This window comes from Ruegeria sp. H8, assembly GCF_056532905.1.
Genome location: NZ_JBQFNY010000004.1, coordinates 1 through 57,083, shown reverse-complemented (window position 1 = coordinate 57,083; position 57,083 = coordinate 1). Strand labels below are relative to the sequence as shown.

Sequence of the window (57,083 nt, the reverse complement as noted above, 5' to 3'; positions counted from 1 at the left end):
TTTCATGCCGGACGCTTTCATCTTGGCCAGGAAATGCCAGAAATTGATCGCCCCGGCATAGTCGCCGTTCAAAGCAGATTTGAAGATCAAAGGGGGCGCACCGAACACCTGTTCGGTGTCGGCTTTCAAGTCCATCCCGTATTCCTTTGCCGCATAGGCGCGCAGGATCAGCCAGGATTTATCCAGCGGTCCACCCGCGATGCCGATCTTGCCGCCCGCCAAATCCTTCAAACTGGTTGCCGGGCTGTCAGCGGGCACAACCACGCCGCCCACGGCTTTGGAATAAGGGATGAACACATAGTCCTTGCCAGCAGCCCTTTGACGAGCAACCCAAATCCAGTCGGCAACGGCCAAATCAGCCTCATCCCCCTCGACCGCGATACGCGTTGCGCCATTGTCGGCAAAAGGTTGAACATCAAGGACAAAGCCATGTTTCCGATCCAGACCGTTCCTGCGAATGGTCTCAAGTTCCCAATTCACCGTTCCGATCTTGAGTACGGCCGCGCGAATGGTCGGCAGGGTCTCGGCGGCCAAAGCCCCCGAACTGAGTGCAAATGCAAGGCACGCAGCAAATAGTTTGGACATGACCCGATCCCGTTTACTCGCTATTCCGCCTTTCGGCTGACTTCATTCAAGTCTTTGTCCAATTTGATATCGAACTGGTTGCCGCCCTTGCAGATGACATCGTCCAGATCATAACCATCATCTTCAACCTCGATATCATCCGGGTCCATCTGACACTCGACCGAGGCAAGATAGGCCTCGATCTTTGCCACCGTTTCCGCGTCAATGTCGTCGGCGAAAGCCGGGGCCGCCAGAAACCCGGCGGTTGTCAACATTGCAAATCTTTTCATGACGTTATCTCTCCCTTATTGAATACTCACCGTAATGCGTTGCGTGTCGCCGGTGGAACCGGGGATGCGAATTTCATGACTGCCGGGTTTGATCGCGATAAAGGACAATTCGGCGACGCCGGCCTTGTCAAATTCGATGCTGTCCACCGCCATCGGACGGATCTCGATCTTGTTGATCACGATTTCATTCATCCAGATCGCGCGAAAGAAAGACGGCCCTTCTATGGCCAGTTCCGCCGAACCGTCAGCGGTGATCTCAAGCTTGTAATACGCGCCGGATTGCAGAACCACGTCGTCACCCAGCGGTTGCCCCGAAGCAAGCGTCAGCTTGATGGTTTCCCCGCGGTTGCATTTCGCCAGAAGCCCGGCAAATCCCAGATCATCGCACAAAGGTGCCGCCGATATCGGCCCGCCCAGCGCCGCGACCATCGCTGCGATCAATAGTTTCTTCATTCCTGTCCCTCCCAGAACGTCAGTCAATGGTCACCACGCCCCAGGGCTGTTGCCCGACCTGCACCGATTTGATCGCCTTTTCAGAGGCGACATCGATGATGGTGATGTCGTTTGAATTGCCATTCGTGGTCAGCAGATATTTTTCGTCCGGCGTGAAATCCAACTGCCAAACCCGCTGCCCCACCAGGATATAGTCCAGCACTTCAAGACTTTGCGCGTCAACCACGGCAACCCGGTTTGCGGGCCCCAAAGCAACGAACAGGCGTTTGCCATCCGATGTCACCTTGGCACCGACAGGCTGCAACCATTCCGGCTGCACGCCCGCCACTTCGAAGCTGATCTTGCCGACAACAGTCGGCGTTCCGTCTTCTGCAATGTCCATGACAGTGACGGTTCCGCCGATTTCCGATGTTACGAACAGGCGCTTTCCATCCGCTGTATACTGGGCATAGCGCGGGCGCTGGTCGACCAGGACATTATGCTTGATGGAATAATCCTCGGTGGAAATGAAATGCGCCATGTTGGTGGTCTCGGACGTGTTGACCACGAACTTGGCGTCGGGGCTGATCCCCATGCCCTCGGGCTCGACGCCGACCGGAACCTCGGCCAGAATGGTGCGGGTTTCAGTGTCGGTGACCGTCACCAGATTGTCGTCCTCATTGGCGATATAGAGCCGCTTGCCCGAGGGTTCGAGAATGAAAAGTTCGGGGTCCGGACCAGAGGGCAAACTGGGAAGTTCCTCATAGGTCTCTGTATCAAATACCCGGATGATATTGTCATCCGAGGCACAGACATACAGCGTGCCGCCATCCGGGCTGACGGTGATCCCGCGCGGTCGGTTGCCGCCTGGAAATTCGGTGATCACCTCCCAGGTTTCGGTATCAACCACGGTAATCGTATTGCCCCGCTCGTTCGAGACAAAAGCCTTGCCCGCAAACACGGGACCCGCAGTCAGCGCAGCACAGGCAACGGTCAACAACAGTCGTTTCATCAATACCTCCTGTTTACTCAAATGCGCGACAGCTGGATTCCGCCCGATCCAATCCCATCGTATCGAGCGGTGAGACCTGGTGCAGAAACCCCTCTTGCGGGCTGACGCTGACAGTGATCGACCCGTCATACAGAAGGATCGGCTGACGCAACTGCCCGTTCCAATCGCGGAATGTCACTTTCTGCCCCTTGAATGCAGCCAGTTCGAACTCGTCCGACAGAGCATAATCCCGAACACCTTCGGGCTCTGCCGTACTGGCACGGGTCACGGCCTCGCCGATCACGCGCAGTGCAAGCCAGGTGTTGTAGTCTTCGGGGCGTACATAGCGGCCTGTCAGATCCTCGAAACGGGTCTGGAACTGAGTAGCGCCCCATGCCTCATGCGCGCCGTGAAACGTCGTTGGGCGCAAGCCGCCTGACCCCATCACGGGGCGCGGGGTCCAAAGGTGATAGGACAGATAGCGCGCGAAATAATCGGTTTCGTCAGCGGCAATCACAACGTCATGGTCTCGCGCATCCTGCGTGTCCAATGGCAATTGGCGCTGAACAAGAACATGACCGGAATCCGTTCTACGAGATCCCCCGGTATCCGCAAAGGTTCGATCTTCTGCAATCTTCGCGCCGAACTTGTTGGCTGCGCGGCGATACGCGTCCGCAAGCTGGACATCCTCGGGGTTGGATCCCGCCAACAGGAACCAGTCGCCCCATTTCTTCCAGACGGCAAACTGTGCGACCGCATCGGCCTTCATGGCGCGGGACGGCGCGATATGAAGCAGGTTGCCCCGGCAGTTTGCGTCGCGAAGATCGACATCAGGTGCAGACGCGTTGAAAACAAGCGCCCCGGACTCTGCCGCCTTGTCCGTCAGGCGCAAGATGTCAGGCGCCTTGGCCAAAAGGACGATCAGGCGCACGCCTCCGGCAAGGATCCGGTCCATTGCGGCGTCAGCTTCTTCCGGCGGAACGGCCATCGTGATCGTTTCATAGGTATGTCCCAGAAATCCGCCCGTGGTTCCGTTATCCTCATCCCCAAGCGCGGCACCGGCAAACCCCAGATCGTCCGGTTTCAGATCATAACGCGAGATCGGCAGAAGCGACGGATAGTCGATCCGCAGCACCGCAGCCTTTACATCCAGCGCCGCCGCGGTCATCGCGGATGCACACCAAAGAAGCGCCGCAAGCAGCGGCAGCAGGCGAATATTCAAGATGTCCTCCCGTTGCCTGAAAGTCAGAGTTCAGGTTGAATCATTCGGGGCATAGCGCCCCGAAGAACGAAACCGATACTTTTGGCCGTGTTGTAAAACAAAGCCTATCAGCTTCATCATTGAGCTCGATTCTTATTTTATAAGAATGCGCGTATATGGTTGATCTTGCTGCGGTTTCCCGCAACACCCGCCGATTTTTCACAGGGTGTTGCGGGTGACCGGCGAGGTGCGCCCGGCCGTCCGGTCTGACAGAAGAAACGCCACGTGGGCCGACGCTCTGCGCATTCAGGGAGGACATGGAATGAATCGACGATTTCTTCTTGCCGCAACCACCGCTTTGCTGGTTCCGGGTCTGGTTTGGGCCCACGGGCCGACCCGGCAGAAAGTCACGCTGACTGCCGAGGTCGCAGCCTCACCAGAGGAAGTCTGGGCCGTTGTCGGGAACTTTGATGACATGTCGTGGCATCCGGCTGTGTTTGCGACCGAAGGAAACGGCGGCAATAAGATTGATGCGACCCGATTGCTGACACTTGGCCAGGAAGGCGGTCCGACGATCAATGAAATACTGTACAAGTACAGCGCAGAGAAAATGAGCTACTCCTACCGGATCACCGAAGTCGCGGTAGAGGTGCTGCCTGTCACCAACTACTCGTCGCATCTGACGGTAAAACCGCGTGATGGAGGTGGTTCGGTCATCGAATGGCGCGGTGCCTTCTATCGCGGGTATCCAAACAACGATCCTCCGGCCGAGTTGAATGACGAAGCCGCCATTGCCGCCGTGACCGGCGTCTATCAGGCGGGTCTCGACGCGTTGACCGAGCGGTTCGGTGCGGCAAGTTAGCAACCCGCTGATGTTGTTTTTGGCGCTCTCTGGCTGCCCGACACTGGCACAGACAGCATTCATCACCTGTCAGAACGGTGAGGAACTAAGCCGGATGGATCTTGCACGGATGCAGGAAACGGCCCGCTGGCCCCTAACTGGCAAGCCTGCGGGTGTTGCGGTTGGTCTGGATGAAACGCTGTTCACCGTATCCCCGGACAGCAAGATGGTCAGGCGTCTGTCTGCCAAGACCGGTGAAACGATCGCACAAGTCACGCTTGAAGGGGGGCCGATTGGAATCGCACTGGATCAGGATCGCGGGCGGGTTTTCGTCTCGGACTGGTACAACTCCCGACTGTGGGTGCTGGACAGTGAAACTCTGAAAGTTCAATCCGAGTTGCCCACCGGAGCCGCCCCGGCGGGTATTGCGATATCAAAAGACGGGCGTTTTCTGGCGTCGGCCGACAAGGACGCGGACCAGGTGTCGGTTTTCGATTCCGACACTCTTCAGCCTCTGCACCGCAGCCCGGTTGGATCACGCCCCTTCGGGCTGCGTTTTGACCCGGATGGGCGTCTGTTCGTCGGCAATGTCGGCAGCAATGATGTCAGCGTGGTCGATGCGGAAACCGGCTCCGTCCTCGCAACGGTCCCGGTCGGAGAACGCCCTTACGGCATCGCCTTCGCCCACGGCCGGGCGTTCGTCACGAACCAATATGCCAATACGCTCAGCGTCATATCTCTGGCGACGCTCGAACATGAGGGCGTGATTGATGTTGGAGAATACCCCGAAGGCATTGATGCGACGGCGGGCGAAGATCTTCTGGTCATCGCAAACTGGTTCGACAACACCGTCAGCATCGTGGACCCGCAGGCACTGTCGGTGTTAGAAACAATGGAAACCTGTGATGGGCCCCGTGCCTTTGGCAGGTTCCTGCAAGGAGGACGACCATGAAAGTTTCTCATCTGATTGCAGTCCTGTTCTGTGTGCTGGCGGCTCCGGTTTGGGCATCCAACGAGGCATGGGAAAATGTCCGAGCGATGTTGTATGGCGACCGACCGATGCAAAACGGAGATGCGTTCATCGCGATTGATGCCCCCTATCGCACGCCCGACGATGCGCGGGCTCAACTGGCGGCTCAGATTGCGGCCCCTCGGGGGACGAAAGTGGCCAAGGTGACGTTGGTGCTGGACGAAAACCCGATGCCGGTTTCTGCCGTGTTCGAGTTGGAAGAACCATTGCCGAGTTTCTACTTCGACGTGACCATGCGCGTGAACGGCCCGACGCCGATGCATGTCATCGCCGAAACCACGGATGGCCGCCTTTGGGTATCGGAAACTTTTGTCAAAACCTCGGGTCTTGGCGCCTGCGCGGCACCTCCCGGAACTGATCCGGAACTGGCGTTGGCAAACCTTGGAACGATGGAGGCCGAACTGGTGGGCCGCGTCCCTGCGTTGAACACGCGGGCACGATTGTCCAGCCTGGGGGCGGACCGGGCCAACAAGATGGATCTGAACATTGATCACCCGTCGCATTCCGGAATGCAGATGGATCAGATTTCCCTGCTGTTCATCCCGATGCGATATGTAGAGACCGTGGATATCGATCTTGATGGCGCGGGGTATGTCCAGATGACGGGGTCGATTTCACTGTCCGAAAATCCAAGGGTCGGCATTTCCGTTCCAAGCAGGGCGCAAGCAGTTGACGTGACCATGACGGACACGGACGGCACGGTCAGTCATTTACACAAAAAACTGGCGGGTTTTTAAATCAACCGCCTCCGGCAACGGGTTGGCCCGGGGCTGGCTTTACCCGTTCCAGCGGATAGCCCCACAAAGCCCAGCCGTCGGTACCTTCCGGGAACCAATAGACTTTGGTGTATCCCCATTCGATTGCGCGTCGGGCGGCGTTCCAGCTCATCCAGCAATCTTCCAGACAAAAGAACACGAGACCGTGTTTGATATCGCCATTGGTGCTGGCTTCTAGGCCGGTTCGAAAATAGTCTGCCGTAACATCGGCAATTGCGCCGTAGCCGACATTGGGCAACCACAGTGATCCCGGAATGCTGTCGCGCGGCTTGTCGCGCCAGATCGTGCCTTCGGGCAGATTGGCCGGTTTGGGCGGCTGCGGCAAAACGTCGATGAACGCGACGCTTTGTTCCTGCCACAGGCCGTACGCCTCTTCCGGGCCGATGACCGTCCCGCCGGTTATCTGATCCGGCACCGGCGCGCGGTAGTGGTCCATGCGATAATCACTTGGTTCGGGTACTGTCTGCGCTAGTGCGGCAGTCGAGATCAACGCAATTGCTACCGTTGCCCGCATCATTGCGACAGGTCCAGAACCTCTGTCCCCAGATCATTCACCAGGGGAACACCGGCCTCGGCCAATAACGAATTGATCTCGTCCTGGTTGCGCCGGATCAGGGAATTCAGCTGTCTCTGCCATACCTTCTCACCCTGCCGTACGCCCATGGTGATGCGATAGAACAGGCGCGGCGGCAGCTCTTCCTTGACCAGCGGGATCACCTTGAAATCAGGATAGTCTGCCTTGACCAGTGGTCCGCCCAGCGGGCCCCAGAGAATGGCCGCATCGATTTCACCTGTTTGCAGGTCATCCAGCATGTCGATGGCCGGGCTTTCCACACGTCGGTCAACGAAGAGGTTATAAGGCTTGGCCTGCCCGATCAGCCCGTTCCGCGCCATATGAGCCGCGGGCGGTGTACCCGCCACGATCCCGATCCGTTTCCCCTTGAGCATGGGATCGTTCAGCCTGTCCACCTGGGCCAGATCACTGTCCATCGGCACGATCAGCGCATAGGCGGACGTGTAGTAGTGGTTGGTGTTCTGCACCAGCTCATGACCTTGCGCATAACCGATCACCACATCGCAACGTTTGGCGGCCAGCGTGTTCCGTATGAAGCCCGTCGCCTGCGGAAACCAGACATATTGCACGGGCAGTTCCAGCTTTTCGGCAATCAATTCGGCCAGTTTGTTTTCATATCCCGATCCATCCTTGGATGACACGGGATAGTTGGCTGGATCCGCACAAACGCGAAAAGCCGTTCTTGAAACCAGGTCAGACGTCTGCGCCGACACGGGCACTGCCTGACAAAGCCAGACGCAAAGTCCGAAAATCGGCAGGCAGGCCTTAGCCCATACACGCATCTTCATCCTCGCGGATCACGTCAGATTTCGCCTCTTTCTTGGGCGGGCGGCCACGCGGGATCGCGCCCGATCCATGGGCTTTGAGATATACATAGATATCATCAAGAAAGCACATCACATTCGGGTTGTCGCCAAATCCCGGCATCACCGAGTTTTCAGCGGCGTTCACCACCTGGCGACCATTTGTGACGATATCAACGAAGTCGTAATAATCCATTTCCAGCGCTGAGTTTTTCAGAGCCGGCGCATAGGTCGAGCCCTCGCCATCCGGACCATGACAGACATGACATTCTGCGTGATAGCGCCGGAAGCCTGAAAATGTCATCCAGTCCACGGTTCCATCCTCGGCCACGTTGAATGTCGGGATATCGTCTTCGGTGTAATACCGTCCATCTTCGGAATACGCGACTGCCAGATTGTCAGCAATGGCGGCAACAGGAAGGCACAATGCAAGAATTGATGCCAGAAGACGTACAGAATGGTTCATGGAGCGCTCGTTTCTTTTCAAGTGAAAACCGGCGCGGTTCGATTGAACCGCGCCGGCCAGATCTTTGGCTTAGTTCGGCAATGCGAACACGGTGAGCTGACCGCCCAGCGCGGTATAGTCGCTGAGTGCGGCATAGCCACCCACTGCGCCCAGACCGTCATTCGGGTTGGTCAAACCAGCCGCCAGACCAATACCGGCCCAGCCACCGACACCTGACAGGATGCCGATATACTGCTTGCCACCTTGCTCGTACGTCATCACGTTGCCGATGATACCAGAGGGTGTTTTGAACTTGTAAAGTTCTTCACCTGTCTCGGTATTCACCGCCTTGATGTAACCTTCTAGTGTACCATAGAAGGTAACGCCTCCTGCGGTGGTCAGCGAACCAGACCAGACCGAGAACTGCTCGGGTATAGACCACTTGATCTCACCTTTGATGTTGTCCCAGGCGATGAAGTTACCCATACCACCGTGGCTATCCGGTGCAGGATACATCGCCAGCGTCGCGCCCACATAGGGTTGACCGGCGGTGTAGCTGACACGGAACGGCTCGTAGTCCATGCAAACGTGGTTCGTTGGCACGAGGAACAGACCAAGGTTCGGGTCATACGACGCCGGCTGCTGGTCTTTGGTGCCCAAAGCCGCCGGGCAGATACCGGTCGAGTTCACGTCCTCGCCGTTCTGTTCCGTCGAATACTGCGCAACCACGGCCGGGCGGCCATAGGTTTCGCTGTTGGGATCCATGTCGACGCCAGTTGTCCAGTTCACAACCGGGTCGAATTTTTCGGCCACCAGCAGTTCACCCGTGACGCGGTCCATGGTGTAAGCCAGACCGTTGCGGTCGAAATGGGTCAGCAACTTGCGCTGCTCGCCATCAATTTCCTGCTCCGTAAGGATCATTTCATTGATGCCGTCATAGTCCCACTCGTCATGCGGCGTCATCTGGTAGAACCATCTTGCCATACCGGTGTCGATGTCACGCGCCATGATGGTCATGGACCAGCGGTTGTCGCCCGGGCGCTGCGCCGGGTTCCAGGTCGATGGGTTACCAGTGCCGTAGTACATCAGGTTCTCGTCCAGATCCGCAGAATACCAGCCCCATGTGGTGCCGCCGCCGATCTTCCACTGATCGCCTTCCCAGGTGTTTGTACCCGAGTCCGCGCCAACCGGCTTACCCAGATGGGTGGTCTTTTCCGGATCGACAAGAATGTCCGAATCCGGCCCCATGGAATAGGCCCGCCAGACCTGCTCGCCCGAGTTCATGTCATAGGCCGTAACTGACCCGCGCACACCGAATTCGCCACCCGAGATGCCGACAATGACCTTGTCCTTGATTGGCAACACCGTGGCTGTGTTGGTTTCACCAATCGCCGGGTCGCCATTCTGGACTTCCCAGACGACATCCCCGGACTTGGCATCAAGCGCCACAACCTTGGTGTCGGCCTGATGCAGGAAGATCTTGCCATCCGCATAGGCCACACCGCGGTTCACCGTGTCACAGCACATGACCGGAATCACGTCCGGGTCCTGCTTGGGCTCATACTTCCAGACGATTTTGCCCTCATTTGCCAGATCCAGAGCATAGACAATGTTCGGGAACGGCGTGTGGACATACATCATGTCACCAATCACCAGCGGTGAACCCTCGTGCCCGCGCAGAACACCGGTCGAGAAGGTCCAGGCCACTTGCAGATCACCTACATTGTCTGCGTTGATCTGATCCAGTTCGGAATAGCGCTGATTTTTGTAGTCACCCGTCTGGATCGCCCATTGTTTTGCGTTCTCCATCTGGGCAACCAGGTCGTCATTTGCATAGGCCGTGGTGGCCAGTGCAATGGCAATCCCGGAGGTCCAAAGCGATAGATTTTTCATTCAATCTCCTCCCTTTCGTGCAGCGATCTCTCTCTGCATTGCAACACCTCACCCAGGTCGGATTACGGTGTCTGTTGATGCTCGCCCCGACCGACGGTTTTCCGGTCGCATAGGTGGGAGAGCAATGCGATCTCTTACGACCCGTTGTCCTCAAAGGTCACAAGATATGCGATGATGTTGGCCCGATCGTCCTCTTTTCGCAGCCCGGCGAAGGTCATCTTGATCCCCTTCGCATAGTCGCGCGGTTTCGTCAGAAACGCGTCCAGTTCTTCGGGTGTCCAAACCAGCCCTTCTTCGGACAGCGAAATCAACACCGGTGAATAGCCAAACCCTTCGACGGTTGCGGCCTGACGTCCAACGATGCCGTTCAGCACCGGCCCCACCTTGTTTTCAGCCCCCTCGCCCACCGCATGGCAGGCCTTGCACTTGCGAAAGACCTTCTCACCCGCTTCGGGGTCGCCATCGGCACTTGCGAAGGCGGGGGAAAGCATGAGGCAGGTTGCTGCGAATACCGTTCTGATCACTATCAATCTTTCCTTGTTATTTTCATTGGCTGAGACGTTCCGCGTGCCATTCGACATGGTCGCGCGCAAAACTGTTCACGAAGAAATACGAATGGTCATACCCCTCCTGGATTCTGATCTGTCCGGGCTGGCGGCGCTTGGCCATCATGTTGGCCAGAGCTTCGGGTTTGAGCAGATCAAGGAACTGATCATCCGCGCCCTGATCGATCAGCAGGTCACCTTTCCAGCCGTGCTCTTCCAGCAGCAGCGTGGCGTCATGCGCGACCCAAGTGTTTTCGTCGTCACCCAGATAGCTGCTGAGCTGCTTACGGCCCCAATCCGACCGCGTCGGGTGCGCAATCGGCGCAAATGCCGAAAGAGACCCGAATTTGTCGGCGTTGCGTATCGCGATCGTAATCGCACCGTGTCCACCCATGGAATGGCCCGTGATCCCGTGGCGATCCTGAACGGGGAAATTCTTCAGTACTATGTCGCGCAGTTCGTCGACGATGTAGTCATACATCCTGAAATGGGCCCGCCACGGGTCCCGGGTGGCGTTCACGTAAAACCCGGCCCCCTGCCCCAGATCATAGGCGTCATCATCGGCAACATTGTCGCCACGCGGGGACGTATCGGGAAATACAACCGCGACACCGTAGTCCGCAGCCGCCTCCTGAAATCCGCCTTTGGTCATCGCGTTTTCATGGGTGCAGGTCAGGCCGGACAAGTACCACAACACCGGCACCGGGCCGGATTTGGCCTGAGGCGGCAGGTAGACGGCAAAGGTCATCTCGCAATCACAGGTCTCGGACGAGTGGGAGTACACGGTCTGCTCCCCTCCGAAACTGCGGTTTTGCGAGATAACTTTCAAACCCATGTCAGTACTCCACGACCGCGCGGATCGATTTACCCTGGTGCATCAGGTCAAAGCCGTGGTTGATTTCATCAAGCGTCAGCTTGTGCGTGATCATGGGGTCGATCTCGATCTTCCCGGTCATGTACCAATCCACGATCTTCGGAACATCCGTCCGGCCCTTGGCACCGCCGAACGCGGTTCCGCGCCATGACCGGCCGGTGACCAGCTGGAACGGACGCGTCGAAATCTCGGCGCCAGCGGGTGCCACACCGATGATGATGCTTTCACCCCAACCTTTGTGTGCGCATTCCAAAGCGGTCCGCATCACGCCGACATTGCCGGTCGCGTCAAAGGTATAATCCGCACCGCCGCCGGTCAGTTCGACCAGATGCGCCACGATATCACTACTGACGTTCGAGGGGTTCACGAAATCGGTCATACCGAAATGAGTCGCCATTTCGGCCTTTCCGTCGTTCAAGTCGACACCAACGATCTGATCACAGCCCGCCATGCGACAGCCCTGAATGACGTTCAGGCCGATTCCGCCCAGACCAAAGACCACGCAACGCGAACCAATTTCGACCTTGGCGGTGTTGATGACGGCCCCGATGCCGGTGGTCACGCCGCAGCCGATGTAACAAATCTTGTCAAACGGCGCATCCTTGCGCACCTTGGCCAACGCTATCTCGGGCACAACGGTGTGATTGGCAAAAGTCGAACAGCCCATGTAGTGGTGGATCGGTGTGCCATCCAACATGCTGAACCGCGTCGTTCCATCCGGCAACAGACCGGCACCCTGAGTCGCCCGCACTTTCTGACACAGGTTCGTCTTGGGGTTCAGGCAATATTCGCATTCGCGGCACTCTGGTGTGTACAGCGGGATCACGTGATCCCCGACGGCAAGGCTGGTAACGCCTTCCCCGACCTCCAGAACGACCCCGGCACCTTCATGGCCCAGAATTGCAGGGAAAATCCCTTCGGGGTCATCTCCGGAACGGGTAAACTCATCCGTATGACATAGACCGGTCGCCTTGACCTCGATCAGGACTTCACCTGCTTTCGGGCCATCCAGCTCAACCTCCATAATTTCCAGGGGTTGGCCTGCCGCCACAGCAACCGCCGCGCGTGTTCTCATCTCCGTCTGTCCTCCCATGGCACCGGAATCAACCGCAGTCCGGCAGCTTGGGTCAAGTATGGGGGCGAGCACCACGTGCAAACAATTAAGACAATGGTGTGTATTGGGTTGAATGGACTTCGCGCGCACATTTCATGCATGATGTCCGCGTGGAGGAAAGCTGTGATGTCAAACGGCAAGCTGATTGTTTTGGCGCTGGCCTGTCTGGGTGCGGCTGGCCCTGGCTTGGCTGCGGATTTCTCCGATCCAACATGGCCGTGCATTCAGCGCAAGGTCGAGGACCTGTCGCTGGGCCTCATGTGGCCGCATCAGGTTGTTGACGGCGAAACCGCTGAAAACAGTACCGACATCGACGAAATCGCCGGGCTGTTGGCCCTGAGGCGGATCGAACTGGAAGACCTTCGGCCCCAGGTTGCAGAGTTTGCCGCGCGGTACAACGGGGATCCGGATATTCTGGGTCAGGTGTTCCAGCGCGTCTTTGACACCTTGTCCAAAAGGCGCAAGCACATCATCGCGGGGATCGGAGAGTTTTCGCTGAAGCAGATCGATCTGGCCGAAAAGATTGATCTGGCCAGGGTGGAAATGGACCAAGCCCTGTCTTCCGACCCGCCCGACTATGACCGCGTTGACGCCTTGGAAGAGCAATTGGATTGGGATCAGCTGATCTATTCTGACCGTCAACGCTCGATCACCTATCTGTGTGAAACGCCGCAAATCATCGAGCGGCGCCTGTTCGCGATTTCGCAAATGCTGCAACAATTGACCTCAGACCAGGGTTGACGCAGCGCCGGCGGAGGAAGGACGGACACATGAAACACGTATTGATCATCTTTCTGACGCTGTCGCCCCTCTCGGCCCTGGGCCAGTCCCCGCTCAGCGGCGTTGACATGACCCTGCCCAAAATGACCCAAGCGCAAATGACCCGCGCCGATGTCGTGGCCCGACTTGCGGCTGCAACGGCCGACGCGCCCGCCGATTTCACCCGGGTCTGGCTGAACAATCTCGACTTGTCCGGGTTGGATTTCAGCAACGCGATCCTGCGAGCGACATCATTGAACGGCACCAATTTGTCGGGATCGACTCTGGACGGCGCGATTCTCAGCCAATCCTGGATGATCGGCGCCAACCTTTCAGGCGCATCTCTTGTCGGGGCCGAGCTGTTCCAGACTCAGCTCAGCCAGGCGAATCTGAGCGATACGGATTTCACAAACGCCAGAACAGCCGCCGATTTTACCAAGGCCAATCTGAACCGGGCAGTATTCAAAGGGGCGGATTTTTCGGCCGACATGCGCAACCAATCCATGGGGCTTATGCGCGGAGTTCTGTCCTCGGCTCGTGGATCGGACGTGGATTTCACTGATGCGCAAATGTCCCGCGCCGATCTGGAATTTGCCAAATTGCCCAACGCCAATTTCACCAATGCCGATTTGTCGATGGCCACATTGGGCGGGGCTGACCTGACAGGGGCCACTTTGTCCGGTGCCGATTTTACGAATGCCGATTTGACGGCAACGCGGCTGACTGATGTTCAGGGCGCAGATCAGGCCAATCTGAACGAAGCGAAAAACCTGGATCGGGCCATTCGCTGACCGGGCTATTCCCATTCAAGTTCGGTGAATGCGACCGTTGCATTGCGCGGGTTGTAGGTGTCAAACAAGTCCCAGTGCACCGCTTCTTCCTGAGCGATCGTTTCAACCGCATCCCCCAACCGCTGGCCACTGTCGATTGCGTCGCGCGTGTCGCTTTCCAGCACGTTCAAATAGCGCATCATATCCTCGGCACCTTCAGGCCACGCCAGGATCGGCCCACCATGGCCCGGCACGATTTGGGTGACCTCAAGCCCGGTCATCTGTTTCAAGACGCGTTGCCAGCCGATCAGTTGACCATCCAATGCCGGGGTGTGCCGGTGAAATACAAGATCGCCGGTGAACATGACGCCGGTGTTTGCATCCATTACGGTCAAGTCATTCCCGGTATGTGCCCGGGGCCAGGCCCGCAGGATCAGTTTACGCCCGCCCAGATCAATCTCGTGCGTGGTTTCGACGGCGATGTCGACGGAAATCGGCCCGACGCCCACATAGGCGCTTTCGCCGATCGCGGCGCTCAGGCTTTCGACATAGTTGCCCAACCGGTCCAGCAACGCTCGCTCCAGCCCCACATGGCCGACAACCTGCGCACCTGAAAGGGCCAAAGACTCTGTGCCCAATGTGTGATCGGGATGCATGTGAGTCAAAATTACGTGACTGACCGGCTTGTCCGTCTCGGCCCGAATGGCCCGCCAGACAGCCTCGCCTATCCACGGTGCCGTTCCCGTGTCAATCACGGCGACACTGTCCTGGCCAATGACAAACCCGATATTGGACACGTCGCCCAGATTGTCCGCGTCGGGTTCCGCTATCAAGCCGCGATGCACGAACAGACCGGGCGCAGCTTCTTCAAATTCCAGAGCCTGGCCAATGGGTTGGCAAAAAGGCGCGCCGCTACGCCAATCCGACAGCGGCGGAAGAGTTGTTATCAGCTTCTGCTCGCATTCAGCCTGGGATCGGGCTTCGTAACCCGGCAAAAGTCGTTCTCTGCAAGGCTCTGTCGCAACCTGCGCGCATAGCAAAATCACGGCTTCAAACATGGCAGCCCTCCGACCGGAACATTGGCATAGATCTCTGCCCGAACCACCGCGCCTTTCGTCGGCATGTATTTTCCCCGCATTTTGTGGCACATTCTCGGCCACCGGTTGCCGGAGGAGACACCATGGCCAAAGCACTAGCACCCGCAGCGATCCTTTCTCTTGCGCTGTCCCTGCCTACATGGGCACAGCAGCCGATCAAAAACCCGCTGGTCGAAGGCGAAACCTGGAAGGATCTGCAATACGATGTCGTGGGCGACGCCCAGATCGGGAACGCGGACACGCTGCTTGCGCTGGACGCCCCTTACCGGGCGCATGATGCCGCAACGGTGCCGATCGTTTTGAAACAGCTTGATCCCGATGTCCGGATTTCCGCTGCTACCGTCGTGATCGACGAAAACCCGGCCCCGATCGCAGGCGTCTTCAGCTTTTCACCGGCCATGGGTCAGTTGGATTTCGAGATGCGCGTTCGCGTAAACCAATATTCGAATGTCCGCGTGATCGCTGAAACGCCTGACGGGCTTCAAATGACAGGCCGGTTTGTCAAAGCATCGGGCGGCTGTTCGGCACCGGCCAGCAAAGACCCAGAGGTCGCATTGGCGTCCATGGGCAAGATGAAGCTGCGCAGCTTCGGGGAAGAGGCGCAGATTTCAACATCACGCCGAGAAGCTCAAATCATGATCCGCCACCCGAACTATTCCGGCCTGCAACGCGACCAGGTCACGCAACTGTTCATCCCCGCGCATTTCATCGACCATATCGAAGTCTGGCAGGGGGATGAGTTGCTGTTCACGATGGATGGCGGCATCTCGATCTCGGAAAACCCGGCTTTCCGTTTTGCCTACAATGACAACGGCTCGACCATGTTGACGGTCAAGGCAACGGATACCGAGGGCAACACGTTCGAAAAAGACCTTCCCAAAGCTGCGGCCAGCTGACGGACGAGCCTGCGTTTATCGGAAACAGACAACCTCGGCTTCTGCCTGCGCCCGGCGCAGGTCAGCCACCATGTTTTCGGCCAGTACCGCGCTTTTGAAAAACGCCATACGCTCTCCCCCGACCCGACGCATCGACAGAACCGTTTCCGCCTGTTCATATTGCTCATACGGCAGGATCGAAGCGATCAAATCGATCGAGCATGAGCACCTGTCCAGCATCTCGCGGGTTTGACCGTTGGTGACCATGCATGCAAACACGTAATCCGCGCGCGCCGCGGTCGGGTAGTCATTGAGCCGATCCGCAACGCTTTGTGCTGACGCTGCAAAGGGCGCGGCCAGAATGCCCGCGACCAGCGCTTTAAAGGTCATGCGGCTGCGTTCCCGAATTTGGCCTGACGTTTTCATTCGCGACCCTCCTGCATTCCTTCAAACCGCATTTCCGATCGATAAACGGCCGTGCCGTCACGTTCGGAAACAGCTTCCGCCACAAGGCTCAGATACCAGCCCGGGACCTCTTCGGACACCGTGACGCGAAGAACCAGGTCTCCGAACCCTTGCATCCGGTCGCGGTTCGGATCCTCGGCGAAAGGACGCATGAAAATGGTCCGAACGGGGATGGTTTTGCCACCAATCGCCGCCTCGCCCTCGACGATCTCGGCAGGTTGAACCAGCGCATCCTTGATACGATTTCGGATGTAAAACGGGCTGCCTCCGGCGGACTCGGCCATATCCCGTATGGCGCTTTCATAGAAAACCATGATCATCGGATTGCCGACGCTGGCCGGAAAAACACCCATGGCGCGGTGTTTGTCATCTTGGCGAAATTCCAGATGGGCCATCTCGTTCCCGTCATCCGAAAAACTGAGAGAGATAAGACCACTATCACGTTCCGCCGCATCGGGTCTTATCCGGTTTGTGACGGTACGTTGATAAATCAACTCCTTGTCACGTTCGATTGTGTCCAAAACGCCATTTTGGAACAGCAAATCATAGGCTTGCTCGGCATCAACCGATGCCGCGGAAACGGCATTCAAACTCAGAAACAAAACGGCGATGCCGCAAAGAAGCCTTCTCATGACCTAGCCCTCCCAAGGATGAGAGTATGGGCAAATCGCCCCATGTCATCGCCGACTTTTGTCGGTGTTGAGCGTTTGCGCGTGCAGGGCATTCTGTATTTTCCAAAAGATCAAAGACCGCAGCCGAGGCAGCTTGACCGGTTTCGCCATAACCGAAATTTCATGCCGCAATCCGTCTTTGCGCAACGCTTCGCTGCGATCAGCCGTGATCAGGATCGCCGGAACTTGAGTCTGCGTCATCTCTCGGATCCGGTGAATGGCCATCACGCCAGTTTCCCCATCATCCAATTGATAGTCGGCCAGAATGATATCCGGGGGCATTCCTATGTCTTTTATGAATTGCAGCGCTTCTTTCGGTGACCGGGCCGGCAGAACACTGGCGCCGTTCTGTTCCAGCCACTGCGTTGTTCCAAAAAGAACGTCACGGTCGTTTTCAATCACCAGAATGATGAAATCCAACGGCACGTCGCCCGTATTGGCCAGAAGATCCAAGGGTTCGATGGTGCTTGGCCCGGTTTCGACCCTGTCCATCTCTATGCTGAACACCGAACCTATGCCAGGTTTGGACCGCAGCGACAACTTGTGACCCAACAGCCGGCAGGCGCGGTCCACGACGGACAAACCCAGCCCCATGCCGGACCCCAATGGCACGTTTTCGGCCCGCGTGAATTCCTCGAACACGCGCTCCTGGTCTTTGCGTGCGATCCCGATGCCCGTATCCCAGACCTGCAAAATGACCTTGTCGCCGCGCCTGCGGCACCCCACCAGAACCCGACCACCCGGTTCGGTATACTGTATGGCATTCACGACCAAATTCTGGATCGAGCGCAACAGATAGACCGGGTCGGATTTCACGATTTCCGAACACGGAACCACATCAAGCGTCACATTCTTGCTCTCGGCCACCAGCGTTTGGTCGCCCTGTATCCCTGCAATCATCGTAGCAAGGCTAACTTCTGTCGGTGAGACCGTGTCCGGGTCAGCGGTTTCAAGCCGCGATATATCCAGCAATGAGTGCAACAGTTGTTCAGCAGATCCAAACGCACCGTCCAAACGCTCCATCATCTCATGAAGCTCGGTTTCACGCGTGATCTCCAGCAGGGTCGAGATCATGAGTTTCGCGGCATTGATCGGTTGAAGCAGGTCGTGGCTGGCGGCCGCAAGAAATCGCGTCTTGGAAGAAACCGCAGCTTCGGCGCGTTCCTTTGCGATCCGCAGCGCCTCTTCCACCCGCGCTTTTTCTTCGTATTCCTGAACCAGCTTGGCGTTGGCATGGGTCAACTCTGCCGTGCGTTCCATTACCCGGTTTTCCAGGGTTTCGGTCGCGCGTGCCTCAAACGTTACGTCTTTCAGTTCGACCAGAAAACCACCATCCGGCAGCTGGTTGACCTGAATGTCCAATACACGGTCTGATCCGTCGCGCACACGTTTGCGCAACCAGCCACGGCTTTTCAGCTCGTGTTGCCATTTGCCGATCCTGAGTTCATCATCGGCCTTGATCAACCCACGCGCCCGCATCAAATCCAAAAGCGTTTGCACTGGCATATTTGCCTGCAAGACGGAAAGCGGCAGGTTCAGTATTTCCCGGAACCGCGCATTGTGCATCATGATCTTCGTATCTGATGAAAACGTGCAAACGCCTGAGCTCATGTTTTGGAAAACCGCCTTAAGGTAGTCCTCCTGACGGTCAATAAGGGTTTCTTTCTCATCACGGTTTCTGCGAACAACGGATGTGATATCGGTCAACAGAATGACCACATTCTGAGGCGACGTGTATTGTGCGCTGAGTTGATACCAACGATCCCCACGCAGTTCGATCACGTCGCTGGACACCATCCCGGTATGGCAATTGCGCTCAAGCGTATCCAGCATTTTCGATATGCCATTGTCGGACGATACGAATTCGGGGCTGTTCTGCACCAACAGAAAAAACCGACCCAGGCTGAGGCCGGGCCCGACAATATCGGACATATCAGGGAAGATCGCCTGAAACAGCTCGTTGCACAGATTCAATTCACCATCCGTGAACAGCGCAAACCCTTCTTCCATGGAAGACAAGGCCTTGACGAGGCTCTTGCGGGTTTGTTCGCGTTCGTATCTGGCGCTTTCAAGTTCGGTGGTCGCGCGTTCCAGATCGCGACTCTGCTTCATCACCTGCTGCTGCAACTCTATCGCCGATTGAAACGCCAGAAAGGCGGACGGGCCTACATCTTTCTGACGGTTGGCGCGCCGCATCAGCGCATCAATGATCTTGGCCTGTTTGGATATCTGGATCTCTGGCGGGTCATCCGGATTAAGCATGGTCAGCTCAGTTCCCGCTTTTCGGGTTCAAAGAAAGCGACCCCTACAAAGGTCTGGTTCATGTGTACGCCGGATTGCTGCTCTCCGTAGGTGTTGAAGCCAACCACCCGGTGGGATTGCAAAACATCCGAAACCTGTTTGCTCAACTGCTTCTGTTCGATTTCGAGTTTCCGCAGAATACAGTCGAATCCAAGAATGAAATCCGGGGCCGCGCCGGTGTTGTCGCGCACATTCAGTCCAGCTTCGAGCGTTTCAATGATCTCCTTCCCGCGCCCCAGTGTCATGATAAGGCCGTCATCGATCGCCGCTAGAAAAGACAGGGATCCCCCCTCCATCGGTTCACGAATGGCACGCACATAGTAATTGAGGTTCTGCCTGAGAAGCAGCGGGTTTTCCGCGAATACCAGTGGCGAAAGATCTTCGGCCGCACACCCAACCAATCGTGCATATTCCTGCGCTGCCGGCGCCCCGTTGATCTCATACACCACGCGTTCTTCCGGGTTGGCGTCGGTGATGATGATCTCTGACCCGATGGGCAGGAAATGATCAAAACCGATACCCTGAAAACCAAGGTTGGTTTCAATCAGCAACAGGACGGCAGCATTGTTGTGCGCACTGCCACCGTGAAAAACGAACGTCTCTTCATATTGAAGGCCATCCCCGGCAGAGCCGCCGAATATCGGCAATCCATCCAGAACGGTTTCCAGCGTTGAAACCAGCAAGTCTTCCTGCTTGGACAATCCATCCGTAAACACCAGCGCCAGCCTGTTCCACCCCGCCGTGTGGCGGAATCTTTCGGCAAGTCGCTGCGCTGCGGCAGCGATCTCCATTGAATTGAGCGGCCTGAGCGACTCGAACAAAATGGACGAACACCGAAAGTTGGACTTTGGAAAGGCCAACAGCAAAAGCGCATGCGATTCATAACCCGATCGCGTGATTTGACCTGCGGTGGTGCAGCCAAAGACTGGAACACCCGCAAGTCTTCTGTTCAGGCAACGTGACACCTCTGCCGGATCAAGAGTGCTGGGGACAAAGGCCAGGACAAAGCAGGACGACAGACTATCGATTTCCGCGCAGGCTTCTTCAACGGCGGTCGTCGGGTCCAAATCATCGGAACGGCCAATCGCAATGAAATTTGGTTCATGCTCCAGATCCCGCATGTGTCCCCCTAGTGTTGAAGAAAGGATTTGACCTCCGGTTCGTGTCGCGACTGTCTTGCGATAACCGAGTCGACCAGAACAGCGGCCTGGGTCCGGTTGCGCACCCCAAGGCGGCGCAGCAAAGCGGTGATATGCGCCTTGACCGTCGCCTCGGCCAACGACAGCTCATATGCAATCTGTTTGTTGGATTGGCCCATGCAGATAAGCTTGAGAATTTTGACCTGCTGTGGCGTCAGTGATGAAAGCTCGGGGCTGGATTGGTAGACGGTGCTTTCGGAGGGCTTCAGCTCTTCGACGCGGTTGTATTCGGTGGGTACGTATCTCCGCCCAGAGGTGATCTCCTGAATGGCGTGTTTCAGGGCTTGCGCCGGCGTATCTTTCGGCAGAAATCCCATCGCACCGTGGTCCAGCAAAGATCTTACCAGCTCTCCGGATGCCAGGGATGATATCACCAGAACCGGCGCATTCGGACAGCGCTGCCGTAGCTGCTGAAAACCCGAGATACCCGTTACGTCCGGCAATTTCAGATCGAACATGATCAGATCTGGCTTGAAGCCTGCGCCAAGTATTTCAAGTGTCTGCTTCAGCGTGTTGGCTTTTTCAATTCGGCAGTTCTCGAAGCTCAGCTGCAATGCCGCGGACAACGCATCGCTGAACAGCGGATGATCATCCACGATAAGCACGCTGGACACCTGGTCCACCGGTTTAGGGCATCCCGCAATGTGCATTGCTTCTCCTCCGACAGGAAAGTTACAGCATTTCCCGATCAGTTCAACTGTTTCATTTTGAGACATGCGAAAGATACCATAGATAACAAATGCTTGATGACTCAGCCGGTCTGGTTCCTGAGGAAGACCCTGGCAAACGCGTTCAAATCGGGCGCCGCAGCATTGGGATCAAAATACTGCCTGTCAAAGTCTTGCATGTGTTTGAGTCGACTGGATGAAGGGCCGTCGCGGCGCAGGATGGCAGAAGCCGCTTGCCGCAGCCTGTCTGCGCGACCAGACCTGGCACTGCGTCGCAATTCCCGGGCCAACGGATCAAAAACCCCAAAGCGGCGCAATGCCCTTGAAACGGCCAGTTTGTGGCCGGACAGTCCCAACCCCAAACCGGCCAGAAAAACGACAATGGCGATTGCGGCCATTGGCCAACCCAACAGCGTTGCTGGTGGCGCATCTGCCTCTGCGACGCCAAGGCCTGCGTCTTCGATGGCCGTACCATAGGCAATGCGTTGTGGTGAGATGATGACTTCTCGGGTTTCACGGGCCACAGTATCAAAGTAACTGAATTGCAAGGGTTCAACGATGCCGGACGTGTCGTTCGAGGGGCGTATGGTCCAGCGCCAGAACGCATGGGTGACCGGCCCTTCCGGGGTCAGTTCGACAAGCCGTTTCTCAGGATGCGCGAAGATCAGGGCCGAAGGCGAGGTCAACTCGGGCATGGGCGGGATCATCTCGGGCGTCGCGCCCAGGGCTTCCAGTCGAATGACGCGCAAGACCCCCTCACCCGGCGCAAGTTGATCCGGCGCATTCGACCACTGATCCGAAATCTGCAATTTGCGAACCGGAAACCACCACTCCTTGGTGGCCGGGGCTTGCGCCACCTGAATGGTCAGCGGCTCTGATTGAATCTCGTGTTCGAACCAGTCGTCATTTTCGTCTGTCAGGGTCAACCTGTGCACAAACGGACCAATTGTAAGCTTGCCTGCCTCGACAGGATAGATCGCCATCCGTCGGGTGAACACTTTGTATTTCCGGCCATTGATCCTTTGCTCCGACCAGCTGTCCGGGCCCAGTTGCGCCCAGCTGAACCCATCCAAGCGGGGTTGGATCAGCTCTTCGCGCGTGATGTGCCGACGATAGACACCACGGATCGTCAACAGCACCATCTCTTGGGTGAACGGAACCGGGGCATTGTCTTCGATGGCAACTTCGATCAACGCCTCGGACGGCAGCACTGTTTTCGACTGCGCCAAAACCTGCATCGGAAATGCAATAAGAAGCAGAAACAGCCACTTCATTCCGGGTTCTCCGCTTCTGGAGGCGAAAGACCAAGCTTTGCCCGGCGTTTGTGTTCGTGTGCGATCCGGGCCGCCATGAACTCACCCGGAACATCGGAAAGCTGATTGAGCCAGCGCAGATCGGCAACCATGAACTTGTCATCAAAGATGCGGCGCACGCCCAGTTGCCCGCGACTGTCCAATTCCGCCAGTCCCAGCATCGTGTTCGCGTTCGTGACCTCACTGCCGGTTCCCGCCGCCCGCGCATTCCCGCGCGCGACAAAACTGTCGGCCTTGGGGCCGGATTTGCGTTCGGGGAAAAGACTCAACGCCTCTGGGGTGATCTGCTGCCCTGCGTAATAGGCGGCCAGCACATCGAAATTCGCCTGAGCATCCAGGTTTCCCCTGGCCATGGCCTGATCATAGGCTTCCAGCGCGGCGGCCAATTGGCCGGTCCGGGCGTAAGCATTGCCGAGGTTGTAATGGTTCCCGGCGCGCTCGAAAGCACTGGCCGCTTTGTCAAAAACGCCCGCACGGTAGAAGGCGACACCTTGCCAGTCAGGGTCGGAAAACAGCTTTGCAGCCATTGGATACAGACCGATTGCCAATGCGACGCGACCAAAGGGGGCAGCGCCGCCCAGCGCAAAGGCAACGGCAATACAAGTGGCACCTGCAATCGCGAACCACCTCATGCCCCTTCCCTCCAGAACAAAAACAGCAGGGGGAGCAGTGCGAAATACAGCATGTACCGCCCCAGATCATGCCAGAACAGCACCGGATAGTCCGCCCGTATCAAGCGGGTTGCGGCATCATCTGCCAGCCAATTGGCCAGATCATCTGACTGGCCCAAAGTGAAGACAGCGCCACCGCCGAGCGCGGCGTGGGTTTGGATTTGCGCAGTCGTGGGGTGACCCGACACCAAAGACACGCGCACCCCTCGAGCGGCAAGCGATGCGACCTGCTGCAATGAGGGTGATCCAAGCCCGTCCCCGTCAGTGAACAGGACGACGTCCCCGGCCAGGATGCCCGCCTCTTCCATCCGCTTCAACGCCAAAGCCAGTGCGCGTTCGGGTCGCGATCCCTTGTCCGGAACGGTCTGACCATCGATGAGCGACAGCGTTTGTCCCAATTGGCGGTGATCGGTGGTCATATCCGTGGCGACATAGGCATCACCCGCGTAAACGATGATGCCGCCGGGGCGGGACCCAAGCGCACTGACACCCAAACGCCCCATGCTCAGCAGTTGCGGCCAGCGGTCGTCTTCCACCACGCTGTCTGATGCATCCACAAGGAACAATACGCCATCCAGATTGCGATAGGTCTGCGCGTCGCGCCGTTCGATTGCAGGGCCGGTCAAGGCAGTTGCGATGATGCCGGTGGTCAGCAGCAAGGCGGCTGGTTTAACCGGGAAGGAGCCGCCTTCGATCCGGCCGATCGCGGCCATCGCCTGGACAAGCTGCGGGTCGGTGATCTTGTCCCAGGCTCCGAACCCTCCGGCACGGGAAAGCAACCACCACCCTGCCCCGCAGATGACAGGCAACAAAAGCCCCCAGGCCGGTCTGAGCAGAGTGACATCCAGCTCAATCATCACGCTTGCCTCCACGCCGCCAACAGGGCAAGCGCGGCCGCCATTGCTGCGGGCCAGGTCCAAAATGATCGGTAGACCTCGGCCGTAAGGCCCGCGCTGTCCGTCGCTTCCAGCCGATCCAAGGCTTGAGTCACGTCGACAAGATCATCGGTGGTTTTGACGCGAAACGCTTCGCCGCCGGAAATTTCGGCAATGGCGCGCAGGGTTGTCGCATCGACGACGCCGCGCTCACCAGGTTCGGCGCTTTGCAGGTCTTTCGGGCCCAGAGCAATCGTATGGACCCGCACCCCGATCTCGGCCGCCAGTTCGGCCACGCCACCGGGATTCGTAGCGCCCGCGTTGTTCACCCCATCCGACAACAGAATGACGACCCGCGACGCCGCCTGGCTGTTGGCCAGGCGCTTCAAAGCAAGGCCCAGACCATCGGATATGTTTGTCGCACGGCCCGAGATACCGATCGTGGCCTCTTGGATCCGTCGCGCGACAGCCTCTGTATCGAAAGTGAAAGGCGTGGCGAAATAGGCTTCGGATCCGAAAACAATCAAGGCCACCCGGTCGCCGGCGCGGCGTCGGGCGAACTCGGATCCAACGCGGGTCACCGCCTGCAAACGGGTGATCTGGCGCCCATCGAGATAAAAATCCTCCCGCACCATAGATCCCGAAAGATCCAGAACAATCGCAAGGTCCCGTCCAGACACTTTCAAGGCGCTGACGGGTTGCAGTTGGCGCGGACCGGACAGTGCAAAAATCATGAGCCCCCAAATGATCCACAAAATCAGTATGTCCGCCAAAGTCCGGGTCCTGGCCTGAGCCTGTGGGCTGGCCGCCATAAGCATTCCGCCTATGCGGTCCGGAACTGGGAAACCCCGCTCGAAAACCGGCCGCGGCTTGACCAGACGTGTGATGACAAGAGGCAATGGCAGCGCCAGCAAGATCCAGGGATCAGCAAGCTCAAACACGACCCGCGACCTCCTCTTGCAGGGTCTCCAGATCCGGTTCACCGCCGGGTTGGTAAAGATCACCCGTCAACTCTGCATAACGCGTCGGATTCTGAGCGCGCAATTTGTGCAAAAGAGCCACCCTGCGGCGATCCACGGACCACCCCGGTTGTTCAACAGATCGATCAGGTGGATCCGGCCGCCTGTTTGCTGCGGTCCTGACACTCAGCAACCGCAAGATGGCGACACAGCCGACCGAGGCCAGCGCCGCGAGACCAAGAACAGCCGCGTATTCCGCAACCGCCCCGCCTGCGGCCTCGGCGGGCAAATGGATATCCCGCAGGCTGGCCAGCATCGTGGCTTCAGAGAGTGCTTTCTCACTCATGCCACATATCTTGCCGCGAAAACCGACGAAATGCGACGAGAGGTTTGTTCGACCGGGTCACTGGCATTCAGGACAAGCGCAGGATGTGTTGCCACCTTCTGAAACGCAAGTTCACCGGAAGGCTCTGCCCGGGCCAGATAGACCCGCTTTTGCCGCCCATCTGAAAGGCGGATCGGATACCAGCCTCTTGGCATCTCATGCGCTTTGCTTTCGGTCACAAGAAGCAGTCTGGGGGTGCGGCGATGATCGAGCCGGCCCAGCACGTCCGAAAAACCGTCTCCCTGCTGATCGAAGCCAGACGCGATGATAATCTCGGCCCCCGTCGGCGTCAGGCGCTCAACGCCGGCAAGTGCCTGTTCCAGCGTCCAGCTTTCATCCTCACCTTTTTGCAGCGCGGTCAGACTGCGCGCATGAGCCTGAACCAGGCCACCGATCACGTCCAGCATTCCGCGCGTTTTCCCTCGCAACGGTACGATGACGGGTGCGCCGGCGGTAAGCGCCAAAAGACCAACACGCCCGCCGCTTTCAACCATGAACCACCCGATCAGGGTCAAGGCTTCGGCGGCAGCGACTGACAGAAACGCCCGCTGGATGCCCCAGAACATCGGTGCACGAAAATCCGCAACCAACAGGGCGACGCGGTCCTGTTCCTCCTGAAACTGCCGGATATGCATACGCCCCGTGCGGGCGGTTGTTCCGCGATCCAAATGACGAATGTCATCCCCGTCCACATATTCGCGTACATCTGCAACCTCGACGCCTTGCCCGCGCTTTCGGGTCAGAAATCCTCCGGGCAGGGCCGTCATTGTCGGGTTGCCACGGTCGGTCAATGCGATATGCCGCAATGCAATCAAGGCCTCGGTCGTCAGGCGAACCCCCGCATGTGCCAGCACCCCCGTCACAGCGGCTCCACCGCATTCAGAATGTCGGCCACCAACTCGCGCGGCTTTTTCCCATCTGCAACGGCTCTCCAGGTCAGCACCATGCGGTGGGCCAGCGCATCGGGTGCAACAGCGGCGACATCTTCAGGCAGGGCGAAATCCCGGCCCCGCAGATAGGCGCGCGCGCGCGATGCCGAGGCCAGGGCCAATGACCCGCGCGGCGAGACTGCGTGTTCAATATATTCGGAAAACGGACCTTCACGGGTCGCAAGCACAAGCCGTACGATATAGTCCCGCAATTCTGGCGCGACGTGAACCGACTGGGCTTCGGCACGGGCAATCTTCAGCTCCTCAAGCGTCATCCGCTGCGCGTCCGGAGGCCCATTCCGGGTTTCGGCGATGACCAGATCAAGGATCTCACGTTCCGTTTCCAGATCCGGCAATGTCAGTATGACATGCAGCAGAAACCTGTCCAACTGCGCCTCGGGCAAGGGAAAGGTTCCATCATGTTCAATGGGGTTCTGGGTCGCCACAACCAGAAAGGGATCCGGCAGGGCGTATGTTTCATTACCAACCGTAACCTGATGTTCTGCCATGGCCTCCAACAAGGCAGACTGCACCTTTGGCGGCGCGCGGTTGATCTCGTCAACCAGCACCAGCGTGTGAAACACCGGCCCCGGAACAAACTCAAAGCGGCCTTCCTGAGGCTGGTAGACTGGCGTTCCGGTCAGATCAGAGGGCATCAGGTCAGGTGTGCATTGAATACGGGCAAAGCCGCCTTCGACAGCGTTTGACAGCCATTTGACCGCCCGTGTCTTCGCCAGCCCGGGCGGACCTTCTACAAGAAGATGGCCACCTTCCAGCAGCGCGATCAAAAGAGAGTCCACCAGATGCGCGTGACCGATAAGCCCTTGCGACAGATACGCGGACAATCCCGCAATGGCGCGTGGCGGGTTTTCAGGCCTCGTATCCATATGTCCTCCCATAGCCGCTGAGGGCGCATTGCCTGCGCTCAGGCTACCCGGAGTCACCCGCCCGACAAAACACGTCAGATGGTATTACCTGGGCACACGAACCGAATTGGTGCAGCCTTCATCAAAAAGGGCTGCAAATCTGGGATTGGCGAGGGTTTCGTCCGCCTGTGCCCATAGCCGATCATATTGGGCGTCAATGTATTCGATAAAGCCGGGGTCTATGGTTTGATCCACCGGGGATTGCGCGACAGCATGCATCATAAAGACGTCAAACGCACAAAGACCGCTTGGGTTCGAAGCCAGCAATGCGCGCATGAAGTCGTGCGAACTCCAAGGCAGGCGCTGCAAGTTTACCGGCGTTTCCTGCAATTTCGACAAGAACCCTGACGATTTGTCATATAACAGGATGTCCATGCCAAAGGTGAAGGACTGAAACAGCTCTTCCAGCAGGATCGATTTGTGAAAATCCCTTTCAAGCTTGCTGGGCCGATCATGCGCCGGTTGTTTCACCACAATATGGGTCCCCTGCCCCCGATGACCAAAAAAGGTCTGTGCCATCGCCGGTGATGTCACCACATAGTTTCGACCCGCAGGCAAACCAAGCTGGTGGAGTTCGCTGAGCCAGTCGATATCTGACGAAAGGTCCCGATTGGGAGGGTACCCGGAATACAATCGCAAAACCACGGTTCGACCGGTTCCACAATCGCGCGCAGATGGGCCAGCGTAGCGCATGGGTGTCGGGTGGCCGAAGCTGTGTTTCAGCAACGCCCGAAAGGTATCAAGAACGACAAGCGTTTGCGGATGCGGTTTTTCACCGACCAGGCACAAGGCTGCACCGGCCTGATCGCGGCCATTGATGTGAACGGGGATCGCCATGTCGCGCCCCAGCATCGTGGACCGCAGTTCATACCCCCATCCTCTTTGTGCAAGTTCGATATAATCGCTCTTCTCTGCACAAAGCGCGCCTGCAAAAGCGACAATCGCCAATACTTGCAAAAACAGATAGCGCATTCAGCCCCTCTCAATGTGACGCACATTCTATCCGGGATACGGGTCTCTCGCAAAATTCCTTGAGACCCGCCTTGATGGGAATGGCGATCCGTTTAGCCCACCAGCTGAGCAACCTGCTGAACCGGAAAGAGCGACCTGGCGTGAATTGAAATTGCTGGTCATGTTGACCAGTTCCATTCCCGCAAGGACATATATTTTTGTACCGACGGACTTAGACCATAGCATTGGCTTTGCCAGACATTTGTTGAACCGATGGCCTTGCTCAACAATGCTATCAGGAAATTTAAACCTTACGTTTTCAATTGGGACCGAAAGCCATCCGCACGTTAAACTCAGGCGCATCAACCGCCAAAACTTTGCAACAGAGCCCCCGTCACAGGGCAATTTTTCACATGATCGATGGGGTCGCGGATCGCGAAGGTGTATTTCGGTGATCTCGGTTGGGTCTTTCTGCTATGACGGCGCTTTGCGGGTAATGGCCTCGGCCATTTCCGCCAGCGCGATATGGGTGGTGTCCTTGATGCCGTCCACATGGGGGTCGATTATCCCATCGGCAGAATTGATCAGCCCGTTGGCGGTCATGACCTTCAACAGGTGGGCTTCCATCGCTGGGGTGTGGATCAGGCGGGCGTCGCCTGTGCGCATGGCCATGGCCGCGCAAATCGCCGTGCAGCCCCAATTCGAAACCGCAGCGGTCATCAGGATATCGGCGCCAGAGGTCGCGCCGATCCCACCACCGCATGCGCAATCGCCGGGGGCAGCAAAGGGAACGGCGATCTTCACGATATCGGCGACCAGTCCCATGCCGATCTCGTTGCCGCCATCACCCACAGCCAGCGTCGGGATACCTCGCGCCATGGCAGCATCGAACAGCATGTCGATGCGCGCCCGGCCTAAGCCGTAGTCGCGCCCACGCATGTTGTAATAAATGCCGTTTTCGTTGCGCCCCACGCGTTCGGTCGAGACCATGATATCGGGCTTGAGCTGATTCAGCATCTTGGCCGCCGCAACGGCGCCCTCGGCATCTGTCACCGGATACGGCAGCAAGGTTGCGCAGGCCATTGAGCCATCCGCACTGGCCTTGCGCGTCGTCTCAAGATCCACGATCGCGACGCCACTGGCCTGCAAGGTAGCAGCCATGGGCGGGATCAGCGTTTCCTCAATCACCAATACGCAGGTTGCTTTTCGGGCGAGCCAAAGCGCGCGAATGAGGGCCGCCGCCCCGGATGGGCCATCGTTTTCGCCCAAAGCCGGAGACAGCCACGCCCGCGACACGGATCCCGTGGTGACGATTGCCGTCCCGCTTTCGGGCATGGCAAGCAGCAAATCCGCCGCGGCGCCGCACAACGCTTGGCCCGCCAAGGCGCGCGAGGCGTCATAGAGCGGCTCGATCCCCCGGTTGCCGAGGTCGAGGTTCACCAGCCGGTCCAGCCTGTCATCATACTTTGCGAATTCGCTCATGACTCGTCTCCGAACAAAACCGCCGTGAACCACGCGTCATCGTCAAGCCTGTGCGACACTTCTTCTGTGGCCGCGTCCAGCGCCGACACCAAAGCAGCAACCCCACCCACGGCGGCCACAGCTCCGGCGGTCGGTTTCAGGCGCAGCGAAACCCTTCCGCCCGGCGCGCCATGGGTGTTCACGGTCAAAACGCCGTGCTCTTTCAGCAATAGCATACCAACGGCCGCTGTCGCCTCTGCCGGGACAATGTCAGTCTTGTCCCGTCTTGCCAGTGATAGCACCCGCGCTAACACGTCCTCTTCATCCAGCATCGGCCCCAGATCAGACCGCTGCACAACCTCTGCACCCCAGGCCCCGGCCATCGCTTCTGCAATGGACGCGCCGTCGCTTGCCTCGATTCGCAAATCTTCCGGGTCAAAGGCCTGCAGGCTGCGCATCGCGCCGGCCGCTATGGGCGCGCGTGCCTCCTGGCCCAGTTCCGACGCCTTGGCAAGCGTGGCCAGTACCGGCGTGGACGCCCCACAAAGGATGCCCGCGCGCGGGCCGCATAGGCCCGCCTTATCCGCATTCGTGATGGCTATGTCCGCTCCCATGGAAAGGCTCAGCGCTCCACCATGCAGCACCGGGCGCAGACGCGCGCCATAAGCTTCGTCCATGAACACGGTGGCGCCCGCGGCCCGCCCCTCAGCTATGGCGCGGCTCGTCTCAGCGTCCGGCAATCGCGCCAACGTGCTTGTGACAGTCGTGATCACCACCAATGCGGGCGCGTGCGTGGTTATCGCTGGCCCTGGGTCCGCCGATCCTTCGATTTCCACAAGCTCAACGCCCGCCAGCCGACATCCGCGCACAACCGATGCGTGGCTGCGGTCCTTATCGGGCACCACGGAGACCACGGGTCGCCCATCGCATAGCGCCAATATGACCGCCACAATACCTGCACTTGTGCGGTTGGTGACAGCGACCGTATCCCCGCCCCCAAAATGCGCGATGGCAGCCTGGGTCAGTTCCGCTGAAAACAGGCCCGGTCCCACCCATTCTTCGCAATAGGTCGACAGATCATCCGGTTTCAGCGGAAAGTAACGCGGGTTACCTGTAAAAATCCCAATTCCGTCAGCCCCGCGCGTTTCCAAGACCTCTGCCGCAACCGCTTGCGCATGGCGCAGCCGGCGGATTTCGGCTGCGCTGGAGGACAAATATCGCCCCCGCGCATAGCCGACCGAAGCGTCAATCGTGTTCCCGAACCGGTCTGTTTCCATGCCTACAGCGCCACGGTCACGCACTTACGATAGGTATAGGCCTCAAGCGCGCCTTCGATAGAATATTCGCTGCCCATTCCGGATTGCTTAATCCCGCCGTAAGACATGCCGGGGATTTGCCCGCCACCCTGATTGACCTGCACCCAGCCGGCCTCAAGCGCGCGGGTCATGCGGATGACGGTGCTCATGTCGTAGCTGAAAATGAACGCCGCCAGCCCGTAATGCGTGTCGTTGGCCTGCGCGATCATATCGGCCTCATCCTCCCAAGGGATTGCGACCAGGACAGGGCCAAACACTTCTTCGCGGGCAATCCGCCAAGAATTGTCTAGTCCCGTCAGGATTGTGGGGATCGGATGAAACCCATTGTCTGTTGCCTTTGGCGTTTCGCCTGTCAGGAATGTGGCGCCTTGCTCTTCGGCCTCAGCGACATAGGCACAAATCTCAGAGTAGCGTTCTTCATTCACCACGGCCCCGATGTCGCTGTCTTCATCCAGCGCATCGCCGATTTTCATCGCAGCGGCCTTTTCTGCGACCAAGGGCATCAGGTCATCCCAGACAGATTTATGCACAAACAGGCGAGATCCGGCTGTGCAGCTTTGCCCCTGACGCGCAAATCGCATGGCATTGACCACACCTTGCGCCGTGGCGTCGATACGCTCTGGTGCGCAAGCGTCGGGAAAGATGATGCAGGGGCTTTTGCCCCCCAGTTCAAGCGTTACATTGGCCACCCGATCCGCCACGGAACGAGCCACCAGTTTGCCCACGTCGGACGATCCAGTGAACGACACTTTCGCGATACCGGGATGATTGACCAGCGCCGCGCCGGCCTCTTCCCCAAGCCCGGTGACCACGTTGAAGACACCTGGTGGAAAGATGTCGGCAGCCAGCTCAACCAGCCTCAGAACGGCGAGTGGCGCATCTTCGGCAGGCTTCAGGACGATGCAGTTGCCCGTGGCCAGCGCCATGGAAATCTTCACCGCGCCTAATTGCAAGGGCGAGTTCCAGGGGATGATCGAGCCAACAACGCCCAATGGCTCGCGCGTGGAATACGACATGAGCCCGGGGCCAAAGGGCAGCGTCTCGCCCTTTTGCTCACCCGCAACACCGCCATAATACTTGAGCACACCAGCCGCGCCCATCGCTTCGCCCCGGGATTGTGTGCGGACCGCATTGCCACTCTCGGCGGCCAGAACGCGGGCGACCTCTTCGGCATGTGTGGTCAGGCGGTTGCCCAGCTCGGTCAGCATTGCGCCGCGTTCTGCTGCGGGTCGCGCGGCCCAGTCCCGGCGCGCCCGTTCAGCGGCGGCAACGGCAAGGCTTATTTCTACTTTGGTCCCCCGGCCAATCTCGCAGATCGTTTCGCGCCGCGAGGGGTTTTCAACTGCCAGCATCTCTCCGCTTGCGGGCCAATGCCATTGCCCGTCTATGAAGGACCCGGCCAACCCGTCTGTGGGCAAGGTGTAATCCAGAATAGCCATATGTTATTCCTTCTGGTGCTCGGGCAACGCCCGAAACGTGGTGTAAAAGGCCGAAAAGTCGCGGTCGCCGCGCGTTTCGGCAAATTTTGTAAAGGCTTTGGCCGCCTCGGCCCCGAAAGGCGTGGGCTGTCCGCTCGACTTTGCCGCCGCCTGAGCAAGTTGCAAATCCTTTGCCATCAGGCGCACTGCAAAGCCGGGGTCAAAGTTGTTGGACGATGGGGCGTCGGGAACCACACCGGGTATCGGGCAGCGGTTTTCAAGCGTCCAGCTTTGCGCCGCGGCCCCCGCGCACAACGCATAGAATTTGTCGAGATCGAGGTCCAAGGCGTCGGCAAGCGCAAATCCTTCCATCACCGCCATCGCGGTAATACCGCAGATCATGTTGTGACTGGCCTTCGCGGCCTGCCCCGTTCCGGGTCCACCGAAATGGGTAGTTTTGGAGCCCATTGCCAGCAGGATTGGTTGCGCCCGTTCGACATTCGCCGCATCTCCGCCGACCATGAAGCTAAGTGTCCCGGCCTCGGCCCCAGCAGGGCCGCCGGAAACGGGCGCGTCTAGCATTGCCAACCCATGAGACATCGCCTCAAGGGCCAGCGCATGCGCCGTGTTCACATCAATGGTTGAACAATCGATCACCAGCGCGCCGGGTTTGGCAGCCGCTCGGATCAGAGTCTCATGAACGCGCGCGACGTGATCGGCTTCTGGCAGCATGGTGCTAATGACCTCTGCCGCTGCGATGGTATCCGACGACGGCGCGATCGCGCCGACAAACGCTTCACGCATTTCGGGGCTGACATCCATGCCCGTTACGTCATGGCCTGCGTCCCGCAGAACTTGCACCATCGGACGGCCCATCGTGCCCAAGCCAATAAACGCAATCCTCGCCATGTTCACCCCGCCGAAGTCGTAGAACGTCAAATGCTGGTCTGTAGTATTGCGCAGGAAAAGCCGACGTTTGCATGAAAGATTCTGGTCTGAGTGCGCGAATTTTCGAATTGCCATTGCGTGAGTTTGCGCAATCCTTGCGTAGATTGTTCTTCTAAGGACCGCCCGATGGCCCGCAGAACCCGCTCAAAAACCGACCGTCGCGCGCCCCGCATCACTCCGCCTCCACAGGGTGGGCGGTTTGCGCCACTGGATGCTGCTGCGGTTGATCGGATCGTGCAGGCCGCGTTTGATATCCTTGCGCAGACCGGGATCGCAGAATGCCCCGACGCCATCGCAGCACAATTCGTCAATGCCGGGGCAACCCGGCGTTCGGATGGGCGGGTCTGCTTTTCGCAATCGATGGTGGAAACCGCCATTGCGCGGGCGGCGAGGCGCGTCAATCTACCAGGGTTTGTGGAGGATATGGGCCTGACCGTTGGCGGCGGCCGTGTGCATATCGGAACAGGCGGAGCGGCGACAGAGGTTCTGGACAGCGCCACCGGCGAGTTCCGCGGTGCCCAACTGTACGATCTCTACGATCTTATGCAGTTGGTGGGACGATTGCAGAACATCCACTACGGTTTGCGCCCGGTGATTGCACGGGACATGGACCAGCCCTTGCTGCTGGACCTCAACACCGGGTTTGCCTGTCTCAAGGCCTGCCCCAAACCCATCGGGATCAGCTTTAACAGCGCCGCGCATCTGGATCCGGTTATCGCCATGTTCGATATGGCCCTGGGCCACGAGGGCGCCTTTCGGGCGCAACCCTTCTGTTTCGGCGTGATCGTGCATGCGGTCTCGCCGCTGCGCTTTGCGCCCGAAGGGTTAGAGATTATGCAACGGGCCATGGCCCACAGAATGCCGCTGCAGATCTGCACCGCGGCACAGGCGGGGGCAACCAGCCCTGTCACTTTGGCGGGCGCGCTGGCGCAGGGTCTTGCGGAAACGCTGGCTGGGTTGATGGTCGTCGACGCCCTCGAGCCGGGGTATCCCTGCATCTTTGCGTTCATGCCATTCATTTCCGATTTGCGCACCGGTGCAATGACAGGTGGATCAGGCGAAGCTGCCGTCGCCGCCGCTGCCGCCGCGCAATTGCTGTTGCATCTAGGCTTGCCGTCAACCGCTTCTGCGGGAATGACCGATGCCAAAACCCCCGATGCGCAGGCGGGGTATGAAAAAGGGTACACGGTGGCTCTTGCAGCGCAAGCCGGGGCAGACATGATCAACCTGTCTGTTGGCATGCTCGGGTCCATCATGGCCGCCTCGCGCGAGGCATTGGTGATCGATGATGACATGTGTGGCGCGATCCTACGGTCGGTTCGCGGGGTCGAGTTGACCGAAACCGCGATCGACCTCAGCCGGATCGAAGCCGTGGCGACCGGCGAAGGGCATTACCTGGGCGAGGCGCAGACACTGGAACTCATGAAATCCGAATACACTTATCCGAGCCTCGGCAACCGGAAGAGTATTTCGGATTGGAAAGATGCCGGGTCGCGCACGATCTGGGATGTCGCTGTTGATCGCAGCGCCGAGATGTTGCGCGAGCCACCAACCCATTTGCCCAAGGACCGGGAGGCCGCGATACGCGCCGCTTTCGATATCCGATTGCCCGAAGGAAAATAGCCCCATGAAAGACACTGCCCGCGTTGTTGTGATTGGCGGGGGGGCCGTTGGCACCTCAATCCTGTATCATCTCGCTTTGGCCGGCGTAACTGATACGCTTCTACTTGAGCGCAACGAACTGACCTCCGGCTCGACCTGGCACGCAGCGGGCAACATCCCGACCTACGCGACTTCATGGCTGGGAATGCGAGCAGGAAACTACGGCTGGTCAATCTATAAAGATCTGGCCGAAAAGGTGGACAGCGCGATCACCTATCGTCATACCTCGGCGTTCTGGCCTGCCCATACGCCGGAACGGATGGACCTGTTCCGCCATCTGTGCGGAATTTCAGAAAGCGCAGGCTTCGATCTGCAGATGCTGAGCCCGTCCGAGATGGACAAGATGCACCCGTTCTGGCACCCGGACAAATCCGTTCTGGGCGGCATTCTGGACCCTTACGAAGGTGACATTGACCCCAGCCAGCTAACGCAAGCGCTGGCCAAGGGCGCGCGGGATCTGGGCGCGCAGGTGGAACGGTTTGCGCCCGTGAAAGCCATTGACCGCAAGGCGTCAGGGGAATGGCTGGTCACTTGTGCGAAAGGCACAGTGAAGGCAGAGATCGTCATCAACGCAGGTGGCTTCTACGGCCGCAAAATCTCCGAGATGGCAGGATTGCCTGCCCCGGTGGTCACGCTCGAGCACCAGTATCTTGTGACCGAACCGCTCAAAGCGTTGGAGGATCATGCCGGTCTTTTCCCACTGGTGCGTGACCCCGATATCCGCTTCTATCTGCGCCGCGAACGCAACGCTTTCCTTGTTGGTTCCTACGCCCATGATGGTCGCCCCGCGTGGGAGGAGGACGGCCCGCCGGATGACTTTGCGCATCAGCTTTTCCCTGACAGTGTTGAGGATATTCTGGATGTGCTGGAGGCGACGATGGTCCATGTGCCGCTGCTTGGCGAAGCGGGCGCGCAGCGGTTTGTCAACGGCCCCATCGCCTATGCCCCAGATGCCCTGCCGCTGGTCGGTCCGGCGGCGGGTGCGCCGAATTTCTATCAAGCGACTGGCGTGCAGGTTGGCATCACCCATTCGGCCGCTATCGGCAAAGCGATGGCCGAATGGATCACCGAAGGCGAAACAGAATGGGACCTCAGTGCGTGGGATCCGCGCCGCTTTGGCGATTGGACCACGCAGGACTATGCCCATTCCCGTGCCTCACAACACTATGATCTACAATATGCCATTCCATTTCCGCATCGGAACATGCAGCGTGGCCGCCCGGTGCTTTGTACCCCGCTTTATGAACGCCTGAAGGATCAGGGCGCCGTCATGGGCCAGATCGCCGGGTGGGAGCGCGCCTTCTGGTTCGAAACCGATGCGATCAAGGACAATGGCGATGCCGACCTGTCCTTCCACCACGAACCCTGGCAGGACGCTGTCGCGCAAGAATGCAAAACCGTGGCAAGAAGCGTCGGCGTCATGGATCACGGCGGTTTCACCAAATACGATCTGCGCGGCCCCGGCGCTGAGGCGTTCCTATCCAGCGTCCTGTGCGGCGGTGTTCCGAAACCGGGACGCGTCCGGCTCAGCTATATGCTGACCCCCAAGGGGCACATCTGGTCAGAAGCCACCGTTGCGCGACTGGCGAGTGACAGGTTCCTTCTATGTGGCCCGACCCTGGCCGATCTGCGAGACTTTGACTGGCTGAACGCCCACCTACCAGCAGAGGGCGTCACACTAAGCCGCGGCTACAAACACGATGCCGCTTTGATGGTCATGGGCCCCAAATCGCGAGAGGTGCTTGCCCCGCTGACCGATGCAGACCTCTCTGCCGCTGCTGCCCCGTGGCTGTCAGTGGCCGAGATCACGCTGGCCGGCTTTCCTGTCACCGCTATGCGCGTATCATACGTCGGTGAGCTGGGTTGGGAGTTGCATCTGGCCTCCGAGCACCTTGTAGCGGTCTACGACACGATCGTGACGCGCGTGAACGAGGTTGGCGGCTGCCAGTTCGGCTCCTACGCGCTGAACGCGATGCGGATCGAAAAAGGTTATCACGGATGGGGTTCGGATTTCGGAACGGAATATACGCTTTACGATGCGGGTCTGGGCCGGTTTGCCAATATGAATAAGGGGGAGTTCATCGGACGCGATGCGGTCGAGCGGCAGTCTGGCGAGGAGGCCAACTGGGAATGGATCGGGCTGGAAATCAGTGACGACAGCCCCGAACCGCTTGCCTCTGATCCGATCCTGAAGGATGGCGAATGGATCGGGTACGTGACCTCAGCCAGCCAAGGCTATCGCACCGGAACACATTGTGTTCTGGCTTATATCAAGCGCGGATCACTGGGTATGGGGGCCGATTGCACGGTGCGTGTGCTTGGCCAGCCCCGCAACGCTCGGCGGCATAATCCCCATGTCTATGACCCGGACAATCTGAAAATGAAGGCCTGAACGACTAAAGGCGTCTGTATGAATAGGCACCTTTTTCTTTTGTCTGAAACTCAATTGGGCCGATGCGATGAAATCGCTGATTTCCTACCGTGATGGCCGCGTTCTGGATGAGCCCCAGGCGCGCCCTTTCACCTCGGCCCAGACACTGTCCAAGGCGGCTTTCAGGATCGCAGTTGCCTCGTCGATCTTATCTTCGTTGATAATCAACGGCGGCATAAAACTAATCCGATCGGGCGGGACGGACCGCAAGTACAGCCCCGCGTGTGGGCGCGATCCTGCACCATCGTCCCCACCTTCAGCGCCGGATCCCACAGCGCACGCGTCCCTTTGCCCTGCACCAGTTGAATACCGCAAAACAGACCGATCCCGCGCACATGACCGATCAGATCTATGTCGCCATAGATTTTCAGCGCCTCCGACGCGACGGCGGCACCGACAAGGTGACCAACATAGGTGAACTCGTGGCCCAACACGCTGGATGCGTCTGAGCTCAGCATCAGATCGTCAAAGAAATCCTGCCGGAACATGATCGCCGATATCGGGAAAAACGCAGCGGTCAGCGCCTTGGCGCAGGTGGTGCTATCAGGGGTTAGATCGAAGGCCTCTACGCCCCAGTAATGCCCGGTGCGGCCAAAGCCGCAAACGGTCTCGTCCACATGGAAATGAATGTCATACTTCCGGATCACGGTCTGCATCGCCTGCCAATTTCCCTTTGGCGGGCGGATCGCGCCGCCGCCGGATTGCATCGGCTCAGCAAAGAAGGCGACGATTGTGTCAGATCCCGCCTCCAGTACGGTGGCTTCGAACTCAGCCGCCATTCGGGCAGAGAACTCCTCCTCGGTTTCACCGGCCTCGGCATTTAAATAGTAGTTCGACGTCGACAGCTTGAGAAAATCATGCATCGGCAGACCAAAGCCCGCATGAATGTGAGGCTGGCCGGACAGAGCACCGCTGCTTTCGACGTTAGTGCGCGCGCCAAATCCGCGGCTCTTGGATGGGACCTCCCGTAAAATGTCGGCGCGAAAGGCAGTTCCTGAATCTGATCCATGGCCGCCCGCGCCAGCCGGTCGTCATGATTACCCAATGACACGCATCCCAACCCGAAAAAGCCGTCTATGATGCTTTGCCCATCATCCGTTTCAATCTGGACCCCTTGGCCGCGCGTCACCATCGCGTTGGGGCCATCTCGCTGGTGCAGGCGGGCGTTCGTCTGTCCATGCACATGGAACTGACGGTCCCAAGCGCGGGGTGAATCGACGTCTGCGAGCTTGTCCATATGGATCTTGACCATCTGTGCCGGGCGTATTCTTGGCGAAAAAATATTGAGCAACACTCGCGTTAATCGTAGGTTTTCATGAACAACTTTCATGCAGAGATCAGTATGGAAAATCCGCGACTAGACATCCGCCACCTGCAGATGATCCGCGCCATTGGGAAAACCGGTCGCGTCGTTGACGCGGCCGATGAGTTGGGCCTGACACCGTCAGCGCTGTCCCACAGAATCCGCGAAGCAGAACGCAGGCTGGGTGTGCCCCTGTTTGAACGCATGCACAAGCGTTTGCGCATGACGGCTGCCGCCGAGTATCTTGCCCGATTCAGCGACAAGTTTCTGAGCGAGATGTATGTGATCGAAGATGAAGTGCGTCGGATGAATGCGGGCATTGATCACGTCGTGCGCATCGCGGTGGAAAACTACAGCGCCTATCACTGGTTCCCCGCGTTTCTGCAAATGTTTCGCGCTAAACACCCGGCGATCGATATTCAAATAATGGCTGGTTACCGTCGTGACATGGTCACATCGCTTCTGGACCGTCAGATTGACTTGGCCATCGTCGCCGGAGAGTCGAGCCATGCAGCGACGCGGTCGTTGCATCTCTTTCAGGATCCTCTTGTATTCGTGTGCGCGCCAGAACACCCGCTGGCCGGGGCTGCATCGGTATCTGCGCGTGATATCGAAGGGCAACGGTTTATCACATTCACCAAGATCCCCGAGCCTGATCAAGAATTTGCAAGACTGTTTCGAGCAGAACGTCGCTATCCCAACTGGACTGCAGCCGTTGAGTTGCCCGAAGCCATTGTCGAATTGGTTGCTGCAAACCAAGGTACAAGCATTCTGGCGCAATGGGCCGTCTCACCACACGTGGCGTCCAAGCGTATCCTGGCAATACCGCTTGGCCCCGATCCGGTGCTCATGAATTGGAGTTGCAAGTTCCGCACAGACGAACCTGAAGATGGGCCGGTGCTCCGCGTCGCGCATGCGCTAAAGGACTGGGAAATCGCTGGAAGGGCGTCTCGCCCCCCTACTGTGTCTTCGACAAGGATCAGCGCGTCACCCATGCCGCAATCACCGAGAACAAGCGCCTCAGTTCCGTCCCGGAGTTCATCGAAGAAGAACAGGACAAAGCGCCACTGAAGAAACGATGTGCCAGCAAACAACGTTCAAGTTACAAGCCAAACGGTCATCGCAACGACGGTTGAATCTCATTGGCTGATCGTAAGCGCATCAACAACCGCAAGGCCAGCTGGGGCTACGGTTTATGAAGCCTCTGCACTATCAGGCTTTGCTGCCGCCGCGCACTATGGTGATATTTGCACTTTGCAGAACCAGCGACGTTTCTACTTGATTGCAACCAGTGCCGAAACATTGAAAACCTGCGATACTGCTAACATTGTTTGGAGGAAACCACTTGCGCTGCATTGATTAAGATTTACGCCAGTGCCGTGTCATGAAGATTTCTTTGTTCCATGTAACAATCAGTTCAGCATCCACCGTCGTATGCCCGAGCGATGAACACGCAGTCAAAGTAACTGAAACCTTGGCGGTTCCGTCAGGTCGTTCAAAAATCATTTTGTGATCAACGTTTGTCTCTTGCTCGACGACATCCGAGGTCTTCAATCTATGCACCATATCTGTTTCGTAGCTAAAAACAGTACCCATCTGAGGGAATGCAGTCTTCACCAGTGGTTGGCGCCAGCCCATCTCGATACAGTTGTCACGGGTTTTATTCCAACGTGTCAGCCTGTCAGCAGCAGAAGTGAAATGCGATTTCTCTTCTGGCAAATCTTCTGCAGGCGGAAGAGGTTCGCTTAAGTCGGAAGGCTTATTGGCCATCAAAGGAAGAACAAATTCTCCATCATCCAGACTCAAGTCACCTTTCGGTGCCGCCGCGTGAATGAGCGGCCAGTAAGACGAAGAGAACGCTAGTCGGATGCGATGTCCTTTGCGGATGCGGTAGGCGGTTGAATGAAAACGGATGTCTGCATTAAATGCATCGGTTTTTGCCGAGGGCGAAATGCGATCCAGGTTCTCATCCAGAGACAGATTCCTGACGCCATAGGTTATACGTGCCGACACGCCGTCAGAATTTACATCACTGAGTCTTGCGATAATCTGATTTGGTTGGTCTTTCGTTTCTCCATGTAACCTCAAAACGACCGACCCATAGATTATCAGATCCTCTGTAAGAGGCGCTGTTTCGAAAACCAAAGAACGGGAATCATCAAGGTTTTGATCAAGGGGTAGACCGCCGGCTCGGCCAAAATACCCTGTATCCCCTGCGCTTTGCCCCACCGTCGGATCTGCTGGAACGATCCACCGCCCGTGGTTGGTATTGGATTTTAGTGAAGACAGGGAAATTTCCTGAACTTTTGTTTCTTGGATCGTTGGGCCACTTTCTATCCATTTCCCTGCGGCCATGGATAAAAAATCCTTCGGATCAACGTATTCGCGTAACCAAACCCGAAGCCGCGGCCAGTTTGGCGTTTGCGACGTGTCTGACTTCAGCCAGTGATCCCACCAATCCAGAGCCAGTTTCTGAAACCCGACGGCGGGTCCGGGCGACCCTTGATCTGGATAGTGGTGACCCCAAGGGCCGACCACCCCCCAAACCCGGGTGGGTCGCGCATCAACCAGAGACATTACCGAATTGGAATAGCGATCGCTCCACCCTCCAATAGCCAGAACCGGGACAGAAAGTGCATCTGCTTGATGAATGACAGAACCGTGTCGCCAGTATCGCCCCCTACCATCCTCGCGCAGCCAGTTTTCCAATGGAAACGTAAGGTTCTCAATTCTCTCTTTCCACAACGCTTTCCAATCTGTCCCGACATTTGCCGTTGGAGGCGAGGCCAGAATAGCCGGAAGCGTCGCACCCCATTCGAATGTATCCGACAAAACGCAACCGCCCATATAGTGGATGTCATCCTCAAAACGGTCATGGGTTGCGCAAACGGCGATCGCCGCCTTCAGCGCATCGGGCGCATTCACACTGGCCTGCAACGATGCCGTACCGCCCCAGGACGTGCCGAACATTCCCACACGGCCATTGCACCAGGGTTGCGCAGCCAGCCACTTGATCACTTGTCGCGCATCGTCCAGTTCAGCCTGCGCATACATATCCGGCATGTGCCCTTCACTGTCGCCCGAGCCCCGCATGTCAACCCGAATGCAGGCGTAGCCGTGGGCTGCAAAGTAGGGGTGGTTCCTTTCATCTCGCGCGCGCACCATGTCGGTTTTGCGGTACGGGATGTATTCCAAAATGGCAGGAACAGGCATCTGTGTTACCGGGCGCCACAGACGGCCTGCCAAACGTACGCCATCAGGCATTTCGATCCATAGATGGTCTGTCTCTGACACTTTGAAGGGATGATCGGTTTGATCGGTCATTTTGATCCGCCGCGTGGAATCCATGTCTGCCTCACTTCTGCAAATCCAGATCGAACATGCAATAGTTTCGTGCTATTCGTCCAAAAATAGAATTTGACTTTAAAATTCTAGTCTGCTTTCAATTTGGGTAGAGTTTAGCCACTCCACTCATTTTTCGGAGCCCCGCATGTCATCAGACAAAGTTGTCGCCTTGCCATCCGCTATTTCTTCGCTGGGCAGCGAGGTTCGGCAGTTACGCAAAGCCCGTCAGCTTACGCTGAAGCAACTGAGCGAAGAAGCAGGCATCTCGCTCAGTCACGTGTCGGCGATTGAGCGCGGGGTATCCAAGCCTTCTGTTGACGTATTGCAAACTATCGCCAGCGCACTCAGCGTCACGCCAGATTGGTTCTTTGCCCGCCGCGCTGGGGCGGGTCCAATGGAACAGGCTTTTGTTGTGCGCGCCCAGAACCGTCGAGCCCTGAATACCCTGTACGGTCAGGACGTGGCAGAGCTGGGGTATACCGATCATCTGCTGTCCAGCTCGATCGGAGGACAATTCTATATGGGCTTGGCGGTCTACGCACCACATTCAGAACGCCCAGACGACCCTTTGCAAAAACACGAAGGCGAAGAGCACGGGCTGGTTTTGGAAGGCGAGCTGGAGATGCAGATCGGGGATGAGTTCATCACCCTGCGCGCCGGGGACAGCTACAGCTTTGACGCACGCATCCCGCACCATGCCCGCAACCGCACCGATCAGGTCTGTCGGTTGATCTGGGCCGTCTCACCTGTCGTCATTCCCAAGGATGTCGTCGCAACGCAGCCTTCTAACCGGGAAACGTCCTCATGAGCAGCGACGCCCTGTTGCAACCCTATCAACTGAAGCACCTGACCCTGAAAAACAGGATCATGACCACCAGTCATGAACCCGCCTATCCCGAAGACGGAATGCCCAAGGAACGCTATCGCGCCTATCACGAAATGCGAGCGAAAGCCGGCGTTGCGATGACGATGACCGCTGGCTCTGCCACCGTCAGCCGTGACAGCCCCCCGGTGTTCAACAATATCCTCGCCTACAAAGATGAGGTCGTGCGCTGGATGGGTGAATTGACGGATGCCTGCCACGCCCATGGCTGCGCCGTGATGATCCAGCTGACCCACCTGGGTCGGCGTACCGGTTGGAACAAAGGTGACTGGTTACCGTCAGTTTCTCCATCGCACTACCGGGAACCCGCGCATCGGGCCTTTCCGAAGAAGATGGAAGACTTCGACATCGAGCGGATCGTGACCGACTATGCCGATGCGGCCGAACGCATGCAGGCCGCCGGATTGGACGGGATCGAGTTGCAGGCCTACGGGCATCTGCTGGACCAGTTCTGGTCGCCGCTGACCAACACGATGGACGCACCGTTCGGAGGTGATCTCGACAACCGACTGCGCTTTGGCTTCATGGTACTGGATGCGATCCGCGACCGTGTAGGATCAGAGTTCATTGTCGGCGTTCGCTATACTGCCGATGAGGTTGAAAAGGGCGGCATCACCGAGGAAGAAGGGCTCGAGATCGCGCGCAGGCTGCGCGACAGCGGTCAGTTGGATTTCCTGAACGTCATTCGCGGGCGTATTCACACCGACCCTGCCATGACGGACGTGATCCCTGTGCAGGGCATGAAAAGCGCGCCGCATCTGGATTTCGCCGGGCGGGTGCGGGCCGAAACGGGCATGCCGACCTTCCATGCTTCGCGCATCCCTGACGTGGCGACGGCTAGACATGCGGTGTCCTCGGGGCTTTTGGATATGGTGGGGATGACCCGCGCGCACATGGCCGACCCGATGATCGTTTCCAAGGTTCAAGCCGGACAGGAAGATGACATCCGGCCCTGCGTCGGCGCGACCTATTGTTTGGATCGAATTTATCAAGCGGGCGAAGCGCTGTGCATCCACAACCCTGCCACCGGGCGTGAACTGACCATGCCGCATGTAATACCTGCGGCGGACACGCGCCGCCGGGCAGTCATCGTGGGCGCAGGCCCCGGTGGGTTGGAGGCCGCGCGGGTCGCCGCAGAACGCGGGCACGATGTCACCGTTCTGGAAGCCGCCCCCGAACCTGGTGGGCAGGTGCGCCTTACAGCACAATCCAAGCGCCGGGCCGAGATGATCGGGATCATCGATTGGCGCATGGCGCAATGTGCTGCGCGGGACGTTCAGTTTCAGTTCAACACATATGCCGAAGCCAGTGACGTGACCGCGCTGTCACCGGATATCGTCGTAATTGCGACCGGGGGCCTGCCGAATACAACGATCCTCGATTCGGGCAATGAGCTGGCGGTATCCGCCTGGGATATCCTATCCGGCGACGTGCAGCCGGGCGAAAACGTGCTGATCTATGACGATGCAGGAGATCACCCGGCCCTGATGGCCGCCGAGGTCATCGCAGCCACCGGCGCAAGGGTCGAAATCATGACCCGGGATCGCAGTTTCGCACCTGAAGTGATGGCAATGAATCTGGTGCCCTATATGCGGTCCCTGCAGAAAACCGGAGCCGTGTTCACTGTCACCCGAACCCTGCAAGCGATCGAAAAATCAGGCAATCAGCTGCAAGCCCATATTGGCACCGACTATTCTGATCTGGTCGAAAAAAGGGAATATGATCAGGTCGTTGTCAATCAAGGCACGCAGCCTCTGGACGATCTCTATTTTGATCTTAAACCTTTGTCGCACAATCGCGGAGCAGTGAATCAGGGTGCGCTTGTCTCCGGCACAGGCGACCTGTTTCCGCAACCCAATCCCAGCGCCAGATTTGACCTGTATCGCATCGGTGACGCCGTATCGGCTCGCAACATTCACGCAGCAATCTACGACGCCCTGCGTATGGGCATCCAATGGTAGCAAGCGCAGGGAGGCAGCGCCAATAAAGGAATTTTGAATAATTTTTCTTGCGAAGAAGAAAAGCAAACGTAGGATTTCCGACATATCTAGCGAGCGTAGGGAGGATTCGTGAGCCAGGGCAAATCGAAAAAACAAACCCGCACCGCCAGCGAAGAGGGCCTTGCAGCCTTCGGTGCCGAGGTGCGCCAGCTGCGCAAAGCGCGCCAGATGACCCTGGCCGAGCTTGCGACCAGCAGCGGTGTTTCGATCAGCCATCTCAGCGCGATCGAGCGCGGAACCGTCAGCGCGTCTCTCAACAAGATCTCGCGCATTGCCGATGCTCTTGGCGTTCCTGAGGAATGGTTTTTCAACCACCGCCCCGGCTCTGGCCCGTTGGAGCGCGCCTATGTCGTGCGCCAGTCCAACCGACGAAACCTGAACATGCTGTATGACGAACCGGCCGAGCAATCCGGTTATGCCGATCAGTTACTGTCCAGCTCCATCGGCGGTGGGTTTTGTATGGGCGTCTCGGACTACCGCCCCTATTCCGAACAGGTGGTAGACCAATATTTCTCGCGCGATGGCGAGATGCACGGGGTCATTCTGGACGGTGAGCTGGAACTGGTGCTCGAGAACGAAACCGTAACCTTGCGCACCGGTGACAGTTTCAGCTTTCCCGGAGACATTCTTCACGTCCTGCGCAACGTATCCAATCAACCTGCGCGCATGATCTGGGTGAACTCACCCGTGATCATTCCAAGATTCTCAGCGCTCGGCGCTGATGAGCAACTGCCACAGTCACACAAGAAAAAGAACGGATAACGCCTGCTGGCACCTGAAGTCGCGGGCACGCCTGCCCGCAAGCAACCAAACCGGACAGACGCCCGGATACGAAGACAAACAGGGAGTAAGCAAATGAGTTCGATTTTCAAAGGGGACGTTTCCCGACGCTCCGTTCTGGCCGGTGCCGGTGCATTGGGCGCGGCCAGCCTCGCATTTCCCCATATGGCAGTTAGTGCCGATGGCTCAGTTCTGACCATCCGATCCTATAGCGATTTGCAAGTGCTGGACCCGGCCTTCTGGCTGGCTCTGCCCGAGGCCGACATCATGCGGTCGATCTATGCCCCGCTGGTCTCGAACCAACAGGGCGATGAGTGGAACTGGCGCCCCGTTGCTGTTGAAAGCATCGAACAGCTGGACGACCTGACTATCGCCTTCAAACTGCGCGACAATATCGGTTTCACAGACGGCTTCGGTCAGATGACCGCCGATGACGTGAAGTTCTCGATCGAGCGTATCGCTGACCCAGCGAATGAAAGCCCCTATGCGGGTGACTGGAGCGCGCTGAAAGAGGTCGAAGTAAAAGACACCCTTTCGGGCTTGATTCATCTGAAAAACAAATTCGTGCCGCTGTGGACAACCACGCTGCCGACCCCCGCCTCCTGTATCGTTTCGCGCAAAGCGGTCGAAGAAATCGGTGGAAAGATCGGGTCAGAGCCTGTGGCGCAATCTGGCCAGTACATTCTGACTGAATGGGTTCCCAAGCAGAAAACCGTTCTGAAGCGCAACCCGGATTGGGCTTATGAACCTGGCGGGTATGAGGAAATCCACATCCTACCCATTGAGGACCCCTCGACAGCCGAGCTGGGTTTTGAAGCTGGTGATCTGGACTACACCTGGACTTCGGTATCCTCTCTGCCGCGGCTTAAGGAAAACCCGCCGGCGGGATCGGTTGTCGAGGAAAAACCCTCGCTGGCCTATGTCTGGCTGGGCATGAACCAGGACAACGAAGCACTGAAAGACGTTCGCATCCGCCGTGCCATTCAGCACGCGATTGACCGGCAGACAGTGGTTGACGCGGCCTATTTCGGCGCAGCGGCCGTGGGTAACGGTATCATCGCCCCTGGCCTGCCGGGCAGCCGGGATAGCGTGACATACGACTACGACCCCGATAAAGCGCGCGAACTGCTGGCCGAAGCGGGTGCGGAAGGCATGACCGTCACGCTCGACATCCTGAACCAGTCCGAACGCCTGACGGCGGCTCAGGTCATACAGGCCAATCTGGCCGATGTGGGGATCACCTGCGAGATCAAGCAAAATGACAGTGGGACGTTCTGGACGCTTGGCTCCAAGGACGGCGACTATTTCATGGATCTTCAGTTGGTGCTCAGCCGGTTTTCGATGAACCCTGACCCAAGCTGGGCGACGGTCTGGTTCACGCCGGAACAGGTTGGCGTCTGGAACTGGGAACGGTTCAACAACGCGGAATACAAGGCGCTGCACGAAGAAGGTCTGGTCGAAAGCGATCCGGCCAAGCGCGATGAGATCTACAAGAAGATGCAAGGTCTCATGGATGAAAGTGGCTGCTATGTCTTCCTGACGCACGAAGTGGTCGGCCTGATCCACAAGGATACGGTCAATCCGGGCCTGAAACCGAATGGCGAGCCGCTGCTGCCGCTGTTCAAACCCGCCTGATCCACGCAAACGGGCGGCGTATGGCCGCCGCCCGCACGGCCTTTTGGGGGGCGCGTATGCTGAGCTATTTTTTCAAACGGCTTGGGCTGGCTGCCGCGATCGTTTCGGTCGCCATGTTCCTGCTGTTTTGTATGATCTACCTGATCCCCGGCGACCCGGCCTCGGTTGCGCTGGGGCCTCGGGCAACCGAGGAAATGCGCGCCGCCCTGCGCGAAAAAATGGGGCTGAACCAGCCGGTTCTGGTTCAGTTCTGGAACTTTTACATCGGAGCCTGGACAGGTGATTTAGGGGATGAGGTTCTATCGGGTCGTCCCGTCACTACGGTCGTGTTCGAACAACTGCCCTATACGCTGGCCTTGATCGTCGGCGGTATCACGTGGTCGGTTGCGCTTGGTATTCCGCTGGGTTGCTGGGCGGCGGTCAGCCGCGGCAGCTGGGCCGACCGGATCGTTGGCATCCTGTCCGTTGCAGTGATTGCCGTGCCCTCGTTCGTGATCGCGATCTATGCGCTGCTGATCTTTGCCGTTGAATTGCGCTGGCTGCCTGCCATTGGCGCAGGCGAACCCGGCAATCTCGGCGATCAACTCACGCACCTGGTCCTGCCTTCGCTGGCGGTTGGTCTGGGCTGGGTCGGCTATATCGCCCGAATGGTGCGCGCCTCTATGCTCGAAGTGCTTGAGGCCAGCCATATCCGCACCGCCCGCGCCTTTGGCCTGCCGGATCGAACGATCACCTACCGCTATGCCCTGTCGATTGCGATCCTGCCCACGGTCACGTTGCTGGGCGTGGGCATCGGTCAGATGTTGTCCTCGGCTGTCTTTGCCGAGATCGTCTTTGCCCGCCCCGGCGTTGGCAAGCTGGTCTATGACGCCATCCTGACCCGCAACTTCCCCATTGTGACAGGAACCGTTCTGATCACGACAGTCCTGTTCGTTCTGCTCAATCTGTTGGCAGACCTCATCATCGGAGCTTTGGATCCCCGTGTCAGAAGCAGTTTTTAACCCCGCCCCCGGGCGCATGGCCGAGCTGTGGCGCCCGATCCGCAAAATCCTGCGTGAACCGCTGGGCGCGCTGGGACTATTCCTTGTGCTGTTTGTCATCTTTGGCGCCGTGTTTGCCGATTTTCTCACCAGCTGGGACCCGACGAAAATCAACCCGCGTGACCGGTTCCAAGGCCCAAGCGCGCAGCATCTGATGGGCACCGATCAGCTGGGCCGGGATCTGTTTGCCCGGGTGCTGCATGGTGGACGGATTGCGCTTTTTGTGGCTTTGGTCTCGACTGCTGTGTCGCTGGTGATAGGCATCGTTCTGGGCTTGATCGCGGGCTATGGGCCGCGTTGGCTGGACAATCTGATGATCCTTTTGTTCGACGCAATGAAAAGCTTTCCGACCGTCATGCTGGCCCTTGCGCTGGTCACGCTCATGGGGCCGTCGCTGACCGCCGTTATGGTCGTCGTTGTTCTGGTCACCGTGCCGGGTTACGCGCGGATCATTCGCACTCAGACTATTGCGTTGAAGACGTCAGAATATGTCACGGCGGCGCAAAGCATGGGCGCTTCTTCGGCGCGTATCTTGCGGGTGCACATTCTGCCGAACGTCATCGGTCCGCTGGTTATCCTCGCATCGATGGACATCCCAGTCGTCATCGGCATCGAAGCAGGGATGAGTTTTCTGGGCCTCGGAGTGCGCCCCCCGACCCCAAGCTGGGGCTCGATCCTGAATGACGGTTTCACCAATATCCGCGATACTGCCTGGATCGCGATTGCTGGCGGCGTGCCGATCATCATCACAACGCTGGGCTTTACCTTTTTGGGCGAGACGCTGCGGGACGTTTTCGATCCCCGGCTGAAAGGACGCTGATGACCACGCTGCGCATAGAAAATCTGAACGTCAGCTTCTCGACCGAGGCCGGGCCGCTGCACGCGCTGAAAAACGTCAGCTTCGATGTGCCCGAAAACCGGATTGTCGGTATCGTGGGCGAATCTGGCTGCGGGAAATCCACCCTGATCAACGCCATTCTTGGATTGCTGGCCGACAATGGCAGCATCGACAGCGGATCGATCCTGTTTGAAGGACAGGATGAGCTGACCACCCTGCCCCCGTCGCGCATGCGGGACCTGCGTGGCCCGCGCATCGCAACCGTGTTTCAGGACCCGATGGGCGCGCTGAACCCTGTAATCTCGGTCGGCAAACAGATGCTGAACATTCAGTATCGCTCGCCCCTTTCCAAGGACGAAAAGCTAAGCCGCGCGGTCGAGATGCTGGAATTGGTGCGCATCCCCGATGCCCGTGCGGCGCTGGCGCGGTATCCGCACCAGTTCTCGGGAGGGATGAAGCAACGCATCGCCATCGCCATGGCCTTGATGATGGAGCCCGCTCTGCTGATCGCAGACGAACCAACAACGGCGCTGGATGCGACGCTTGAGGTTACGACAATCGAACTTCTCAAGGACCTTCAGCAAAAGATCGGCTGTTCAGTCATGTTCATCTCGCACCATCTGGGTGTCATCGCCGAGCTTTGCGACGATGTCGTGGTGATGTACGCCGGGGAAGTGGTCGAGCGCGGTACCGTCCGTCAGATATTCCAGGATCCACGCCACCCCTACACAGCGCGGCTGCTGGAATGCGACCCGGCGCGGCAAAGCGAACGCACCCGGCACCTACCGACGATCCCCGGAGAAATCCCTGATCTGCGTGCGCGGCCCGCAGGCTGTATCTTTGCCAACCGCTGCGACCGCGTGAGCGACGCCTGTTCTGCTCCGCCACCCGACAAGGACATCGGAGACGGCCATATCGCCCGCTGCTTTGTCGCAGACATCCCAGCAGAAACCGGAGTGACGGCATGAGCAGCGATCCCATTCTCAAGGTCGAAGATGTTCAGGTCTCGTTTCCGGTTGGGGGGCTGGGGCGCAAAAGCGCAATCCTTGGCGTGGCCGGGGTTAGCTTTGAGGTCAACCGGGGTGAAACCTTTGCCCTTGTAGGCGAAAGTGGCTCTGGCAAAACGACGCTTGCGCGGGCCGTGAACGGCTTGCAGGAGATCAGCGCCGGAACCATCACTTTTGAAGACCAGCGGATAGACGAGCTGGACCGAAAGGCAATGAAGCCTGTTCGCAAACGCATGTCGATGATGTTTCAGGATCCCGTGGGGTCCTTGTCTCCGCGCATGACAGTCGGCGATCTGGTGACCGAACCGTTCCGCATCCACGGGATCGAAGGCCGCAACTTGCGCGAAGAAGCCGCGCGACTTCTTACCTTGGTGGGTTTACCGACAAGTTTCGCCTCGCGGTTTCCGCATCAGTTGTCGGGTGGACAGGCCCGACGGGTCGGTGTGGCGCGAGCCATTGCGTTGGACCCGGCGCTGATCATCGCGGACGAACCTACGGCTGGTCTGGACGTATCAGTCCAAGGTGAAGTTTTGAACCTGCTGAACGACCTGCGCGAACGGCTGGGTCTTGCGATGGTGATCATCACGCACAACCTGCATGTGGTGCATCACGTGGCGGACAGGACTGCGGTGATGTATCTGGGCCGCTTCGTCGAGGCCGGAGATACCGAAGAGGTGTTCAGCGCACCTCAGCATCCCTATACGGCGGCGCTTTTGTCGGCCAACCCCGAGCCCGACCCCGATAAGACCCATGACCGGATCACGCTGCCGGCCGAAGTCCCCTCGTTGCTGGCCCGCCCATCGGGATGCGAGTTCCACACCCGCTGCCCATGGGCGCAATCGCGTTGCAGTGTGGATGCGCCGGAGCGGCAGGTTGCAAACGGGCGCGCTGTCGCCTGTCATTTCCCGTTGGAACCCGGCGCCCGCCCGCCGGAACTAGCAGAAAAGGCAGCGTCATGAACGATATCGAGGTCATTGAAACCGTTTGGATTCCAATGCCTGACGGAACCAAGCTTGCTGCCCGGCTCTGGCTGCCCGAAACAGCCAGAACTTCACCGATGCCCTGTATCCTTGAATATATCCCCTACCGGCGTCGGGATCGCACGCGTATGCGCGATGAAAGCATGCACCCGCATTTCGCAGCCGCCGGGTACGCCTCAATCCGCGTCGACATAAGAGGGTATGGCGACAGTGAAGGCGTGTCCGAGGATGAGTATTCCCACCAGGAAATCCAGGACGGCCATGACATTGTCCAATGGATAGAAGATCAGGACTGGTGCGACGGAAATGTCGGCATGTTCGGCAAAAGTTGGGGGGCGTATAACGCGTTCCAAGTTGCGGCGACCCGGCCCCCGGCCCTTAAGGCAATCGCTCCGGTGATGGGCACGGATGACCGATGGCGCGAGGATATTCACTTCTACGGCGGCTGTTTGGCCAATGACAATTTCTGGTGGGGCTCAATCATGCAGCTCTACAACGCTATGCCGCCGGACCCCGAAATTGTCGGAGCTGATCGCTGGCTCGACATGTGGCGCGAACGTTTGGAAGGCGCTGAATTCTGGCCCGCCATGTGGCTGGAACACCAAACCCACGACGAAATGTGGCGACGTGGTTCGATCTGCGAGAATTACTCTGACCTACAGGTACCGGTCTACTTCTTTGGCGGCTGGATGGATTTGTATCGGGACACGCCCTTCCGCATTGCAGAACACCTCGGCGGACCAGTCAAAATCCTGATGGGACCTTGGGCGCATCTTTACCCACATGAAGGGGTGCCCGGCCCCAAGGCCGATTTTGTCGGCGAGTTAATCCGTTTCTGGGATCATTGGCTGAAAGGGATCGACACGGGGTTAATGGATGAACCCCCATTGCGGTTTTTCTTGCAGGACAGCGCGGCGCCTTCGGGGACCCATCTGCAACGCACGGGGCGCTGGGTGGAAGAACCGTCTTGGCCGTCGCCCAATATCGCCGAGCAAACGTTCTGGCTGAATGACCAAACTCTGGGCGAAACGGCACAGTCAGGGACTGCGATGTCCATCTGCTCGCCACAGAGCTTCGGTGCCGCTGCGGGCGATATGTGCTCTTTCGCCATTCCCGGCGATATGGCAGCGGATTGCCGGATCGACGCTGGGGGGGCACTACAGTTCAAGGGGTCACCCCTGACCGAACCGCTGGACTTATTGGGTCAGCCCAGCGTTGACCTGACGGTGTCGGCGGATCAGACGCAAGCCTATGTCGCCGTGCTGCTGGTGGATGAGGCCCCGGACGGCGCGCAAACGCTGATCGCGCGGGGATTTTGCAATCTCAACCACCGCGACAGCGACACCCAACCTACGCCGATCACGCCCGGCGAAGACATGACCGTTACGGTTCCCTTGTACGGAACCGGCTATCATGTTCCCAAAGGCCACCGCATCACATTGCAAATCGCCTCAGCCTATTGGCCTGTTCTGTGGCCTGCGCCGCAGCCGGTGACACTCATGATCAAGTCCGGCATGTCCCGGCTGACCCTGCCGATCAGAGTCCAGCCTGACGGCAGCGCCGAGCCGCGTCCGCTGCCGGAACCGGAGCCCCCAAACGCGGCCCCGCGAAAAACCCATGTTCGCAATGGCTCAATGGAACGCTCGGTCCACACTGATCTGACCAATGGCGAAGTGACCCACCGATTCTTTCTGGATGGCGGTGTGTTTGGTCCGGTCGGCGATTTCCGTCTTGACGACATCGGAACGGTGCTCAGCGATGTGTCCGACCGGCGCTACACGATCCACCCCGGCGATCCCTTGTCTGCCGTCGCCACAATGGAGCAAACGGCCGGTTTCGATCGGGACGACTGGTCCGCGAAAATCTGGACCTATTCCGAGCAACGGGCAACGGCAACCGAGTTTCACCTGACCTCACGCCTAAAAGCCTGGTCAGGTGATGAACTCATTTTCGAAGAAGAAAAGACGCACATCATTCCCCGCAACGGAATGTAGCGCATCCTTGCGGCCACAGGAGCCTTCCAATGTCAGTCTTCCCCGAATTTGGTCCAAAATCAGAAACACATCAATTGATCATGGGCAGCCTCACCATGCGAGTCGTCGTTGAAGGCGAAGGGCCTCCGGTCGTGTTCGTCCCCGGCGGAGATCAGACGGCTGAGGCTTATTCCGAACAATTCTCGTGCCTGTCAGATCACTTTAAATGCATCACTTATGATCCACGCGGCGCGGGTGACACGCAATCGCCCCCTCCGCCCTGGTCGATGCAGGATTACGCGAGCGATTGCGCTGCGGTGATTGATGCATTCGCTGGTGGTCAGGCCGTTGTCTGCGGGTTGTCACTGGGCGGGCTGGTCACGCAGCAAACCGCAATCGACTTCCCAGAAAAGGTGCGACTGGCAATTCCGATGGGCACCTCGGCCTATATCGACGGGTTCACTCGCGACTGGATGCAGGCCGAGATCGACCTGCGCAAGGACGGCATCACTCTGCCTGATTATTTCCTGGCCCCGCACTATGCCGTTTACGCCTTTCCGGCCAAAGCGCTGCACGAGCCTGAGCTTTGGGAGCAGCTCAAAGCTTCTTACACCGAGCGTTTTCGGAATCGCGACCCGCAGGCAACAATTGATCAGTGGGAAGCCTGTCTGAAATTCGACTGTCGTGAAGGGTTGAAAACCTGCCCGGTCCTGATGCATGTCATCGCCTTTTCCGAGGATGTTCAAACCGCTCCGGTCATGTGCAAGGTGGTTTCTGATCTTGCGCCGAACGGAGTGTTCCATGAAATTCCTGGCCTGGGTCATGTTTCGATGACCCGCCACAAACCAGAAATCGTGGCGGCAAAACTGCGTGAGATTTTGACCGCCGAATTGGTGCAGCAATAAGCGGCTGAAGGGTCAGATGAGAATTGCTATCGCAGGATTTCAACATGAAACCAATACCTTCGTCGCCACTCCAACGCAGCTGAGCGATTTTGAGCAGGCAGATAGCTGGCCGGAATTGCTTTGGGGCCAAGACGTGCTGAACATAACCCAAGGTATGAACCTGCCCATAGCCGGTTTCGCAAAAACTGCCTTGGAGGATGGGGTCGAATTACAACCTATCCTGTGGTGCGCTGCTGAACCGTGTGGCAAGGTTACGGATCACGCCTTTGATACCATTGCCGGACATATCACCAATACGCTTGCGAACATGGCGCAGCTTGATGGAGTCTACCTGGACCTGCATGGGGCCATGGTCACAGAGTCTTTGGATGATGGGGAGGGAGAGCTGTTGTCGCGGATCAGACAGGTCATCGGTCCAGACCTGCCGCTTGTTGCAAGCCTCGATATGCATGCCAATATCTCGAGGCAAATGGTGGATCTGTCGGACGCGATGACCATTTTCCGCACCTATCCGCATCTCGACATGGCAGAAACAGGCGCGCGGGCCTTTCGAATGATGCGCGACATCTGCACAAATGGCCCGCCCGCAAAAGCGTGGCGTCAAGGGGAGTATCTGATCCCGCTGCACAGCCAGTATACTGAAGTCGCCCCCGCCAAAACGCTGTACGCCGCGTTGGATGTCTTCGACGGGCCAAACGCGCGCCTGGTTGAACTCGCCGTTGGGTTTACTGCAGCGGATACGGCCGATTGTGGACCATCTGTCCTGGCTTACGGCGAGTCACAATCCGATGCCGATGCAATGGCCGCGCAGATATTCGCAAAGCTGCAAGCGGCGGAAACGCAGTTCGATACGTCTCTGCTTTGTCCGAAAGATGCTGTTGAAACTGCACGGCATGCAAATGGCAAAGGGCCTGTAGTAATCGCTGATGTGCAGGACAATCCGGGGGCTGGAGCGTCGGCCGATACGACAGGATTGCTACGTGAGTTGATGCAACAAAACGCCCCCTCGGCCATTCTCGGGTTGCTGAACGACCCGCAACTGGCGGCCAAGGCCCACGAAATGGGCGAAGGCGCGGAACTCGAGGCCGAGATTGGTGGTCGAGGTCCCGGCGACGCTCCTTTCGCTTCAAAGGTGCGCGTGCATCACTTAAGCGATGGCCGATGTCGTTATTCGGGCGAAATGTATGGCGGCGGCGTTGCTACGATGGGTCCTTCGGCCGCCTTACAGCTGATTGGAACGCAAATCCATGTCCTTGTCACCAGCATTCGAAATCAGTGTCTGGATCTGGCGCAAATACGTTTGTTCAACTTGGAACCGGCAGACGCTCGGATACTATGTGTCAAAAGCACAACCCACTTCCGCGCCGACTTTGAACCCATCGCGCAAAAAGTCTTGAAATGTGCCGTACGGGGGCAGTTTCCGTGTCAGCTCAAGGATGTCAGGTATACCAAACTGCGACCGGGCGTGCGCATAATATAAGGGTGTCAAAGCGCCTCAGCGTCGTATCCGCAACAGTACGAAACGGATCTGTTGCAAAGTTTCTTATTGACCGAAGAGTTGACACCGAACTCGCGGCTCATGCCGCTAGTTCTGCCAACTGGCGAAACGGGCAAACCCCAGGCGTGAGTTGGCCTTTGCGGATCATATGCGCCACTTCGATCCCGTCCAATGTAGCCGCCGCTGAAGCGAAGGCCTTGAACCCCAACATAGGCGGTGTTCGTCTCTTGATGCAGCTATGGTCCTGTTCCAAGATGTTATTTAGATACTTCCGTCTGACCATCTCGATTGGTATCGGGCAGCCAAAGCCTTTCAGCATCTTGTTTATGGATTTGATGCCAGCCGTGTTAGCTCCGTTTTTGTCGATGACAATCTTTCTCGGGTGGTCGTTGACCTCCAGCAGCTACACGAAAAATGTGGCGGCGGCGGGTTTGTTGCGACGCTGCGAAAGCATGAAATCAAGTGTCTTTCCGTTCCTGTCGACAGCGCGATAGTGACAGACCTACGCTCCTTTTACCTTGATGCAAGTCTCTTCCATTCTCCTGGAACAGTCGCACGGCCCCTTTCGCCTGCACGCGACATCGGCAATTGCACTGGCGTATTTTGTGACCCAACGGCTCAGTGTTGCATGATCCAGATTAACGCCGCGTTCCGCCATGGTTTCTTCCAGGTCACGGCACGACACGCTGTATCGAAGGTAGAAGAAAACCGCGTGCAAGATGACGTTCTTCGGAAATGCGCCCTAGAAAGAGATCGTCGCGATTGGCTCCCGTCATATTCTAGCCAGCGTTAACAGAACTTCGTTTAAGCTGACAGGTGGAGACAGAGCTTGCGATAAAACCGGCGTCAGCTGAACGGCTTAATGCTGATTGGACTGCCGCACGGCTGGCCCGTTCGCGAGGAAATTCTCTTGCCCAGTCACACAACGAAACCCTGTTGGGCGAATTACCGTCGCACTGCAAGATCGTCACTGCCATTGATGGGTACCCGGCCTCCCTCGCATGACTGGGGGTGTGGCGGGAGACCATACGATCTGGCTCGGTGTCGAGCGTTTTGGCCAGACGGGAACCATTTGTGATCTCTATAAGCATCACGAGATTGATCGGCGGTCGTCACATCCGTGTTCATGCCGCGACTTGAGAGGGTCCGGTTGTCTGAGATCGATCACAGGCCAATTGCGAACTGTGTACAAGACGCACAACTGGCCTGGCCAGAGTAACTATTGAACTCCATGAAACCACACTCACGGTCGGTTGAATGCCACTCGGGGAAACAGCCCCCGAGTGCAGAAGGTACTGAAAACACTCACTCACGGTTAAACCGCCACCGTAACATCGCGGTCAGGTGGTGGGTCGAAAGCATGTCAAACATAGGGAAGAATGGGTTCTGTCGCAAATTTCTTTGAGAGTTGTATAGACGAAACTGGTGAGCCGTTTATCCCGCAAGCTGGATAAACTGCTGAAACGGACGGAT

54 protein-coding genes and 2 pseudogenes (1 of these 56 running past the window's edge) are annotated in these 57,083 nt (G+C 58.0%); 21 read left to right on the top strand and 35 right to left on the bottom strand.

Features of this window, described 5'->3' with window-relative positions; genetic code table 11:
• The 5 genes in view from ACR0A2_RS11750 to ACR0A2_RS11730 are tightly spaced (at most 20 nt apart) and all read right to left on the bottom strand, a layout consistent with a single transcriptional unit that may run on beyond the window.
• Positions 1–585, bottom strand: partial view of an ABC transporter substrate-binding protein gene (locus ACR0A2_RS11750; RefSeq protein ID WP_480835112.1) — the 5' portion only. 381 nt of this gene lie to the left of the window's left edge; only the first 585 of its 966 coding nucleotides appear in the window; it begins with the start codon at positions 583–585; the stop codon falls past the left edge of the window.
• Positions 586–605: 20 nt separating this feature from the next.
• Positions 606–854, bottom strand: a complete 249-nt coding sequence (locus tag ACR0A2_RS11745) for a PepSY domain-containing protein (protein ID WP_480835111.1) — start codon at positions 852–854, stop codon at positions 606–608.
• A 15-nt stretch (positions 855–869) separates the two neighbouring features.
• Positions 870–1,307: a cupredoxin domain-containing protein gene (locus tag ACR0A2_RS11740; protein WP_480835110.1), complete on the bottom strand. Its 438-nt coding sequence runs from the start codon at positions 1,305–1,307 to the stop codon at positions 870–872.
• A gap of 19 nt (positions 1,308–1,326) precedes the next feature.
• A complete protein-coding gene (locus ACR0A2_RS11735) occupies positions 1,327–2,298 on the bottom strand; it encodes a YVTN family beta-propeller repeat protein (protein WP_171205913.1) in 972 nt (323 codons plus the stop codon).
• Between the two features lie 13 nt (positions 2,299–2,311).
• Positions 2,312–3,445, bottom strand: a complete 1,134-nt coding sequence (locus ACR0A2_RS11730) for an ABC transporter substrate-binding protein (RefSeq protein WP_480835457.1) — start codon at positions 3,443–3,445, stop codon at positions 2,312–2,314.
• 355 nt (positions 3,446–3,800) lie between these two features.
• Here ACR0A2_RS11730 and ACR0A2_RS11725 point away from each other — a divergent pair, with 355 nt between their 5' ends.
• Genes ACR0A2_RS11725 through ACR0A2_RS11715 form a run of 3 tightly spaced genes read left to right on the top strand, consistent with a single transcriptional unit; the run spans position 3,801 to position 6,086 of the window.
• Complete coding sequence (locus tag ACR0A2_RS11725) at positions 3,801–4,340, top strand: SRPBCC family protein (protein WP_480835109.1); 540 nt, start codon at positions 3,801–3,803, stop codon at positions 4,338–4,340.
• Positions 4,327–5,271 (top strand): beta-propeller fold lactonase family protein, encoded by a 945-nt coding sequence (locus ACR0A2_RS11720; protein WP_480835108.1) that lies wholly within the window; start codon positions 4,327–4,329, stop codon positions 5,269–5,271. The genes ACR0A2_RS11725 and ACR0A2_RS11720 overlap by 14 nt, the downstream gene beginning before the upstream one ends.
• A complete protein-coding gene (locus ACR0A2_RS11715; protein ID WP_480835107.1) occupies positions 5,268–6,086 on the top strand; it encodes a quinoprotein dehydrogenase-associated SoxYZ-like carrier in 819 nt (272 codons plus the stop codon). Before ACR0A2_RS11720 ends, ACR0A2_RS11715 begins: the two co-directional genes overlap by 4 nt.
• Position 6,087: 1 nt before the next feature.
• On the opposite strand, the gene ACR0A2_RS11710 is transcribed toward ACR0A2_RS11715, so the two are convergent.
• The 7 genes from ACR0A2_RS11710 to ACR0A2_RS11680 form a co-directional block, all read right to left on the bottom strand.
• Entirely contained in the window at positions 6,088–6,642 is a 555-nt protein-coding gene (locus ACR0A2_RS11710; RefSeq protein WP_480835106.1) for a PQQ-dependent catabolism-associated CXXCW motif protein, read from the bottom strand.
• Positions 6,639–7,481, bottom strand: coding sequence for a substrate-binding domain-containing protein (locus ACR0A2_RS11705; protein ID WP_371809338.1), 843 nt, complete (start codon positions 7,479–7,481; stop codon positions 6,639–6,641). The genes ACR0A2_RS11710 and ACR0A2_RS11705 overlap by 4 nt, the downstream gene beginning before the upstream one ends.
• On the bottom strand, positions 7,465–7,968 hold the full coding sequence (locus ACR0A2_RS11700; protein ID WP_171118318.1) for a c-type cytochrome, methanol metabolism-related: 504 nt from the start codon (positions 7,966–7,968) through the stop codon (positions 7,465–7,467). Before ACR0A2_RS11700 ends, ACR0A2_RS11705 begins: the two co-directional genes overlap by 17 nt.
• 69 nt (positions 7,969–8,037) lie before the next feature.
• A complete protein-coding gene (locus tag ACR0A2_RS11695) occupies positions 8,038–9,840 on the bottom strand; it encodes a methanol/ethanol family PQQ-dependent dehydrogenase (RefSeq protein ID WP_171118316.1) in 1,803 nt (600 codons plus the stop codon).
• Between the two features lie 134 nt (positions 9,841–9,974).
• Positions 9,975–10,331: a c-type cytochrome gene (locus ACR0A2_RS11690; protein WP_480835105.1), complete on the bottom strand. Its 357-nt coding sequence runs from the start codon at positions 10,329–10,331 to the stop codon at positions 9,975–9,977.
• A gap of 55 nt (positions 10,332–10,386) precedes the next feature.
• A complete protein-coding gene (fghA, locus tag ACR0A2_RS11685; protein ID WP_216601148.1) occupies positions 10,387–11,220 on the bottom strand; it encodes an S-formylglutathione hydrolase in 834 nt (277 codons plus the stop codon).
• Position 11,221: 1 nt separating this feature from the next.
• A complete protein-coding gene (locus ACR0A2_RS11680) occupies positions 11,222–12,334 on the bottom strand; it encodes an S-(hydroxymethyl)glutathione dehydrogenase/class III alcohol dehydrogenase (RefSeq protein WP_171331235.1) in 1,113 nt (370 codons plus the stop codon).
• A 165-nt stretch (positions 12,335–12,499) separates the two neighbouring features.
• Here ACR0A2_RS11680 and ACR0A2_RS11675 point away from each other — a divergent pair, with 165 nt between their 5' ends.
• Positions 12,500–13,114 carry a hypothetical protein gene (locus tag ACR0A2_RS11675; protein WP_480835104.1) on the top strand — a complete coding sequence of 205 codons (615 nt, stop codon included), beginning with the start codon at positions 12,500–12,502 and terminating at the stop codon, positions 13,112–13,114.
• A gap of 29 nt (positions 13,115–13,143) precedes the next feature.
• Complete coding sequence (locus ACR0A2_RS11670; RefSeq protein ID WP_480446221.1) at positions 13,144–13,923, top strand: pentapeptide repeat-containing protein; 780 nt, start codon at positions 13,144–13,146, stop codon at positions 13,921–13,923.
• Between the two features lie 5 nt (positions 13,924–13,928).
• On the opposite strand, the gene ACR0A2_RS11665 is transcribed toward ACR0A2_RS11670, so the two are convergent.
• Positions 13,929–14,960, bottom strand: a complete 1,032-nt coding sequence (locus tag ACR0A2_RS11665) for a quinoprotein relay system zinc metallohydrolase 2 (protein WP_480835103.1) — start codon at positions 14,958–14,960, stop codon at positions 13,929–13,931.
• A gap of 122 nt (positions 14,961–15,082) precedes the next feature.
• On the opposite strand from ACR0A2_RS11665, the gene ACR0A2_RS11660 reads away from it, so the two are divergent.
• On the top strand, positions 15,083–15,895 hold the full coding sequence (locus tag ACR0A2_RS11660; protein ID WP_480835102.1) for a quinoprotein dehydrogenase-associated SoxYZ-like carrier: 813 nt from the start codon (positions 15,083–15,085) through the stop codon (positions 15,893–15,895).
• Between the two features lie 15 nt (positions 15,896–15,910).
• Here ACR0A2_RS11660 and ACR0A2_RS11655 read toward each other — a convergent pair whose 3' ends face one another.
• From ACR0A2_RS11655 to ACR0A2_RS11575, 17 genes are all read right to left on the bottom strand, one after another.
• Positions 15,911–16,264 (bottom strand): hypothetical protein, encoded by a 354-nt coding sequence (locus ACR0A2_RS11655; protein ID WP_480619247.1) that lies wholly within the window; start codon positions 16,262–16,264, stop codon positions 15,911–15,913.
• Between the two features lie 32 nt (positions 16,265–16,296).
• Positions 16,297–16,971, bottom strand: coding sequence for a hypothetical protein (locus ACR0A2_RS11650; protein ID WP_171229305.1), 675 nt, complete (start codon positions 16,969–16,971; stop codon positions 16,297–16,299).
• 45 nt (positions 16,972–17,016) lie between these two features.
• Positions 17,017–19,272, bottom strand: coding sequence for a hybrid sensor histidine kinase/response regulator (locus ACR0A2_RS11645; protein ID WP_171232387.1), 2,256 nt, complete (start codon positions 19,270–19,272; stop codon positions 17,017–17,019).
• 2 nt (positions 19,273–19,274) lie between these two features.
• Complete coding sequence (locus ACR0A2_RS11640) at positions 19,275–20,432, bottom strand: FIST N-terminal domain-containing protein (protein WP_171205907.1); 1,158 nt, start codon at positions 20,430–20,432, stop codon at positions 19,275–19,277.
• 8 nt (positions 20,433–20,440) lie between these two features.
• Positions 20,441–21,160, bottom strand: coding sequence for a response regulator (locus tag ACR0A2_RS11635; protein ID WP_480835101.1), 720 nt, complete (start codon positions 21,158–21,160; stop codon positions 20,441–20,443).
• 101 nt (positions 21,161–21,261) lie between these two features.
• A complete protein-coding gene (locus ACR0A2_RS11630) occupies positions 21,262–22,452 on the bottom strand; it encodes a BatD family protein (RefSeq protein ID WP_171640698.1) in 1,191 nt (396 codons plus the stop codon).
• Positions 22,449–23,123, bottom strand: coding sequence for a tetratricopeptide repeat protein (locus tag ACR0A2_RS11625; protein ID WP_171331222.1), 675 nt, complete (start codon positions 23,121–23,123; stop codon positions 22,449–22,451). Before ACR0A2_RS11625 ends, ACR0A2_RS11630 begins: the two co-directional genes overlap by 4 nt.
• Positions 23,120–24,019 (bottom strand): vWA domain-containing protein, encoded by a 900-nt coding sequence (locus tag ACR0A2_RS11620; protein WP_480835100.1) that lies wholly within the window; start codon positions 24,017–24,019, stop codon positions 23,120–23,122. Before ACR0A2_RS11620 ends, ACR0A2_RS11625 begins: the two co-directional genes overlap by 4 nt.
• The gene (locus tag ACR0A2_RS11615; protein ID WP_480835099.1) at positions 24,019–24,978 is read right to left on the bottom strand and encodes a VWA domain-containing protein; all 960 of its coding nucleotides are present in this window, start codon (positions 24,976–24,978) and stop codon (positions 24,019–24,021) included. The genes ACR0A2_RS11620 and ACR0A2_RS11615 overlap by 1 nt, the downstream gene beginning before the upstream one ends.
• Complete coding sequence (locus ACR0A2_RS11610; protein ID WP_480835098.1) at positions 24,971–25,342, bottom strand: hypothetical protein; 372 nt, start codon at positions 25,340–25,342, stop codon at positions 24,971–24,973. Before ACR0A2_RS11610 ends, ACR0A2_RS11615 begins: the two co-directional genes overlap by 8 nt.
• The gene (locus tag ACR0A2_RS11605; RefSeq protein WP_480446213.1) at positions 25,339–26,244 is read right to left on the bottom strand and encodes a DUF58 domain-containing protein; all 906 of its coding nucleotides are present in this window, start codon (positions 26,242–26,244) and stop codon (positions 25,339–25,341) included. Before ACR0A2_RS11605 ends, ACR0A2_RS11610 begins: the two co-directional genes overlap by 4 nt.
• A complete protein-coding gene (locus tag ACR0A2_RS11600) occupies positions 26,241–27,197 on the bottom strand; it encodes an AAA family ATPase (RefSeq protein WP_480446212.1) in 957 nt (318 codons plus the stop codon). Before ACR0A2_RS11600 ends, ACR0A2_RS11605 begins: the two co-directional genes overlap by 4 nt.
• A gap of 84 nt (positions 27,198–27,281) precedes the next feature.
• Positions 27,282–28,208 carry a hypothetical protein gene (locus tag ACR0A2_RS11595; protein ID WP_480835097.1) on the bottom strand — a complete coding sequence of 309 codons (927 nt, stop codon included), beginning with the start codon at positions 28,206–28,208 and terminating at the stop codon, positions 27,282–27,284.
• A gap of 453 nt (positions 28,209–28,661) precedes the next feature.
• On the bottom strand, positions 28,662–29,669 hold the full coding sequence (locus tag ACR0A2_RS11590; protein ID WP_480835096.1) for a glutamate cyclase domain-containing protein: 1,008 nt from the start codon (positions 29,667–29,669) through the stop codon (positions 28,662–28,664).
• Positions 29,666–30,925 carry an aminotransferase class I/II-fold pyridoxal phosphate-dependent enzyme gene (locus ACR0A2_RS11585; protein WP_480835095.1) on the bottom strand — a complete coding sequence of 420 codons (1,260 nt, stop codon included), beginning with the start codon at positions 30,923–30,925 and terminating at the stop codon, positions 29,666–29,668. Before ACR0A2_RS11585 ends, ACR0A2_RS11590 begins: the two co-directional genes overlap by 4 nt.
• A 2-nt stretch (positions 30,926–30,927) precedes the next feature.
• On the bottom strand, positions 30,928–32,403 hold the full coding sequence (locus tag ACR0A2_RS11580) for an aldehyde dehydrogenase family protein (RefSeq protein ID WP_480835094.1): 1,476 nt from the start codon (positions 32,401–32,403) through the stop codon (positions 30,928–30,930).
• A 3-nt stretch (positions 32,404–32,406) separates the two neighbouring features.
• On the bottom strand, positions 32,407–33,291 hold the full coding sequence (locus tag ACR0A2_RS11575) for an NAD(P)-dependent oxidoreductase (protein WP_480835093.1): 885 nt from the start codon (positions 33,289–33,291) through the stop codon (positions 32,407–32,409).
• A 165-nt stretch (positions 33,292–33,456) separates the two neighbouring features.
• Between ACR0A2_RS11575 and ACR0A2_RS11570 the strand changes: the two genes are divergently transcribed.
• Both ACR0A2_RS11570 and ACR0A2_RS11565 read left to right on the top strand, forming a co-directional pair.
• The gene (locus ACR0A2_RS11570; RefSeq protein WP_480835092.1) at positions 33,457–34,953 is read left to right on the top strand and encodes a trimethylamine methyltransferase family protein; all 1,497 of its coding nucleotides are present in this window, start codon (positions 33,457–33,459) and stop codon (positions 34,951–34,953) included.
• A gap of 4 nt (positions 34,954–34,957) precedes the next feature.
• Complete coding sequence (locus ACR0A2_RS11565; RefSeq protein WP_480835091.1) at positions 34,958–37,384, top strand: GcvT family protein; 2,427 nt, start codon at positions 34,958–34,960, stop codon at positions 37,382–37,384.
• 84 nt (positions 37,385–37,468) lie between these two features.
• On the opposite strand, the gene ACR0A2_RS11560 is transcribed toward ACR0A2_RS11565, so the two are convergent.
• The 3 genes from ACR0A2_RS11560 to ACR0A2_RS11550 are packed head-to-tail and all read right to left on the bottom strand — an operon-like array spanning position 37,469 to position 38,753.
• Complete coding sequence (locus tag ACR0A2_RS11560; RefSeq protein WP_480835090.1) at positions 37,469–37,600, bottom strand: hypothetical protein; 132 nt, start codon at positions 37,598–37,600, stop codon at positions 37,469–37,471.
• Positions 37,588–38,286 (bottom strand): aminotransferase class III-fold pyridoxal phosphate-dependent enzyme, encoded by a 699-nt coding sequence (locus tag ACR0A2_RS11555; protein WP_480835089.1) that lies wholly within the window; start codon positions 38,284–38,286, stop codon positions 37,588–37,590. The genes ACR0A2_RS11560 and ACR0A2_RS11555 overlap by 13 nt, the downstream gene beginning before the upstream one ends.
• On the bottom strand, positions 38,244–38,753 hold the full coding sequence (locus ACR0A2_RS11550) for a hypothetical protein (RefSeq protein WP_480835088.1): 510 nt from the start codon (positions 38,751–38,753) through the stop codon (positions 38,244–38,246). Before ACR0A2_RS11550 ends, ACR0A2_RS11555 begins: the two co-directional genes overlap by 43 nt.
• Here ACR0A2_RS11550 and ACR0A2_RS11545 point away from each other — a divergent pair.
• Positions 38,739–39,797, top strand: a complete 1,059-nt coding sequence (locus ACR0A2_RS11545) for a LysR family transcriptional regulator (RefSeq protein ID WP_480446202.1) — start codon at positions 38,739–38,741, stop codon at positions 39,795–39,797. The two genes, ACR0A2_RS11550 and ACR0A2_RS11545, sit on opposite strands and share 15 nt — an antisense overlap.
• Positions 39,798–40,085: 288 nt before the next feature.
• Here ACR0A2_RS11545 and ACR0A2_RS11540 read toward each other — a convergent pair whose 3' ends face one another.
• Entirely contained in the window at positions 40,086–42,050 is a 1,965-nt protein-coding gene (locus ACR0A2_RS11540) for a CocE/NonD family hydrolase (RefSeq protein ID WP_480835087.1), read from the bottom strand.
• Positions 42,051–42,216: 166 nt separating this feature from the next.
• Between ACR0A2_RS11540 and ACR0A2_RS11535 the strand changes: the two genes are divergently transcribed.
• From ACR0A2_RS11535 to ACR0A2_RS11485, 11 genes are all read left to right on the top strand, one after another.
• Positions 42,217–42,879: a helix-turn-helix domain-containing protein gene (locus ACR0A2_RS11535; protein ID WP_480835086.1), complete on the top strand. Its 663-nt coding sequence runs from the start codon at positions 42,217–42,219 to the stop codon at positions 42,877–42,879.
• Positions 42,876–44,915, top strand: coding sequence for an oxidoreductase (locus ACR0A2_RS11530; RefSeq protein ID WP_480835085.1), 2,040 nt, complete (start codon positions 42,876–42,878; stop codon positions 44,913–44,915). The genes ACR0A2_RS11535 and ACR0A2_RS11530 overlap by 4 nt, the downstream gene beginning before the upstream one ends.
• 108 nt (positions 44,916–45,023) lie before the next feature.
• Entirely contained in the window at positions 45,024–45,716 is a 693-nt protein-coding gene (locus tag ACR0A2_RS11525) for a helix-turn-helix domain-containing protein (protein ID WP_480835084.1), read from the top strand.
• A gap of 93 nt (positions 45,717–45,809) precedes the next feature.
• The gene (locus ACR0A2_RS11520; protein WP_480835083.1) at positions 45,810–47,369 is read left to right on the top strand and encodes an ABC transporter substrate-binding protein; all 1,560 of its coding nucleotides are present in this window, start codon (positions 45,810–45,812) and stop codon (positions 47,367–47,369) included.
• A gap of 56 nt (positions 47,370–47,425) precedes the next feature.
• Entirely contained in the window at positions 47,426–48,370 is a 945-nt protein-coding gene (locus tag ACR0A2_RS11515; protein ID WP_171118247.1) for an ABC transporter permease, read from the top strand.
• Entirely contained in the window at positions 48,351–49,229 is an 879-nt protein-coding gene (locus tag ACR0A2_RS11510; protein WP_480835082.1) for an ABC transporter permease, read from the top strand. Before ACR0A2_RS11515 ends, ACR0A2_RS11510 begins: the two co-directional genes overlap by 20 nt.
• Complete coding sequence (locus ACR0A2_RS11505; protein ID WP_480835081.1) at positions 49,229–50,215, top strand: ABC transporter ATP-binding protein; 987 nt, start codon at positions 49,229–49,231, stop codon at positions 50,213–50,215. The genes ACR0A2_RS11510 and ACR0A2_RS11505 overlap by 1 nt, the downstream gene beginning before the upstream one ends.
• Positions 50,212–51,213, top strand: a complete 1,002-nt coding sequence (locus tag ACR0A2_RS11500) for an ABC transporter ATP-binding protein (RefSeq protein WP_480835080.1) — start codon at positions 50,212–50,214, stop codon at positions 51,211–51,213. The genes ACR0A2_RS11505 and ACR0A2_RS11500 overlap by 4 nt, the downstream gene beginning before the upstream one ends.
• Positions 51,210–53,228, top strand: coding sequence for a CocE/NonD family hydrolase (locus tag ACR0A2_RS11495; RefSeq protein WP_480835079.1), 2,019 nt, complete (start codon positions 51,210–51,212; stop codon positions 53,226–53,228). The genes ACR0A2_RS11500 and ACR0A2_RS11495 overlap by 4 nt, the downstream gene beginning before the upstream one ends.
• A gap of 29 nt (positions 53,229–53,257) precedes the next feature.
• Positions 53,258–54,112, top strand: a complete 855-nt coding sequence (locus ACR0A2_RS11490) for an alpha/beta fold hydrolase (RefSeq protein ID WP_480835078.1) — start codon at positions 53,258–53,260, stop codon at positions 54,110–54,112.
• 16 nt (positions 54,113–54,128) lie between these two features.
• On the top strand, positions 54,129–55,592 hold the full coding sequence (locus tag ACR0A2_RS11485) for a M81 family metallopeptidase (RefSeq protein ID WP_480835077.1): 1,464 nt from the start codon (positions 54,129–54,131) through the stop codon (positions 55,590–55,592).
• A gap of 97 nt (positions 55,593–55,689) precedes the next feature.
• Here the strand turns inward: ACR0A2_RS11485 and ACR0A2_RS11480 are convergent.
• Positions 55,690–56,331, bottom strand: a pseudogene (locus tag ACR0A2_RS11480) (IS6 family transposase).
• A gap of 125 nt (positions 56,332–56,456) precedes the next feature.
• On the opposite strand from ACR0A2_RS11480, the pseudogene ACR0A2_RS11475 reads away from it, so the two are divergent.
• Positions 56,457–56,836 (top strand): annotated as a pseudogene (locus ACR0A2_RS11475) (hypothetical protein); the annotation flags it as partial.
• Between the last annotated feature and the right edge of the window lie 247 nt (positions 56,837–57,083).

Bases quoted from the DNA above. Each gene is read 5' to 3' on its own strand.
- ACR0A2_RS11655 (WP_480619247.1), bottom strand. From the start codon at position 16,264: ATGACCTTTAAAGCGCTGGTCGCGGGCATTCTGGCCGCGCCCTTTGCA.
- ACR0A2_RS11585 (WP_480835095.1), bottom strand. From the start codon at position 30,925: ATGGAAACAGACCGGTTCGGGAACACGATTGACGCTTCGGTCGGCTAT.
- ACR0A2_RS11500 (WP_480835080.1), top strand. From the start codon at position 50,212: ATGAGCAGCGATCCCATTCTCAAGGTCGAAGATGTTCAGGTCTCGTTT.
- ACR0A2_RS11555 (WP_480835089.1), bottom strand. From the start codon at position 38,286: ATGCATGATTTTCTCAAGCTGTCGACGTCGAACTACTATTTAAATGCC.
- ACR0A2_RS11620 (WP_480835100.1), bottom strand. From the start codon at position 24,019: ATGATTGAGCTGGATGTCACTCTGCTCAGACCGGCCTGGGGGCTTTTG.
- ACR0A2_RS11630 (WP_171640698.1), bottom strand. From the start codon at position 22,452: ATGAAGTGGCTGTTTCTGCTTCTTATTGCATTTCCGATGCAGGTTTTG.
- ACR0A2_RS11700 (WP_171118318.1), bottom strand. From the start codon at position 7,968: ATGAACCATTCTGTACGTCTTCTGGCATCAATTCTTGCATTGTGCCTT.
- ACR0A2_RS11575 (WP_480835093.1), bottom strand. From the start codon at position 33,291: ATGGCGAGGATTGCGTTTATTGGCTTGGGCACGATGGGCCGTCCGATG.
- ACR0A2_RS11675 (WP_480835104.1), top strand. From the start codon at position 12,500: ATGTCAAACGGCAAGCTGATTGTTTTGGCGCTGGCCTGTCTGGGTGCG.
- ACR0A2_RS11580 (WP_480835094.1), bottom strand. From the start codon at position 32,403: ATGGCTATTCTGGATTACACCTTGCCCACAGACGGGTTGGCCGGGTCC.
- ACR0A2_RS11515 (WP_171118247.1), top strand. From the start codon at position 47,426: ATGCTGAGCTATTTTTTCAAACGGCTTGGGCTGGCTGCCGCGATCGTT.
- ACR0A2_RS11505 (WP_480835081.1), top strand. From the start codon at position 49,229: ATGACCACGCTGCGCATAGAAAATCTGAACGTCAGCTTCTCGACCGAG.
- ACR0A2_RS11540 (WP_480835087.1), bottom strand. From the start codon at position 42,050: ATGACCGATCAAACCGATCATCCCTTCAAAGTGTCAGAGACAGACCAT.
- ACR0A2_RS11625 (WP_171331222.1), bottom strand. From the start codon at position 23,123: ATGAGGTGGTTCGCGATTGCAGGTGCCACTTGTATTGCCGTTGCCTTT.
- ACR0A2_RS11695 (WP_171118316.1), bottom strand. From the start codon at position 9,840: ATGAAAAATCTATCGCTTTGGACCTCCGGGATTGCCATTGCACTGGCC.
- ACR0A2_RS11545 (WP_480446202.1), top strand. From the start codon at position 38,739: ATGAACAACTTTCATGCAGAGATCAGTATGGAAAATCCGCGACTAGAC.
- ACR0A2_RS11490 (WP_480835078.1), top strand. From the start codon at position 53,258: ATGTCAGTCTTCCCCGAATTTGGTCCAAAATCAGAAACACATCAATTG.
- ACR0A2_RS11710 (WP_480835106.1), bottom strand. From the start codon at position 6,642: ATGATGCGGGCAACGGTAGCAATTGCGTTGATCTCGACTGCCGCACTA.
- ACR0A2_RS11565 (WP_480835091.1), top strand. From the start codon at position 34,958: ATGAAAGACACTGCCCGCGTTGTTGTGATTGGCGGGGGGGCCGTTGGC.
- ACR0A2_RS11730 (WP_480835457.1), bottom strand. From the start codon at position 3,445: ATGACCGCGGCGGCGCTGGATGTAAAGGCTGCGGTGCTGCGGATCGAC.
- ACR0A2_RS11610 (WP_480835098.1), bottom strand. From the start codon at position 25,342: ATGAGTGAGAAAGCACTCTCTGAAGCCACGATGCTGGCCAGCCTGCGG.
- ACR0A2_RS11680 (WP_171331235.1), bottom strand. From the start codon at position 12,334: ATGAGAACACGCGCGGCGGTTGCTGTGGCGGCAGGCCAACCCCTGGAA.
- ACR0A2_RS11665 (WP_480835103.1), bottom strand. From the start codon at position 14,960: ATGTTTGAAGCCGTGATTTTGCTATGCGCGCAGGTTGCGACAGAGCCT.
- ACR0A2_RS11715 (WP_480835107.1), top strand. From the start codon at position 5,268: ATGAAAGTTTCTCATCTGATTGCAGTCCTGTTCTGTGTGCTGGCGGCT.
- ACR0A2_RS11590 (WP_480835096.1), bottom strand. From the start codon at position 29,669: ATGAGCGAATTCGCAAAGTATGATGACAGGCTGGACCGGCTGGTGAAC.
- ACR0A2_RS11640 (WP_171205907.1), bottom strand. From the start codon at position 20,432: ATGCGGGATCTGGAGCATGAACCAAATTTCATTGCGATTGGCCGTTCC.
- ACR0A2_RS11645 (WP_171232387.1), bottom strand. From the start codon at position 19,272: ATGCTTAATCCGGATGACCCGCCAGAGATCCAGATATCCAAACAGGCC.
- ACR0A2_RS11495 (WP_480835079.1), top strand. From the start codon at position 51,210: ATGAACGATATCGAGGTCATTGAAACCGTTTGGATTCCAATGCCTGAC.
- ACR0A2_RS11560 (WP_480835090.1), bottom strand. From the start codon at position 37,600: ATGCCGCCGTTGATTATCAACGAAGATAAGATCGACGAGGCAACTGCG.
- ACR0A2_RS11725 (WP_480835109.1), top strand. From the start codon at position 3,801: ATGAATCGACGATTTCTTCTTGCCGCAACCACCGCTTTGCTGGTTCCG.
- fghA (WP_216601148.1), bottom strand. From the start codon at position 11,220: ATGGGTTTGAAAGTTATCTCGCAAAACCGCAGTTTCGGAGGGGAGCAG.
- ACR0A2_RS11735 (WP_171205913.1), bottom strand. From the start codon at position 2,298: ATGAAACGACTGTTGTTGACCGTTGCCTGTGCTGCGCTGACTGCGGGT.
- ACR0A2_RS11705 (WP_371809338.1), bottom strand. From the start codon at position 7,481: ATGCGTGTATGGGCTAAGGCCTGCCTGCCGATTTTCGGACTTTGCGTC.
- ACR0A2_RS11570 (WP_480835092.1), top strand. From the start codon at position 33,457: ATGGCCCGCAGAACCCGCTCAAAAACCGACCGTCGCGCGCCCCGCATC.
- ACR0A2_RS11650 (WP_171229305.1), bottom strand. From the start codon at position 16,971: ATGAGAAGGCTTCTTTGCGGCATCGCCGTTTTGTTTCTGAGTTTGAAT.
- ACR0A2_RS11690 (WP_480835105.1), bottom strand. From the start codon at position 10,331: ATGCTTTCCCCCGCCTTCGCAAGTGCCGATGGCGACCCCGAAGCGGGT.
- ACR0A2_RS11600 (WP_480446212.1), bottom strand. From the start codon at position 27,197: ATGGATACGAGGCCTGAAAACCCGCCACGCGCCATTGCGGGATTGTCC.
- ACR0A2_RS11520 (WP_480835083.1), top strand. From the start codon at position 45,810: ATGAGTTCGATTTTCAAAGGGGACGTTTCCCGACGCTCCGTTCTGGCC.
- ACR0A2_RS11595 (WP_480835097.1), bottom strand. From the start codon at position 28,208: ATGCGCTATCTGTTTTTGCAAGTATTGGCGATTGTCGCTTTTGCAGGC.
- ACR0A2_RS11485 (WP_480835077.1), top strand. From the start codon at position 54,129: ATGAGAATTGCTATCGCAGGATTTCAACATGAAACCAATACCTTCGTC.
- ACR0A2_RS11535 (WP_480835086.1), top strand. From the start codon at position 42,217: ATGTCATCAGACAAAGTTGTCGCCTTGCCATCCGCTATTTCTTCGCTG.
- ACR0A2_RS11660 (WP_480835102.1), top strand. From the start codon at position 15,083: ATGGCCAAAGCACTAGCACCCGCAGCGATCCTTTCTCTTGCGCTGTCC.
- ACR0A2_RS11740 (WP_480835110.1), bottom strand. From the start codon at position 1,307: ATGAAGAAACTATTGATCGCAGCGATGGTCGCGGCGCTGGGCGGGCCG.
- ACR0A2_RS11670 (WP_480446221.1), top strand. From the start codon at position 13,144: ATGAAACACGTATTGATCATCTTTCTGACGCTGTCGCCCCTCTCGGCC.
- ACR0A2_RS11745 (WP_480835111.1), bottom strand. From the start codon at position 854: ATGAAAAGATTTGCAATGTTGACAACCGCCGGGTTTCTGGCGGCCCCG.
- ACR0A2_RS11550 (WP_480835088.1), bottom strand. From the start codon at position 38,753: ATGAAAGTTGTTCATGAAAACCTACGATTAACGCGAGTGTTGCTCAAT.
- ACR0A2_RS11635 (WP_480835101.1), bottom strand. From the start codon at position 21,160: ATGCACATTGCGGGATGCCCTAAACCGGTGGACCAGGTGTCCAGCGTG.
- ACR0A2_RS11530 (WP_480835085.1), top strand. From the start codon at position 42,876: ATGAGCAGCGACGCCCTGTTGCAACCCTATCAACTGAAGCACCTGACC.